This window comes from Aeromonas sp. 601027 (assembly GCF_049174455.1).
GTDB lineage: Bacteria > Pseudomonadota > Gammaproteobacteria > Enterobacterales > Aeromonadaceae > Aeromonas > Aeromonas veronii_A.
Window position 1 is genome coordinate 1 of the sequence record NZ_JAAKTN010000017.1, and the last position, 56,908, is coordinate 56,908.

The 56,908-nt window shown below is 59.7% G+C and carries 53 protein-coding genes (1 of these 53 cut by a window edge); 21 read left to right on the top strand and 32 right to left on the bottom strand.

The genetic code is table 11. From position 1 onward, the window contains the following. Positions 1-379: 379 nt before the first annotated feature. Positions 380-1,693, bottom strand: coding sequence for a sodium-dependent transporter (locus tag G5193_RS18865; protein ID WP_421206853.1), 1,314 nt, complete (start codon positions 1,691-1,693; stop codon positions 380-382). Between the two features lie 431 nt (positions 1,694-2,124). Here G5193_RS18865 and G5193_RS18870 point away from each other — a divergent pair, with 431 nt between their 5' ends. Then, positions 2,125-2,844, top strand: a complete 720-nt coding sequence (locus G5193_RS18870) for a substrate-binding periplasmic protein (RefSeq protein WP_421206855.1) — start codon at positions 2,125-2,127, stop codon at positions 2,842-2,844. Between the two features lie 3 nt (positions 2,845-2,847). Here the strand turns inward: G5193_RS18870 and G5193_RS18875 are convergent, their stop codons facing one another. Both G5193_RS18875 and G5193_RS18880 read right to left on the bottom strand, forming a co-directional pair. Next, complete coding sequence (locus tag G5193_RS18875; RefSeq protein ID WP_421206857.1) at positions 2,848-4,161, bottom strand: sodium-dependent transporter; 1,314 nt, start codon at positions 4,159-4,161, stop codon at positions 2,848-2,850. 211 nt (positions 4,162-4,372) lie between these two features. Then, on the bottom strand, positions 4,373-5,212 hold the full coding sequence (locus tag G5193_RS18880; RefSeq protein ID WP_216952056.1) for an isopenicillin N synthase family dioxygenase: 840 nt from the start codon (positions 5,210-5,212) through the stop codon (positions 4,373-4,375). Positions 5,213-5,418: 206 nt separating this feature from the next. Here G5193_RS18880 and G5193_RS18885 point away from each other — a divergent pair, with 206 nt between their 5' ends. Beyond that, positions 5,419-5,982: a DUF2799 domain-containing protein gene (locus tag G5193_RS18885; RefSeq protein ID WP_421206859.1), complete on the top strand. Its 564-nt coding sequence runs from the start codon at positions 5,419-5,421 to the stop codon at positions 5,980-5,982. Positions 5,983-6,033: 51 nt separating this feature from the next. On the opposite strand, the gene G5193_RS18890 is transcribed toward G5193_RS18885, so the two are convergent. Together G5193_RS18890 and G5193_RS18895 are read right to left on the bottom strand one after the other, a co-directional pair. Beyond that, positions 6,034-6,852: a Cof-type HAD-IIB family hydrolase gene (locus tag G5193_RS18890; RefSeq protein WP_160882250.1), complete on the bottom strand. Its 819-nt coding sequence runs from the start codon at positions 6,850-6,852 to the stop codon at positions 6,034-6,036. Between the two features lie 110 nt (positions 6,853-6,962). Continuing rightward, positions 6,963-8,192, bottom strand: a complete 1,230-nt coding sequence (locus G5193_RS18895; RefSeq protein ID WP_421206861.1) for an MFS transporter — start codon at positions 8,190-8,192, stop codon at positions 6,963-6,965. A 106-nt stretch (positions 8,193-8,298) separates the two neighbouring features. Between G5193_RS18895 and G5193_RS18900 the strand changes: the two genes are divergently transcribed. Together G5193_RS18900 and G5193_RS18905 are read left to right on the top strand one after the other, a co-directional pair. After that, positions 8,299-8,922 carry a helix-turn-helix transcriptional regulator gene (locus tag G5193_RS18900; RefSeq protein ID WP_421206863.1) on the top strand — a complete coding sequence of 208 codons (624 nt, stop codon included), beginning with the start codon at positions 8,299-8,301 and terminating at the stop codon, positions 8,920-8,922. A 311-nt stretch (positions 8,923-9,233) separates the two neighbouring features. Next, positions 9,234-9,710 (top strand): Lrp/AsnC family transcriptional regulator, encoded by a 477-nt coding sequence (locus G5193_RS18905; RefSeq protein WP_005304871.1) that lies wholly within the window; start codon positions 9,234-9,236, stop codon positions 9,708-9,710. Between the two features lie 131 nt (positions 9,711-9,841). Here G5193_RS18905 and G5193_RS18910 read toward each other — a convergent pair whose 3' ends face one another. Next, positions 9,842-10,159, bottom strand: a complete 318-nt coding sequence (locus tag G5193_RS18910; RefSeq protein ID WP_005343224.1) for a hypothetical protein — start codon at positions 10,157-10,159, stop codon at positions 9,842-9,844. A 145-nt stretch (positions 10,160-10,304) separates the two neighbouring features. Further along, entirely contained in the window at positions 10,305-10,532 is a 228-nt protein-coding gene (locus G5193_RS18915; RefSeq protein ID WP_005335715.1) for a hypothetical protein, read from the bottom strand. Positions 10,533-10,738: 206 nt separating this feature from the next. On the opposite strand from G5193_RS18915, the gene G5193_RS18920 reads away from it, so the two are divergent. Together G5193_RS18920 and chrA are read left to right on the top strand one after the other, a co-directional pair. Further along, complete coding sequence (locus G5193_RS18920) at positions 10,739-11,194, top strand: nucleotide triphosphate diphosphatase NUDT15 (protein WP_421206866.1); 456 nt, start codon at positions 10,739-10,741, stop codon at positions 11,192-11,194. A 73-nt stretch (positions 11,195-11,267) separates the two neighbouring features. Then, the gene (gene chrA / locus G5193_RS18925) at positions 11,268-12,419 is read left to right on the top strand and encodes a chromate efflux transporter (protein WP_421206868.1); all 1,152 of its coding nucleotides are present in this window, start codon (positions 11,268-11,270) and stop codon (positions 12,417-12,419) included. A 73-nt stretch (positions 12,420-12,492) separates the two neighbouring features. Here the strand turns inward: chrA and msrB are convergent, their stop codons facing one another. The 4 genes from msrB to malQ form a co-directional block, all read right to left on the bottom strand. Continuing rightward, entirely contained in the window at positions 12,493-12,879 is a 387-nt protein-coding gene (msrB, locus tag G5193_RS18930) for a peptide-methionine (R)-S-oxide reductase MsrB (protein WP_421206870.1), read from the bottom strand. A 68-nt stretch (positions 12,880-12,947) separates the two neighbouring features. Beyond that, positions 12,948-15,104 carry a glycogen debranching protein GlgX gene (glgX, locus tag G5193_RS18935; RefSeq protein ID WP_335831148.1) on the bottom strand — a complete coding sequence of 719 codons (2,157 nt, stop codon included), beginning with the start codon at positions 15,102-15,104 and terminating at the stop codon, positions 12,948-12,950. Continuing rightward, positions 15,104-17,281, bottom strand: a complete 2,178-nt coding sequence (gene glgB, locus G5193_RS18940; RefSeq protein WP_421206872.1) for a 1,4-alpha-glucan branching protein GlgB — start codon at positions 17,279-17,281, stop codon at positions 15,104-15,106. Before glgB ends, glgX begins: the two co-directional genes overlap by 1 nt. 82 nt (positions 17,282-17,363) lie before the next feature. Continuing rightward, complete coding sequence (gene malQ, locus G5193_RS18945; protein ID WP_216952049.1) at positions 17,364-19,553, bottom strand: 4-alpha-glucanotransferase; 2,190 nt, start codon at positions 19,551-19,553, stop codon at positions 17,364-17,366. A 347-nt stretch (positions 19,554-19,900) separates the two neighbouring features. Here malQ and gap point away from each other — a divergent pair, with 347 nt between their 5' ends. Continuing rightward, the gene (gene gap, locus G5193_RS18950) at positions 19,901-20,896 is read left to right on the top strand and encodes a type I glyceraldehyde-3-phosphate dehydrogenase (RefSeq protein ID WP_005335708.1); all 996 of its coding nucleotides are present in this window, start codon (positions 19,901-19,903) and stop codon (positions 20,894-20,896) included. 86 nt (positions 20,897-20,982) lie between these two features. Further along, on the top strand, positions 20,983-21,849 hold the full coding sequence (locus G5193_RS18955) for a D-hexose-6-phosphate mutarotase (protein ID WP_421206875.1): 867 nt from the start codon (positions 20,983-20,985) through the stop codon (positions 21,847-21,849). Positions 21,850-21,919: 70 nt separating this feature from the next. On the opposite strand, the gene nadA is transcribed toward G5193_RS18955, so the two are convergent. Next, on the bottom strand, positions 21,920-22,993 hold the full coding sequence (gene nadA / locus G5193_RS18960; protein ID WP_421206877.1) for a quinolinate synthase NadA: 1,074 nt from the start codon (positions 22,991-22,993) through the stop codon (positions 21,920-21,922). A gap of 139 nt (positions 22,994-23,132) precedes the next feature. On the opposite strand from nadA, the gene G5193_RS18965 reads away from it, so the two are divergent. Next, entirely contained in the window at positions 23,133-25,238 is a 2,106-nt protein-coding gene (locus G5193_RS18965; protein WP_421206879.1) for a methyl-accepting chemotaxis protein, read from the top strand. 69 nt (positions 25,239-25,307) lie between these two features. On the opposite strand, the gene G5193_RS18970 is transcribed toward G5193_RS18965, so the two are convergent. Together G5193_RS18970 and G5193_RS18975 are read right to left on the bottom strand one after the other, a co-directional pair. Next, positions 25,308-25,763, bottom strand: a complete 456-nt coding sequence (locus G5193_RS18970; RefSeq protein ID WP_005335704.1) for an NfeD family protein — start codon at positions 25,761-25,763, stop codon at positions 25,308-25,310. Further along, positions 25,760-26,683: an SPFH domain-containing protein gene (locus tag G5193_RS18975; protein ID WP_005335703.1), complete on the bottom strand. Its 924-nt coding sequence runs from the start codon at positions 26,681-26,683 to the stop codon at positions 25,760-25,762. Before G5193_RS18975 ends, G5193_RS18970 begins: the two co-directional genes overlap by 4 nt. A 197-nt stretch (positions 26,684-26,880) precedes the next feature. Here G5193_RS18975 and cysG point away from each other — a divergent pair, with 197 nt between their 5' ends. The 5 genes from cysG (at position 26,881) to cysC (ending at position 33,333) form a co-directional block, all read left to right on the top strand. Further along, the gene (gene cysG, locus G5193_RS18980; RefSeq protein ID WP_421206881.1) at positions 26,881-28,317 is read left to right on the top strand and encodes a siroheme synthase CysG; all 1,437 of its coding nucleotides are present in this window, start codon (positions 26,881-26,883) and stop codon (positions 28,315-28,317) included. A gap of 72 nt (positions 28,318-28,389) precedes the next feature. Beyond that, complete coding sequence (cysD, locus tag G5193_RS18985) at positions 28,390-29,322, top strand: sulfate adenylyltransferase subunit CysD (protein WP_339385037.1); 933 nt, start codon at positions 28,390-28,392, stop codon at positions 29,320-29,322. Between the two features lie 12 nt (positions 29,323-29,334). Then, on the top strand, positions 29,335-30,762 hold the full coding sequence (gene cysN / locus G5193_RS18990) for a sulfate adenylyltransferase subunit CysN (protein WP_182938237.1): 1,428 nt from the start codon (positions 29,335-29,337) through the stop codon (positions 30,760-30,762). Positions 30,763-30,766: 4 nt separating this feature from the next. Further along, positions 30,767-32,491, top strand: coding sequence for an SLC13 family permease (locus G5193_RS18995; protein ID WP_421206883.1), 1,725 nt, complete (start codon positions 30,767-30,769; stop codon positions 32,489-32,491). A gap of 248 nt (positions 32,492-32,739) precedes the next feature. Beyond that, positions 32,740-33,333: an adenylyl-sulfate kinase gene (gene cysC, locus G5193_RS19000; protein WP_304520518.1), complete on the top strand. Its 594-nt coding sequence runs from the start codon at positions 32,740-32,742 to the stop codon at positions 33,331-33,333. A gap of 113 nt (positions 33,334-33,446) precedes the next feature. Here the strand turns inward: cysC and G5193_RS19005 are convergent, their stop codons facing one another. The 12 genes from G5193_RS19005 to G5193_RS19060 form a co-directional block, all read right to left on the bottom strand. Continuing rightward, positions 33,447-34,070: a hypothetical protein gene (locus G5193_RS19005; protein WP_257691376.1), complete on the bottom strand. Its 624-nt coding sequence runs from the start codon at positions 34,068-34,070 to the stop codon at positions 33,447-33,449. A 267-nt stretch (positions 34,071-34,337) separates the two neighbouring features. Next, positions 34,338-34,814 carry a hypothetical protein gene (locus tag G5193_RS19010; protein ID WP_421206886.1) on the bottom strand — a complete coding sequence of 159 codons (477 nt, stop codon included), beginning with the start codon at positions 34,812-34,814 and terminating at the stop codon, positions 34,338-34,340. 34 nt (positions 34,815-34,848) lie between these two features. Then, on the bottom strand, positions 34,849-35,586 hold the full coding sequence (locus tag G5193_RS19015) for a hypothetical protein (RefSeq protein ID WP_139436916.1): 738 nt from the start codon (positions 35,584-35,586) through the stop codon (positions 34,849-34,851). Between the two features lie 595 nt (positions 35,587-36,181). Then, positions 36,182-37,819: a methyl-accepting chemotaxis protein gene (locus G5193_RS19020; protein ID WP_113739805.1), complete on the bottom strand. Its 1,638-nt coding sequence runs from the start codon at positions 37,817-37,819 to the stop codon at positions 36,182-36,184. Positions 37,820-38,095: 276 nt separating this feature from the next. Then, positions 38,096-38,956, bottom strand: coding sequence for a TIGR03899 family protein (locus tag G5193_RS19025; protein WP_421206888.1), 861 nt, complete (start codon positions 38,954-38,956; stop codon positions 38,096-38,098). Between the two features lie 104 nt (positions 38,957-39,060). After that, positions 39,061-39,534, bottom strand: a complete 474-nt coding sequence (locus G5193_RS19030; RefSeq protein ID WP_026034852.1) for a DUF3299 domain-containing protein — start codon at positions 39,532-39,534, stop codon at positions 39,061-39,063. Positions 39,535-39,565: 31 nt separating this feature from the next. Further along, on the bottom strand, positions 39,566-40,813 hold the full coding sequence (locus tag G5193_RS19035) for an ABC transporter permease (RefSeq protein ID WP_043821722.1): 1,248 nt from the start codon (positions 40,811-40,813) through the stop codon (positions 39,566-39,568). Then, positions 40,807-41,496, bottom strand: coding sequence for an ABC transporter ATP-binding protein (locus G5193_RS19040; protein ID WP_005335686.1), 690 nt, complete (start codon positions 41,494-41,496; stop codon positions 40,807-40,809). The genes G5193_RS19035 and G5193_RS19040 overlap by 7 nt, the downstream gene beginning before the upstream one ends. 4 nt (positions 41,497-41,500) lie before the next feature. After that, positions 41,501-42,085, bottom strand: coding sequence for a DUF2796 domain-containing protein (locus tag G5193_RS19045; protein WP_421206891.1), 585 nt, complete (start codon positions 42,083-42,085; stop codon positions 41,501-41,503). Positions 42,086-42,118: 33 nt separating this feature from the next. After that, on the bottom strand, positions 42,119-42,418 hold the full coding sequence (locus G5193_RS19050; protein ID WP_421206893.1) for a hypothetical protein: 300 nt from the start codon (positions 42,416-42,418) through the stop codon (positions 42,119-42,121). Positions 42,419-42,462: 44 nt separating this feature from the next. Continuing rightward, positions 42,463-43,005 (bottom strand): YtfJ family protein, encoded by a 543-nt coding sequence (locus G5193_RS19055; protein WP_421206895.1) that lies wholly within the window; start codon positions 43,003-43,005, stop codon positions 42,463-42,465. A gap of 220 nt (positions 43,006-43,225) precedes the next feature. After that, the gene (locus G5193_RS19060; protein WP_216950182.1) at positions 43,226-44,116 is read right to left on the bottom strand and encodes a hypothetical protein; all 891 of its coding nucleotides are present in this window, start codon (positions 44,114-44,116) and stop codon (positions 43,226-43,228) included. Positions 44,117-44,255: 139 nt separating this feature from the next. Between G5193_RS19060 and G5193_RS19065 the strand changes: the two genes are divergently transcribed. Further along, complete coding sequence (locus G5193_RS19065; RefSeq protein ID WP_216975921.1) at positions 44,256-44,603, top strand: hypothetical protein; 348 nt, start codon at positions 44,256-44,258, stop codon at positions 44,601-44,603. A gap of 28 nt (positions 44,604-44,631) precedes the next feature. Here G5193_RS19065 and ppa read toward each other — a convergent pair whose 3' ends face one another. From ppa to G5193_RS19080, 3 genes are all read right to left on the bottom strand, one after another. Continuing rightward, entirely contained in the window at positions 44,632-45,162 is a 531-nt protein-coding gene (gene ppa / locus G5193_RS19070; protein ID WP_005335667.1) for an inorganic diphosphatase, read from the bottom strand. A 216-nt stretch (positions 45,163-45,378) separates the two neighbouring features. Further along, the gene (locus G5193_RS19075; RefSeq protein WP_421206897.1) at positions 45,379-46,959 is read right to left on the bottom strand and encodes a DUF3369 domain-containing protein; all 1,581 of its coding nucleotides are present in this window, start codon (positions 46,957-46,959) and stop codon (positions 45,379-45,381) included. Positions 46,960-47,069: 110 nt separating this feature from the next. Beyond that, the gene (locus tag G5193_RS19080; RefSeq protein WP_216979467.1) at positions 47,070-47,951 is read right to left on the bottom strand and encodes a LysR family transcriptional regulator; all 882 of its coding nucleotides are present in this window, start codon (positions 47,949-47,951) and stop codon (positions 47,070-47,072) included. 158 nt (positions 47,952-48,109) lie between these two features. Here G5193_RS19080 and G5193_RS19085 point away from each other — a divergent pair, with 158 nt between their 5' ends. After that, complete coding sequence (locus G5193_RS19085) at positions 48,110-48,496, top strand: DMT family transporter (RefSeq protein WP_179902532.1); 387 nt, start codon at positions 48,110-48,112, stop codon at positions 48,494-48,496. Beyond that, positions 48,493-48,813 carry an SMR family transporter gene (locus G5193_RS19090; protein WP_005335659.1) on the top strand — a complete coding sequence of 107 codons (321 nt, stop codon included), beginning with the start codon at positions 48,493-48,495 and terminating at the stop codon, positions 48,811-48,813. The genes G5193_RS19085 and G5193_RS19090 overlap by 4 nt, the downstream gene beginning before the upstream one ends. 79 nt (positions 48,814-48,892) lie before the next feature. Here G5193_RS19090 and G5193_RS19095 read toward each other — a convergent pair whose 3' ends face one another. From G5193_RS19095 to hrpB, 3 genes are all read right to left on the bottom strand, one after another. Continuing rightward, positions 48,893-49,294: a VOC family protein gene (locus G5193_RS19095; protein WP_421206899.1), complete on the bottom strand. Its 402-nt coding sequence runs from the start codon at positions 49,292-49,294 to the stop codon at positions 48,893-48,895. Positions 49,295-49,353: 59 nt separating this feature from the next. Continuing rightward, positions 49,354-51,672: a penicillin-binding protein 1B gene (gene mrcB / locus G5193_RS19100; RefSeq protein WP_421206901.1), complete on the bottom strand. Its 2,319-nt coding sequence runs from the start codon at positions 51,670-51,672 to the stop codon at positions 49,354-49,356. 73 nt (positions 51,673-51,745) lie between these two features. After that, positions 51,746-54,205 (bottom strand): ATP-dependent helicase HrpB, encoded by a 2,460-nt coding sequence (gene hrpB / locus G5193_RS19105; protein ID WP_421206903.1) that lies wholly within the window; start codon positions 54,203-54,205, stop codon positions 51,746-51,748. 178 nt (positions 54,206-54,383) lie between these two features. Here hrpB and thpR point away from each other — a divergent pair, with 178 nt between their 5' ends. The 4 genes from thpR to gluQRS all read left to right on the top strand — a co-directional run. Next, entirely contained in the window at positions 54,384-54,926 is a 543-nt protein-coding gene (gene thpR, locus G5193_RS19110) for an RNA 2',3'-cyclic phosphodiesterase (RefSeq protein WP_421206905.1), read from the top strand. After that, complete coding sequence (gene sfsA / locus G5193_RS19115) at positions 54,923-55,666, top strand: DNA/RNA nuclease SfsA (RefSeq protein WP_421206907.1); 744 nt, start codon at positions 54,923-54,925, stop codon at positions 55,664-55,666. The genes thpR and sfsA overlap by 4 nt, the downstream gene beginning before the upstream one ends. Positions 55,667-55,785: 119 nt before the next feature. After that, a complete protein-coding gene (gene dksA, locus G5193_RS19120) occupies positions 55,786-56,235 on the top strand; it encodes an RNA polymerase-binding protein DksA (RefSeq protein ID WP_005335644.1) in 450 nt (149 codons plus the stop codon). A gap of 111 nt (positions 56,236-56,346) precedes the next feature. Beyond that, on the top strand, positions 56,347-56,908 hold the 5' portion of the coding sequence (gene gluQRS, locus G5193_RS19125) for a tRNA glutamyl-Q(34) synthetase GluQRS (protein WP_421206908.1). Its footprint extends 347 nt past the window's final position; the window shows 562 of its 909 coding nt (coding positions 1-562); it begins with the start codon at positions 56,347-56,349; its stop codon lies beyond the right edge, outside the window.

Here is a 56,908-nt window from a genome sequence, read left to right on the forward strand (position 1 = left end):
CGTTTAGCTCAGCTGGGAGAGCACCTCCCTTACAAGGAGGGGGTCACTGGTTCGATCCCAGTAACGACCACCATATTCGCAAGCGAGGCTGAGATATCAGCTGCGGTTGCAGAGAAAGTCCCCATTCAGATGGGGATTTTTTTGCCCGCAATTCAGTACTTCAACTTCTTCTGTTGCCGGTGTGGCGAGCCGAACGCCACCTCTTAATGTGCCACTCTGCCACTCCGATCCTTCTTCATCCTGCTCTTCCGAGATTGTTCGACGGCCACTGACTTCACTCCTGTCCATCGTGATGCTGCTTATATGAACGCCTGTAATAAAGCAAACGCCAGCAATAAAAAGGGCAGGCCAAGGCCTGCCCGCACGGATTCGCAAAGCGTTACATGATCCCGCGGATCAGGATCCCGCTGATCAGCAGCGGCGCCACCACGCGCCAGCACCAGAGCAGCGCCAGACGCAGGGCGGGTGACAGGCCCGCAGGCAATATGGCATGACCCAGTCGCCAGCCCAGCAGCAGGGTCAGCACCAGACCAAACAGCGGCATCATCAGGTTGGAGGTGAGATAGTCGAGCAGCTCGAAGATGGTCTTGCCAAACAGGGTCAGATCACTCCAGGGGCCGAACGACAGACTCACCGGAATGCCGGAGGCCATGATGAGCAGGGTCAACACCCGGCAGGCGCCACGACGCGACCAGCCCCACTCCTCGGTGGTAAAGCGCACCAGATGCTCAAGCATGGAGATAGAGGAGGAGAGGGCAGCGACCAGCAGCAATAGGAAGAAGACCACCCCCAGCCCCTGACCGAACGGCAGATGACTGAACACGGCAGGCATGGTCATAAAGGTGAGCCCGGGCCCTGCGGTAGGGTCGATACCGGTGGAGGCCAGCGCCGGGAAGATCATCAGCCCAGCCAGTACCGAGATCAGGCTTGCCAGGGTGACGACCCAGACCCCAGAGCGCAGTACCCCTTCGCTATTGGGCAGGTAGGCGCCATAGGTCGTGTGTACCCCTAGCCCGATGGAGAGGGAGAAGAAGGCCAGTCCCAGCGCGTCCAGCACGCTCTGGCCGGTCAGCATGGAGAAGTCCGGCAGCAGCAGCTGGCGTACACCCGCCATGGAGCCCGGCATGGAGAGACCGACCCCAACCAGCAGCAACATCATGATGAAGAGCGCGGGCATCATCCAGCGCAGTGCCCGCTCAACCCCTTTCTGAATACCCCCCTGCACGAACCACCAGGTCAGGCCTGCGAAAATCAGATGGGTCAGCACCGGCCACCAGGGGTTGCTGACATAGCCGTTGAACAGGGCGGTGAGGGCACTCCCCTCGCTCAGGTTGAGCTTGCCAGCCATCGCCAGCGCGGCGTAACCCACGGTCCAGCCGCCCACCACGCTGTAGAAGCTGTAGATAAAGAAGCCGCAGGCGATCCCCATATACCCCATCCAGCGCCAGTTCGGCCCCACCAGTTTGCGAAAAGCGCCGAGCACCCCGCGCTGGCTATGGCTGCCGAGCAGGGTTTCGCCGACCTGTACCGCTACCCCCAGGGTGAAGCTAAACAGCAGAAACACCAGCAGGAAGGCGCCACCGCCATTGGTGGCGGTCACATAGGGAAACTTCCAGATGGCACCAAGGCCAATCGCTGTGCCTGCTGCGGCCAGCACATGACCGAGACGGGAAGACCACTGAACCTGGCTCATACAACCTCCGGGTAACACGACATCGAAGCAATACTCCTCTGTAGCAATAAACGACAGACCATAAAAAAGGCCGCCTGAGGCGACCTTTGCAATGAACATTCAGAAAAACTGTGCGTGCAAGGTCACCTCTCTTGCGAGCTAAAAAATCGACCAAACAGCACGAGGATGGCAGACATGAGGTGGCAACCTGACTAATGAATGAGGGAACAGCCTAAACCATGGAAAGAATAATTGACACATAAAATCAAAAATTTTTTATGTGTGCCGCTGTCACCACTCTGACTGTACGTACAACTCAATGTGGGGAACCTCGCAGGGCAGCATCTTTTCTACCTTGTGGCTATTTACTGGGCGATAATCGACGTAGCTTCTTCTGGAACTAGTGACCGCGACATGGCACTGACGGGGACAACGATGAGACAGGATGTCGTATGAGATGGATGATGCTGCCCTGGTTACTGATCAGCCTGAGTGTGTCGGCGCAGCCCGGATTAACCCTGCTGAGTCACGATTTACCCCCCTTTACCGAATACCGCGACGGCAAGCTCGACGGATTTGCCATTCGCCTGATCGATGAGGTGCAGGAGGAGCTTGGCACCCGTTATCCGGTGCGGATTTACCCGCTCAAGCGGGCGCTGGCGTTGGCACGGGTCGAGCCCGGCTATGGACTGTTCGTGGTACAGCGGCTCCCGGAGCGGGAGTCCCATTTCAAATGGGTTGGCCCGCTCTTTATCAATCGGGTCTTTATCTATCAGGCGCCAGATAGTCGCCACCCGCTGACCTCGCTGGCACAGTTGCGAGATCTGCCCAGAGTGGGGGTCGTGCTGGGCAATGCCGATGATGTGCGGCTGACCCATGAGGGCTACACCAATCTGGTGCGCTACAAGACGGTCGGGGAGGCGATAGAGCGGCTGATGCTGGGCAAGATCGATGCCTTGCCGATGGCGGAGCTGGTGATGGAGGCCACCCTCGACAAGATGGGGTTATCCCGGCGCAGCATCGTCAGCAGTGGCGTGCTGCTCCATCAGGCCGGTCTCTATATCGTCTTCTCCAAGGGAACGGATGATGCCGAGATCACCCGCTGGCAACATGCCCTGGAGGCCGTCAGAGCCGCCCAGGGGCGGGCCGATCAGCCCACCCGCGAAGAGTAACCGTCACACCAGACCGCGAATCAAGATCCCGCCGATCAGCAAGGGGGCAATCCAGCGCCAGCAGTTCATCAGCAAGTGATGCCAGTGGCTGGCAATCCCCTGCGGCAGCGCCTTGCGTCCCAGCTTCCAGCCCAGCAGCAGCGTCAGCATCAGGCCGAACAGCGGCATCATCAGGTTGGAGGTGACAAAGTCCAGCAACTCGAAAATGGTTTTGCCAAACAGGGTGGCGTGTTGCAGCGAACCAAACGACAGGCTGACCGGAACACCGCTAACTATGACGAATCCAGTGATGGCGCTGCAGGCCGTGCGGCGTGACCAGCCCCAGGTCTCGCACAGGAAGCACTGCAAATGCTCCAGCAGGGAGATGGCCGAGGAGAGCGCCGCAAAGACCAGCAGGGCGAAGAAGATCACCTCAAGCACCTGACCGAAGGGCAGCAGCTGAAACACCGCCGGCATGGTCATAAAGGTGAGGCCGGGGCCGGATGCCGGGTCGATACCGGTCGAGGCCAGCACCGGGAAAATCATCAGCCCCGCCAGTACCGCCACCATGCTGGCTAGCAGCACCACCCAGAGGCTGGAGCGACCAACCCCTTCGCTAGTCGGCAGATAGGCGCCGTAGGTGGTGTGAATGCCCAGACCGATGGAGAGGGAGAAGAAGGCCAGCCCCATGGCATCGAGTACGCCGGACATCCCCAGCTTGCTGAAGTCGGGCATCAGGAAGTGACGAACCCCCGCCATCGCATTGGGCAGGGTGAGGCCAAAGGCGACCAGCATCAGGATCATCAGGAACAGGGCTGGCATCATCCAGCGCAGGGTGCGCTCCACCCCTTTCTGAATGCCCCCTTGCACCACCATCCAGGTGAGGGCGGCAAACAGCAGGTGGGTGAGGATGGGCCAGACATCCCCGCTGACATAGTCATTGAAGCGGGCGGTGAGGGCCGCCGCATCCCCATGATTGAGCTGGCCGGAGATGGCCATGCCGGTATAACCCAGGGTCCAGCCGCCCACCACGCTGTAGAAGCAGTAGATGAGCAGGGTAGAGATCACCCCCATTACCCCAACCCATCGCCACTGTTTGCCGAGCAGATCGGAGAAGGCACCGACTACCCCGCGGCGACTCATGCTGCCGAGCAGGGTCTCCCCCATCAGTACCGCAACCCCCAGGGTGAAGCTGAACAGCAGAAAGACCAGCAGGAAGGCGCCGCCGCCGTTGACGGCTGTGACGTAGGGGAATTTCCAGATTGCGCCGATACCGACCGCGGAACCCGCTGCGGCGAGGATGTAGCCGAGTCGGGATGACCATTGGGACTGCTTCATAAGAACTCCAATCGAGCGCCCCTGGGCAGGGGCAGAATGGCGCTCATGTTACGGAGGTCACGGCGCAATCACTACGACGGTTATCAGGCATAAATGCGATTTATTGGCACGATTGGCTAATTTAATTCTGTTTTTTGCCCAATCCTGCCACCAAATAAAAACCGGAGCGAGATTGCTCCGGTTTGGTCTCTGACAATGGCTCGTCGGTGGACTAGATCACCCCGAGCTCCCGCAGCCGCTCCATCAGGTAGCTGTGGGCGGTATGGCGCTCGGAGAGCACCACATCCGGGCGCGGATGGAGGAACAGCGGCAGGGAGATGCGTGACTTGGCGGCATTGCCACCAGTCGGGTTGATGACGCGGTGAGTGGTGGAAGGGTAGTAGCCGCGAGAGGCCTCCTGCAGCATGTCACCGATGTTGATGATGAGGGTGCCAAAGTCGCACGGCACATCCATCCACTCGCCATCGGAACCCTTCACCTGCAGCCCCGGCTCGTTGGCGGCGGGCAGAATGGTGAGCAGGTTGATATCCTCGTGGGCGGCGGCACGGATGGCGCCCGGCTCCTCGGTGCCATCGAACGGCGGGTAGTGCAGCACCCGCAGCAGGGTCTTCTGGCTCTCTTCGATCATCGAGGAGAGGGGGCCGCTGTAGTGAGCGGCGATATCGGCCGGGGTGTACTGCTCCACCCAGCCCAGCAGCTCGGCGGCCAGACCGTTGGCGAGGCGATAGTACTCCATCGCCTGCTCCTTCAGTTCTTCCGGTATCTGGCCCCAGGGGTAGATGTGGAAGTACTCCTTGATGTCTTTCTGACTATGGCCCTTGGCCACCTCGGAGACCGACGGCGGGAAGTAGCCATCTTGGGTTTCGCGGTTGAACAGGAAATCCTGCTTCTGCTCGCTCATGAAGAAGCGATACCAGTTGTCGTAGATGGACTGCACCAGCTCTTTCGGAATGGGGTGGTTGGTCAACACGCCAAAGCCGGTGGTTCGCAGGGATTCGGTGAAGCGTTGGGCCGCATCGGGTGAGCGGTAATCGACGGTCAGGACTTTCATTGTTTTTGTTGCGCGCCAGTTAAAAGATGGCGCAGTTTACCTTGCACCTGATAACAAGGAAAGCGGGTTGGCCGCCCGTCTGGCACTGCGTTGAATAGTGACAAAAGCATCAAATAAACCGCGCCAGATCACACGGGGGCGCATCCCTTGTTATGGCCTTTTATCCTCTCTAGAATGCCGCTCACTATCTTTTCCGGAGTCTGTTCATGTCCCCCAAAATCCTGTTGCTGACCCTGCCGGTATTGCTGGCGGGATGCAGTGCCCTGTCAGAAGATGAGTGCCGTACCATGAGTTGGTACAACCTGGGTTATCAGGATGGATCGGAAGGCAAAACCCGTCAGGCGACCCGCGATTACGTTTCGTCTTGCAGCGAATATGGCCTCAAAGTGGATGAAGCCGAGTGGAAACGGGGCTACGACAAGGGGCTGGAGCTCTACTGCATTCCCGAGCTGGCTTACAGCAAGGGCAAGGAGGGGCAGGCTTATCTGGGGGTATGCCCCAATGACGCCAGCTTCCTCAAGCAGTATCAGCGTGGCTACGAAGAGTACAAACTGGCTGCCCGCCTGCGGGAGATCAGCGCCGAGCTGGAGCGTACCGAGCGTGATATCGATACGCTGGAGCGCAGCATCCGCAACGAAACCAACACGGAACAGCGTGACTATTACCGCGCCAAGCGCGATCGGGCCATTCGCCACTACGAATCCCTGCGCCGGGAGTACAACCGTCTGCGCTATCCGGATCGGGTGATCCAGTTCTCCTTCGGCGGTTAATCCCTCTCTTCATGGCCAGACCGCGTGCTGGCCATGTTGCATCCTGTCAGATCAGGGCAGTACCCAGCGCTGCAGCGCCAGTGCGATACCATCTTCGTTGTGGTCGGCTGTGACCCGATGGGCATGGCTTTGGATCTGCGGGGCCGCATTGCCCATGGCCACTGCCAGCCCCACCTGCTCGAACATACTGATGTCGTTGTTGTTATCCCCAAACGCTACCACCTGCTCCATCGCAATCCCTTCGCTGGCTGCCCACTGGGCAAGCCGGTTGCCCTTGCTGCAACCGGGCTGTACCAGCTCCACCGCATAGGGGGCCGCCCAGTCGCGGGTAAAGGGCATCTGCTCGACCACCTCGCCCATAAAGGTGTGCAGGCGTGCCGGATCCTGATTGAACAACTCCAGCTTCCAGACCGGGTTATCGAGCCAGCCTGCCAGCTCCTCGACCGGGTGGAGGGCGATCTTGAGGTGGTCCGGCTGATTGGCCGACCAGTGGCGGATGCGGGTGACATGCTCTTCACAGCCGATGTAGCCGATCCCCTCGCTCAGGTGGAACAGGGCGCCCATCTGCTGCGCCTCGACCGCGGCCAGCAGCTCGGTAAGCGGGGCGGCCGCCAGCGGGTCGCCGCTGAGGATCCCGTTTTGCACCGGATCATAGAGATAGGCGCCGTTGCTGCAGATGAGGGGGGTATCGAGGGCCAGCTCGTGATGGAAGGGACGCGCCGTCATGTAGTGGCGCCCCGTGACCAGCAGCACCTTGATGCCGTGGGCGCGGGCCTGCGCCAGTGCTGCCCGGGTGGCCGACGAGATCTTGTGATCCCGGGTCAGCAGGGTGCCATCCATATCGAGCGCGATGGCCTTGTACTCACTCATAGCTCCTCCAGCATCGAACAAATCCGCAAAGAGCTTTACCGTCCCAGACCCGGCGCCCCGATGCAAGTCTTGCCCGCGGCCGAAGCGCCGAACTGTGATCCCTTCGTGGCTCAGGTGCAGCTTGCCAGCTGTTGACGACGGTCGGCGCGGCGACGCAGCAGATAGAAACCGGCGGCACTGGCAAGGGAGCAGAGGGTGGCGAGATAGAAGGGCCACTCGGTACCGGCCAGCAGCACCAGACTGCCGAGCAGCACCGCCAAGATCTCGCTGCCCACGGCGAGGGCGCGGTAGAGTCCCATCGCCTGCCCCTGCTGCTCCGGGTGACTGCGGTTGGAGACCGCCACCGAGGTGGCCAGCTCCCCCAGACTCATGCCGATGCCGGCCGGAATGAAGGTGAGCGCCAGCCCCCACCAGTGCACGGGCAGGATAAAGAGCAGCATGCCGCTCGCCATCACCAGATGGCCGACAATCCCGAGGGAGCTGCCGCGCCAGTGGCGGGCGATGCGGGAGCCGAGCCAGGAGCCCGCCATCATGGGCAGGCTCACCAGCACCGCTGCCTGCGCCAGCTGGGCCGGATCCCAGGCCAGCCGCTCCACCAGCCAGATATTGAAGTAGGTGAAATAGAGCTGCACGGCGCCATAGCTGATTAGGGTGAGTGCGAAGTAGGGGAGCAGGGCCGGTTGCAGCAATAGCTGGCGGCTGGAGAGGGTCGCTGCCTGACGGGTGGCCGCCACAGGCGGACGATAGGGGATCAGCCAGTAGACCAGCAGCAGGTTGAGCAGGGTCATTCCTACCGCCAGCCAGGCGGCCAGACTGTAATCACCCGAGATCACCGCGGCGTAGCCCCCGATCATCGGCCCCACGACCCAGCCCAGATTCATGCCGATATTGATCCAGGCGAAGCTGCGGGCCTTGTGCTCCTTGCCGGCGAGATCCGCCACCATTGCCTGCACGATGGCGATGTTGCCGTTGCACAGCCCCTCCACAATCCGGCTGAGCAGTAACAGGGGGAGGGAGCGCCAGGCGATACCGAGTGCCATCAGGGCATAGCCTGCCAGCACCCCCGCCAGCGAGAGCAACAGCAGTGGCTTGCGGCCATAGCGGTCGGAGAGGCGACCGAGCCAGGGGCTGCCCACCAGCTGGAACAGCGGATAGAGCCCCATGATGACCCCCAGCCACACCTTGCGGCTCCAGTCGGAGGCTTCCGGTGTCAGCATTCCCTGCGCCGGATCCAGCAGCAAGGGGGCCAACACCGGGGAGGGGAGACTGAAGCCTGCAACTGCCAGCGTGACCGTCATGACCAGCACCCAGAGGGGATTTTTGTGCTCGTGTTTCTCCATGTTGCACCCATTAAATAAAGTTATTGGTTTATTTATGCTGATTCATAGATAGGATTAAGTAAAGTGAATTGTTGATTTAATAAAGGGGGCTCCCCATAATGGGGTCATGAACGCAAGCACCGACAAGATCCTGTTTCTGCTCAAGAGCCATGGCCCGCAGAGCGCCGCCGCGCTGGGGGAGCAGTTGCAGATGACCTCCATGGGCGCCCGCCAGCACCTGCTCGCACTGGAGCAGGATGGGTGGGTCACATTCAGCGACGAGGCGCGCGGGCGCGGTCGTCCCGTGCGGCTGTGGCAGCTCACCGAGCAGGCCTGGCAGCGCTTCCCCGATAGCCATAGCGACCTGACAGTGCAGCTGATCGACAACGTGCGCGAGCTGTTTGGCGAGGAGGGGATGGAGCGGCTGATCCTGCAGCGGGAGCAGCAAATGCTTGCTCGCTATCAGGAGGCGTTGGGCAACAAGGGATTGTCCGGTCGGCTAGCGGCGCTCAGGGAGCTGCGCAGCCGCGAGGGCTATATGGCGGAGATCCGCCGCGAAGAGGATGGCAGCTGGCTGCTGTGGGAGAGCCACTGTCCCATCTGTGCGGCGGCGCGCACCTGCCGCGGTTTCTGTCGCAGCGAACTGGCGCTGTTTCGCCAGCTGCTGGCGCCGGCGACGGTGGAGCGGGAGCAATATCTGCTGGAGGGGGCGCATCGCTGCCTCTATCGCATCACGCCGCCCGCGCTCTGATTTCGTCAAACGCCCAAAAACAACAAAGCAGGCGCCGGGATGCCTGCTTTGTTGCCTTCGGGGAGGGGGTTCTCTCGTTCCAGCCCGTCGTTTCCCGATAAGGTAAGACGGCTGATGGGGCTCTTGACCCGGTAAGGTCCTTCACCGCAGAGACCCGGTCAGGTATCTGCTTTGCCACCGGAAGATGTAACCATAGTATCCCTCCCGTGCCGGTGAGTGGTTGCAAAGCAACCACTTATTTCGGTTGTTTTTGCAATAGTTCACCCTTAATCTAGGAAAAGTGGATTAGTCATTGCAACGAGGAAGGGTAAATGCTGAAACTTGATCGCATAGACAGACATATTCTCGAGCTGATGCAGGAGAATGGCCGCATCAGCAATCTGGAACTGGCCGAGCTGGTCGGGCTCTCGCCGTCCCCCTGCTCCCGCCGGGTCAAGGCGCTGGAGGATGCCGGTCTCATCGACACCCACGTTACTCTGCTCAACGCCCGCCAGCTTGGCCTCACCCTCACCGCCTACATTCACATTTCCATGGACAGACATACGCCCGAGCGGTTCGAAAACTTCGACCGCGCCATCAGCGAACTGCCCGAAGTGCTCGAGTGTGACCTCATCACCGGCAATGATGCCGACTACCAGCTCAAGGTGGTGGTGCGCGACATGGAGCACTACCAGCACTTCCTGTTGGACAAGCTGACCCATATTCCGGGGGTGACCGGGGTGCGCTCCAGCTTCGTGCTGCGCCGCATCAAGCACAAGACGGCGCTGCCGCTCAACCATCTGGGTTGAGCCCGCGCAAGCCGCTTATATAAACAGAAAGAGGAGGCCAGTGGCCTCCTCTTTTACTATTCGCTCTTGGTTATTCGGTAGTGGTTATCGGGTCTGGATTAGCTGTCGCGGTGACGGGGCGACTGCCGCTGTCAGACGCTGACCTGGCTGATGTCTTCCACCTGCAGCAGCCAGCCGCTCTGCTCCTGCTGCGGTTCGCCGCTGACCCGCAGCCGCTCGCCGGTCGGCACCCACTGCCCCTCGGGCAGGGAGACCAGCAGGCTCTCGCTGCCGTTGTCGAACAGCCAGCGATCTTCGCCAAGCGATTCAATCAGATAACCTTCCATCTCCACTCTGGACTCGGCTTGCCAGGATGGCGCAACGGAATCACGGCTCTCGATGAAATCCCCCTGAACACCAAAACTGGCTAGCCCCCACAGAATGGAGAGCCCGACGATGGATGTTTGCATCTTGTCTCTCCTCTTTTGGAACTGTAGGGCCAGTATGGGAACAGAAAACTGAGCGCACCATGAACAAGGTGGCAAAGTGCTGGCGAGATCGCGAAAAAATCCGGCCAATTGGCCGGCAGTGTCATTTTATGGTGCCTGGATCACACTATTTGGCGGCTTCTTCTGCCATCCGTTCAGCTCTTGGCTTATTCGTCCACATGGCTACCCCGCGATGATCCCCACAGATCCCCTCTGCTACCACGGCGCGAACCCGGGTGCCATCTTTGCAAATGGCCTGCCAGGCGTCGGCATCATCGATGGCGAGCGAGTTGGGGGGCGGCGTGGTTTGGCAAGCCGTGAGCAGCAGGGCGCACAGGGGGAGCAATTTTTTCATGGCGGACTCCTCGGGGTGATGGGGGACTGAGAGGATGGGGATGGCCTCTCCATCAGGGCTTCACTCCCCAGCATCAGTGATAACCGGTTAAGGGGCAAGGGGAGGGGTCACCGACAGGCGCAGGTGCCGTGCAGCCGGGGCTTGCCCTGTGCCCTCCTTGGGCCTAAGGTGGGGCCGTTTTACTGCCTTATTGAAGGAGCGTTTTCATGTCCACTCTCTATCCCCGCGTCGGGGTCGGCGTCATCCTGACCAACGCCCAAGGCCAGGTTCTGCTTGGCAAACGCAAAGGAAGCCATGCCCCCTACTGGTCGATCCCGGGTGGTCATCTGGAGTTGGGGGAGAGCTTCGAGTCGGCGGCGATCCGCGAGGTGGCCGAGGAGACCGGACTGGAGATCCACGGGCCCGAGGTGGTGGCGGTGACCAACAATCTGGAGACCTGGCGCGAGAGCGGGCTGCACTATGTCTCGGTGACGCTGCACGCCCGGGCCGATGGTGAGCCGCAGCTGCTGGAGCCGGAGAAGTGCGAAGGCTGGGTCTGGTGCGATCCGCGCGCGTTGCCCGAGCCCCATTTCGACGCCAGCCGTCAGTCCATCGCCTGCTGGCTGGCGGGACGCTGCTATCTGCCGGGTGATGTGCCCATGGTGTCGGCCGAATCAGTCTGATTGTCATAAAACGATCATCGCGCTGTCATAATATCTCCTCTCCATCGTGAGAAGAGGGATGAGGGGGAAGAGCGTGGGACAGGTATTTATTCAGTTTTTATGGCTGGGATGCATCAGTTTTGGCGGCCCGGCCGCTCATATCGGCTATTTCCAGCGCACCTTCGTCCAGCGGCTCGGCTGGCTGACACAGGCCGAGTTTGCCCGCTTGCTGGCGCTGTGCCAACTGCTGCCGGGGCCTGCCTCCAGCCAGCTTGGTTTCGCCATCGGTCGTCATCGCGCCGGTCTGGGCGGGGCGCTATCTGCTTTTGTTGGCTTCACGCTGCCCTCATTTCTTCTGCTACTGGCGGCTGCGATCGGTATCGGTCAGCTGGGCAGCAATTTGTGGCTTGATGCGGCGCTGCACGGCCTCAAGCTGCTGGCGCTCATCGTGGTGGCCGATGCGGTGCTCACCATGAGTCGTCAGTTCTGTGCCACTGGAGTGACCCAAGGGATTATGGTGGTGACCGCTGCTGCACTCTGGTGGCAGCCCGGTCTGATGACTCAACTGTTGATGCTGGCGGGAGCTGCGCTGATCTGCGCCCGCAGCCAGCGCGGGGCGGGTAGTGTGCCAGCCTCCGCCGAGCAGCCTTCTGCCGCCAGCAGTCAGCCTCATTGGCCGACCCTGCTGCTGTTTGGCATCCTTTTTATCGGTCTGCCGCTGCTCGGTAGTCCGCTTGGCCAGCTGGTTGCCGACTTCTATCGCGCCGGTAGTCTGGTGTTTGGCGGTGGCCATGTGGTGTTGCCGCTACTGCAAGAGAGCGTGGGACACACTCTCAACGAGCAGCAGTTTCTGACCGGTTACAGCCTGGCCCAGTTGGTGCCGGGCCCCATGTTTACCCTTGCCACCTATCTTGGCGCCCAGCTGCAGCCCGAAATGCCGCTGATCGGGGCCCTGTTGGCGACCCTGGCGCTGTTTGTGCCCGGTTTTCTGCTGCTCTGGGCGGTGGGCCCCTGCTGGCAACAGTGGCTGGCCCGGCCCCGTCTGGCGGGGGCCGTCACCGGAATCAACGCCGCCGTGGTGGGCTTGTTGTTGGCGGCCCTCTATCAGCCGGTGTGGCAGAGTGCGGTGCTGGCGCCGACCGATCTGGCGCTGGCGGCCATCGGCTTTTATCTGCTGCGGGTGTTGAAGCTGCCGGTGCCGGCCATCGCGGCCCTGTTGGTGATGGCTGCTATCCTGCTGGCGTGAATGCGGTGAAATCCCGATTAAAAACGGCGCCTCCGTGATGGAGGCGCCGTTTTTATTGCAATGGGTAAGACGTTCAGACCTCGGGATCGAAATCCAGACTCAGGCTGTTGACGCAGTAGCGCTGGCCTGTCTCGGTCGGTCCGTCGGGGAAGACGTGACCGAGGTGAGAGCCGCACTGGCGGCAGGTGATCTCCACTCGCTTCATGCCGTGGCTGTTGTCCTCGGTGTACTCTACCGTCCCCTCGATGGCCTTGTCGAACGAGGGCCAGCCGCAGCCGGAATCGAACTTGGCTTCTGAGTGAAACAGCACGCTCTTGCAGCAGACACAGAGGTAGTCGCCGCTCTTGCGATTGTGGAGCAGGGCGCCGCTGTAGGGGCGCTCGGTGCCCTTCTCCCAGCAGACATGAAACTGCTCGGGGGTCAGTTTGCTGCGCCACTGTTCCGGATTGTTACTGCTCATACCGACTCCTTGCCATCCATACCGGAGCCCAGCATAGCGGCTCCGTAAAGCTGACTCCAGCATGCCTCTTATGCTTTGCCTGTATCTGTGATCGAGGTGGCAACCATCTCCTCACCGGATGCAGGGAGAATTTCCTGCTGCGGTGGCTGGGCATCCTCCGCCGTGCTGGCCAGTGCCACCCGCTCCAGCAGTTTGAGGGAGTGGGCTCGGCCGACTGCCACCTGCCGTTTGATGTCATCGGGCAGGAAGGGGAGGCCATCGTTGGTGGCGGTGTCGATGGTCTGGATCCACTCCAGCCCTTCTCCCGGCGGCGGCAGGCGGAACTGGATATCGTAGTCGCTGGCGTTGAACAGCACGTACCAGCGCTCGCCGACACAGTTGATCATGCCGATATCCATGGCGAACGCCTGCCCCATGGGGGCGTGCCAATCCTGATCGGTGAGCTGGTGGCCGTCCGGGTGATACCAGTTGACCTGATGGCAGCTGGATGGGGTGCCATTCCAGCTGTCGTCGCTCAGCTGCAGGTTGGAGAAGACGCAGGACTCTGCCCGCAGCGCCATCATCTGCTGGGTGAAGGCGAACAGCCGCTCATCCTCCGGTCGCCACTGCCAGTTGACCCAGCTGATCTGGTTGTCCTGGCAGTAGGCGTTGTTGTTGCCAAGCTGGCTGCGGCCCATCTCGTCCCCGGCGAGGAAGTGGGGGGTGCCTTGGGAGAGCAGCAGAGTGGCAATCAGATTGCGCTTCTGCTGCTGGCGCAGGCTGTTGACCCGCGGATCCAGGGTCGGCCCCTCTACCCCGTGGTTATAGGAGAGGTTGTTGCCGTGACCATCCCGATTGTCTTCACCGTTGGCCTGATTGTGGCGCTGGTTGTAGGAGACCAGATCCTCCAGGGTGAAACCGTCGTGATAGCAGAGGTAGTTGACGCTGGTGTGGGGTGATCGCCAGTTCTTCGGGAAGATATCCCGCGAGCCTACCAAGCGGGTGGCAAAGTCCCCCATCTTGCCCGCATCACCGCGCCAGAAGGCGCGCACTGTGTCGCGGTAGCGGTCATTGATCTCCTGCCACTGGCTCGGGAATTGACCCAGCCGGTAGCCGAAGGGGCCGATATCCCAGGGTTCGGCGATGAGCTTGACCTGTGACAGCACTGGGTCGGCCATCACTGCCTTGAAGAAGGCGCCCATGGGCTCGAACTCCCCCGCTTCCCGCGCCAGTGTCACCGCCAGATCGAAACGGAAGCCATCCACCTGCATCTCGGTGACCCAGTAGCGCAAAGCATCAAGCACCAGTCGCAGGGTGTTGGGGTGATCCAGATTGACGCTATTGCCACAGCCGGTCACGTTGGCGTGACGGGTGTAGTCCGGGCCGTGGGGGCCCGCTTCGAAGGCGTAGTAACCTGCGTTGTCAAAGCCCTTGAACGAGAGGGTGGGGCCGTCGAAGCCAGAGGCGGCAGTGTGGTTGTAGACCACATCCAGGATCACCTCGAGTCCGGCCCGGTGCAGCTCGCGTACCATGGTCTTGAACTCGGTCACCGCCTCGTCTGCTCGGGTGCTGTAACGCGGCTCCGGGGCGAAGAAGGCAATGGGGTTGTAGCCCCAGTAGTTGGTGAGTCCCAGCTGTTCCAGTCGCGGTTCCGACATGAAGGCGGCCACCGGCATCAGCTGCACCGAGGTGATGCCGAGACTCTTCATGTGCTCGATAACCAGCGGGTGACTGATGCCAAGGTAGGTGCCCTGCAGCGCTTTGGGGATCCCCGGGTGCTGCTTGGTAAAGCCCTTGACGTGGGTCTCGTAGATAATGGTGCGGGCCGGACTGATCCCGGGTTTGCCAACCCCTTGCCAGTCAAAACTGTCATCCACTACCACCGACTTGGCAATCATTCCGGCGCTGTCACCCTGATAGAGGGCTTCATCCCAGTAGGTGGGACGGCTGAGCGCCTTGGCGTAGGGGTCGATCAGCAGTTTTTGCGGATCGAACAGCATCCCCTCCTGCGGGGTACCATAGACCCGATAGCCGTAGCGCTGACCGGCCTTTACGCCGCGCACGTAGCCAAAGCGATACTGGCCACGGCGGCCGGGCAACTCCAGCCGCATCAGCTCCTGCTCCTGCTCGTCGTACAGGCAGAGCTCCACCTTGTCCGACTGGGGGGCCCAGACGCAGAAGTGGCAACCGTTCTCGTCAAGGCGGGCCCCCAGCGGGTGGCCCACCCCTTTTTCCATTACAAGCATCAAGACTCCTGTTTGATAAACAAGGTCGCCAGCGGCGGCAGATCCAGCACTATGCTGTGTGCCATCCCCTGCCAGGGGGTCGGCTCGGCAGCGAACACCAGACCTACATCATAGTTACTGCCCCAGTAATACTCGCTGTCGGTGTTGAGCACCACCCGATAGTGGCCCGCCGCAGGGACGCCGATCCGATATTCGATACGGGGCACCGGGGTGAAGTTGCAAGCCACCACAATAGACTGCTTGCCCTCTTTGTCCGCCCGCAGCCAGGCAAAGATGCTGTTGTCGGCATCGTTATGATCCAGCCAGCGGAAGCCGGTCTGCTCATAATCGGCCTGATACAAGGCAGGCTCATGACGGTAGAGGTGGTTGAGATCGTGGATCAGCCGCTGTTGACCGGCATGCTTGGGATATTGCAGCAGATGCCACGGCAGTTGGGCGTCGTGGTTCCACTCGTTGCTCTGAGCGATTTCGGTGCCCATGAAGTTGAGCTTCTTGCCCGGGTGGGCGTACATGAAACCCATGTAGGCCCGCAGGTTGGCTGCTTGCTGCCACTCGTCGCCCGGCATCTTGTAGAGCATGGAGTGCTTGCCGTGCACCACCTCGTCGTGGGAGAGCGACAGGATGAAGTTCTCGTCATAGTGGTAAACCATGGAGAAGGTCATGTCGTTGTGGTGGTAGCGGCGGTGGATCGGCTCTTTCTGCATATAGGTAAGGGTGTCGTGCATCCAGCCCATATTCCACTTGAAGCCAAATCCGAGGCCGCCGAGGAAGGTGGGGCGGGAGACACCGGCAAAGGCGGTGGACTCTTCGGCTATGGTCATGGCGTGGGGATACTTGCCGTAGACCTCCTCGTTGGTCCACTTGAGCAGGCTGATCGCCTCGTAGTTGTGGTTGCCGCCATCGACGTTCGGTACCCATTCACCGGCGTTGCGGGAGTAATCCAGATAGAGCATGGAGGCGACCGCATCCACCCGCAGGCCGTCGATGTGGAACTTGTCGAGCCAGAACAGGGCGCTCGCCACCAGGAACTGGCGCACTGTGTCGCGGCCGAAGTCGTAGATGTAGGAGTTCCAGTCCGGGTGCCAGCCACGGCGCGGATCTTCATATTCGTAGAGCGGGGTGCCGTCGAAACGGGCCAGTCCGTGGGCATCGGACGGGAAGTGGGCGGGCACCCAGTCCAGAATGATGCCGATCCCGGCCTGGTGGCACTGATCGACGAAGTATTTGAAATCATCAGCGGTGCCGTAGCGGCTGGTGGGGGAGAACATGCCCACCGGCTGGTAGCCCCAGGAGCCGCTGAAGGGGTGCTCGGAGACAGGCAGCAGCTCGATGTGGGTGTACTCCATCTCCTTGACGTAGGCGACCAGCTCCACTGCCAGTTCACGCCAGCTCAGGCTGTCGCCGTTGGGGTGGCGTTTCCAGGAGCCGACGTGCAGCTCATAGATGGAGAGCGGCTGCTCGCGTTTGTCGTTGTGCTGGCTGGCAATCCACTCGGCATCCTGCCACTGGTACTGGGCGTGGTCATAGACCACGGAGGCGAACGACGGATACTGCTCGCAGTAAAAGCCGACCGGATCGCTCTTGTGGGGCAGCCGGTTGCCCATGGGGTCTTTGAGCTCAAACTTGTAGCGATCCCCGGCCTTGAGGCCCGGCACAAACAGCACCCAGTGACCGCAGAGGCTGCGCTGCATCGGGTGGCGGCGGCCATCCCAGAAGTTGAAATCGCCGATGAGGCTCACGGCGGTGGCGCTCGGCGCATAGACCGCAAAACGCACCCCTTCCACCTGCTGGCCAAGATGCTCCACGGTGCGCAGCTGGGCGCCAAGGGTGTGATAGAGGTTTTCCGGCTGGGCGGTCAGTTCGGCCAGGCCTGCCCAGGCGGCATCCTGAAACTGATAGGGGTCGATGACCTCGGTGGTGGCATCTTGGTAGCTGGCGAGCAGCTGATAGGGGAAGGAGTTTTTGCGGCGGGTGAAAACAGTTTCAAAAAGACCCGATTCATCGGTGGGCGCCAGGGTGGCAACGACTTTGCCCGACTTGAGATCCTTGACGCGAACTTCGAGGGCATCAGGCAACCAGGCGGTCAGTTTGAGGCCGGGCCCATCCGGATTGGCCTGCAGGCCTAAGTGAGAGAAGGGATCGGAACAGCGGGCAGCAACCAAACGTTCAACGAGCATCGAGATTTCCTTTCATGACAGAGCATCCACTCCGGCCGAAGCCGGAGTGGATTTAGGTGAGAGCGCTGTGGGAGACAGCGTCTCAACGACTGGCCTCATCACGGGCTTGGCTCATCTTGCCAGCCAGTGCCTTGAGTGCCTCATTGGCAAAAATATCTTCCAGATCAGCGGAAAGCTTGCGGCGCCAGTTGGGGTATTCGTAACTGGTGCCCGGTACGTTGACCGGCTTGTCCATCTCCAGCCAGTCTTCCAGCTGGGTACTGAACAGGGCACAGCTGCCGCGGGACATATGGATCTGCAGACCGTGGTTGAGTTCGGTGTTCATGCCGACCCAGTTCACGTCATGACTGATGTTGTCAGAGATGACCTTGTGGGCATGCAGGCTGTCGAGGATCCGCTGTTTGGCCTGGTGGCGATCAGCATACAGAGTCTTCAGCACATCTTCATCCGGATACAGACCCAGTTGACGGCCGAGCGCCAGATCATCGCAGTGCCAGAAGCCCTTGAGGGTCGGCATGTCGTGGGTGGTCAGGGCTGACATCGCCTGCTCGGTGTAGTGCGCCGGGGAGATAAAGCCGCCATCTTCCTTGGAGCGCTCGAAGAAGAACACCTTGTAGGAGTGGACGCCGTTCTCTTTCAGAGTCACGTCGATCCCCTCCGGCACGGTGCCCAGATCCTCGCCGATCAGCAGGCACTGATTGCGGTGGGATTCGAGGGCCAGAATGCCCAGCAGATCGTTGACCGGATAGTAGATGTAGGCGCCCTTGGCGGCGGACGCTCCGGGCGGTACCCACCACAGGCGCAGCAGTGCCATCACGTGGTCGATGCGCAGTGCGCCGCAGGAGCGCATGTTGGCACGGAACAAGTCCACCATCGGCTGGTAGGCCGCTTCAAACAGCTTGTTCGGGTTCATCGGGGGCAGGCCCCAGTTCTGACCGAGCGGGCCGAGGATATCGGGCGGCGCACCGACAGAGGCTTTCGGGCAGTAGAGATCCTGGTTTGCCCAGATCTCGGTGGAGCCTTCGGAGACGCCCACCGCCAGATCCCGGTAGATACCCATCACCATGCCGGCAGCTTTGGCACGGGCATCGGCTTGCGCCAATTGCTCATCAGCCAGGAACTGCAGATAGAGATAGAAGTTTACATCTTGCGGGTGCTCGGCCATCCAGGCGGCAACGGCAGGGTTGTGGTAATCGCGCAGCTCCTGCGGCCATACCGGCCAGCCCCAGGCATTTTCGCCTTTGGCATAGAAGTGGGCCTGCAGGGCATCAAATGCAGCCTGCTGCTGCAGGCTGTCGCCACCGGCGGCGACGAAGGCATCGAAGGCGGCCTGACGTTCGGCGCTCAGGGTGGCATCGTCGAACACCTGACGCAGCATGCCGATCTTGGTCTCGATGACGCCGGTGTAATCGACGTTCTCTTTGGCGCGCAGATCGGCCAGATGCTGCTGGAAGGCAGGACTTGCCACTTCCGCTTTCAGGCGATCGTTCTGCTGGAATTCGGGCACCGCTTCCACATTGATATAGGCTACGTTGAGCCAGCGACGGGAAGAGGGGCTGTAGGGACTGGCGCTCTCCGGATTGGCCGGATAGAGGGCGTGGATAGGGTTGAGGCCGACGAAGTGGGCACCCCAGGCGGCGGCTTTCTCAACCAGCTGGCCCAGATCGCTGAAGTCACCGATACCCCAGTTATGGCGGCTGCGCAGGCAGTAAAGCTGCACGCTCGGACCCCATACCTTGCGGCCATCGGCAATCGGCGCCTGCTTGTAGCAGGCCTTGGGGGCAACGATGAGGCGCATGGTGGCCAGCGGCTCGTCATTGCCCTCTTCCAGCAACACCAGCTGGTGATAACCCAGCTCCGGGGCCATATCCAGCGTGACGCGATAGGCCTGGCACTCCATCTCTTCAAATTCGGCCACGCCGACCAGCTCACCCTCGATGGGGGTGAATTGACCGGACAGCACTGCACCCTGCTCCTGCTGGAGCTGCCAGGTGAGGGCGTCGTTGACGAATTCGATGGGGAGGCGAACCTCAAGGGTAACGGCGTCGCCGGTGCGAACCACCATCACAGGATCCAGCGCCCGCAGCCAGTGCTGGCGATGCTCCTCTTCCAGCTGCTGCACCAGTGCGGCCTCGTCATCGACGCGGTAGCCCATGGCGCCCAGCATGGCGGCCTTGCTCTCTTCTGATACCTGGGCCGGGTGGCCCCAGGCATCGACATACTCGCTGGCGATACCTTTTGCGGCAGCCAGCTGTTCAATCAGGGTGGTCATAGTTTGAGAATTCCCGCTGTGGATTCTATCTATACTATTTTGTTTGATTTTTATGGGGTGGTACTTGAACAGTGGCTCTTTGGCCATGCTAAACCGCGCACATTTTTACATATCTCTGTGAATGGTTGTGTGACCGAGTAGGCACTATTGTTGATATCTGCGCGATGCCACGATCTGGCACTTTTTTCGTCAAAACGTGGTAATCAGTTACATAAACAGAAAATTAATTTCACAGTTTTTCATGATATAGCGCAATTTCAGACAGAATGTTGGTTGACTCACCGGAGAGTTCTAGTAAATTTACAAGCGGAATTTTCTTTGACTACTGAACAGTTAGGTAACTAAATATGACTATCAAAGTAGGTATTAACGGTTTTGGCCGTATCGGTCGTTTCGTATTCCGTCTGGCTTGCGAGCGTGCAGACATCGAAGTTGTTGGTATCAACGACCTGATCGATGTTGACTACATGGCTTACATGCTGAAGTACGATTCAACTCACGGTCGTTTCAACGGTACCGTTGAAGTTAAAGACGGCAACCTGGTTGTAAACGGCAAAACCGTACGTGTTACCGCTGAGCGTGACCCGGCCAACCTGAAGTGGGGCGAAATCGGTGTTGACGTTGTTGCTGAAGCTACCGGTCTGTTCCTGACCGACGAGACTGCTCGTAAGCACATCGCTGCTGGTGCCAAGAAAGTTGTTCTGACTGGCCCGTCCAAAGACGCTACCCCGATGTTCGTAATGGGTGTTAACGACTCTACCTACGCTGGCCAGGACATCGTTTCCAACGCTTCCTGCACCACCAACTGCCTGGCACCGATCGCCAAGGTTCTGAACGATACCTTCGGTATCGAGTCTGGCCTGATGACCACCGTTCACGCTACCACTGCTACCCAGAAGACCGTTGATGGTCCGTCTGCCAAAGACTGGCGCGGTGGCCGCGGTGCGGCTCAGAACATCATCCCGTCCTCTACCGGTGCTGCCAAAGCTGTTGGCGTAGTTATCCCGGAACTGAAAGGCCTGCTGACCGGTATGGCTTTCCGTGTTCCGACTCCGGACGTCTCTGTTGTTGACCTGACCGTTAACCTGAAGAAAGCTGCCACCTACGCAGAAATCTGCGAAGCGATGAAAGCTGCTTCCGAAGGCGCTATGAAAGGCGTTCTGGGCTACACCGAAGACGAAGTTGTATCTACCGACTTCCTGGGTGAGCGTCAGACCTCCGTATTCGATGCCAAGGCTGGTATCCAGCTGAACGACAAATTCGTTAAAGTTGTATCCTGGTACGACAACGAAATGGGCTACTCCAGCAAAGTTCTGGATCTGATCGCTCACATCTCCAAGTAATTTGGGATGCGCAATCGCGTAGCTTGAAAAAGGCGGCCATTGGCCGCCTTTTTGTTTTTCGGTTTCCCCTGATGACAGGAGTCCACATGCAATCCATTCGTCCCCTGACAGCCAATTGCAAGCTTGCCAACAATGCGGCCGGTCTGCCGGTTCTCACTATCAACAACGACTATGCCAAGGCCGAGATCAGCCTGTTTGGCGCCCATGTGCTGAGCTATCAGCGTCATGGCGAGCCGGCCTCCATCTGGCTGAGTGACAAAGCGGTGCTGGATGGCAGCAAGCCTGTTCGCGGTGGTATCCCGATCTGCTGGCCCTGGTTTGGCCCGGCGCCCGCCCGCGTCGGTAGCGGCAAGCCCTCCCACGGTTTTGCCCGTACCACCCTCTGGATGCTGGACGGGGTCTCCGATCACGCTGATGGCACGCTTGTTCATCTTTCCCTGCGCGACAGCGAGGCAACCCGCGCCCTGTGGGATCACCCCTTCGAACTGGAGCTGGACGTGCTGGTGGGCAAAGAGCTTTCGCTGGTGCTGACCACTCGCAACACAGGTGCCCAGCCGCTGACTTACAGCGGTGCGCTGCATACCTATTTGCAGATCAGCGCACCGGAGGCGGTGAGCGTGAGCGGTCTGGGCGAGCCCTATGCCGACAAGCTGACCGGACAGGATGCCAAGCAGCAGGGGGCATTGACCCTGAGTGGGCCGCTGGATCGGGTCTACTGGCAGCCAGAGGCGCTGGTGAGCGTGCAGTATGGTGAGCGCGAGACCCGGGTAGTGAGCGGTAACCACGACAGCGTGGTGGTCTGGACCCCCTGGCTGGAAGGGGCTACCGCCATGGCCGACATGAGCGACGATGGCTATCGCACTATGTTGTGTGTCGAGGCCGCCATCGCTGGCGAGGCGGGGGTGACCGTTGCGCCGGATGAAGAGCACAGTCTCTCTACCGTGATCATCTGATCAGGATGAGGTTCAGATAAATAAAGAGGGCTCCCGCGGGAGCCCTCTTTGCATCTCGTGACGGCGGCAATCAGGCGTTGCCCTGGGTCTTGAGCTTGAGTTCGGCGGCGAAATTGAGCATGCGATCGAGGGGGATCAAGGCTTTGACCCGCAGATCTTCATCGACATGGATCTCGTGGCGCTCGGCACCGTCGGTGAGCGCCTCCTTGATCGCCACCAGACCGTTCATCGCCATCCAGGGGCAGTGGGCGCAGCTGCGGCAGGTAGCGCCATCGCCACCGGTCGGTGCTTCCACCATCTCTTTCTCCGGACAGGCCTGCTGCATCTTGTAGAAGATGCCCCGATCGGTCGCCACGATCAGCTTCTGCTGGGGCAGCTCCTTGGCCGCCTTGATCAGCTGGCTGGTGGAGCCCACCGCATCGGCCAGCTCGATCACCGAGGCGGGGGATTCCGGATGAACCAGCACGGCGGCATCCGGATTCTGCTCTTTCAGCTCGCGCAGGGCGCGGGCCTTGAACTCGTCGTGGACGATGCAGTGGCCCTGCCAGCGGAGCATCTGCGCCCCGGTCTTCTTCTCTATATAGGCGCCCAGATGGCGATCCGGGCCCCAGATGATCTTGTGACCCAGACTGTCGAGGTGCTCGACGATCTCCAGCGCGATGCTGGAGGTCACCACCCAGTCCGCCCGCGCTTTGACGGCGGCCGAGGTATTGGCATAGACCACCACGGTATGGTCGGGATTGGCATCGCAGAAGGCGGAAAACTGCTCGATGGGACAGCCCAGATCGAGGGAGCATTCGGCCTTCAGGGTCGGCATCAAGACCCGCTTGTGGGGGCTCAGGATCTTGGAGGTTTCACCCATAAAGCGAACACCGGCGACGATCAGGGTTTGTGCTGCGTGATCGCGGCCAAAACGGGCCATCTCCAGCGAGTCACCGACGAAACCACCGGTGGCTTCGGCCAGCGCCTGGATCTCGGGATCCGTGTAGTAGTGGGCCACCAGTATCGCCTTGCGCTCCTTGAGCAGCGCCTTGATTTCTGTGGTCAAGGTCGTTTTCTGCTCGGCGCTCAGGGGGAGGGGTTTGGCTGGGAAGGGGTAGTCCATATCGACTACCGGCGGGACACTGCTCAGTGCATTGCTCATTGCGACTGTTCCATCAACGCTCGGGAAGGCCAAAATTATAACCAGAAGCCGGTGACAAACCCATCACAAATCCGGTGTGCTGCAAGTGGACGAATATACTCAACTTATTCGTTGTCATATTGCCATAAGGAGTTGTCGTATGAAGCAACGTTCCCTCAAGTTCAAGTTGTTGTCTCTGACCATGGGGCTGTTTCTGTTGACCGGGCTGGCCATGACCCTGTTGCAATCGGCTTCTTTCAGTTCCCTTCGCAATATGGTGATGACCCAGACCAGCGATGCACTGGAAGAGGAGGTCTCCCGCAGTCTGCAGTATCAGGCAGAGCGCTATGCCATCCAGATTGCTTCGCTGATGCAGAACTCCTACCAAATCCCCCTGACCGTGACCGCCCAGATTGAAGCAGCCATGGCCAAACCGGAACAGCGCTTGTCGCGGCCTCAAGTGGAGTCGTTGCTCGGCAGCAGCCTGCAGCAGGCGAGCGGGATCAGCTCCATCTATGCCCAGTTTGAACCGAACGGCTACGATGGCGAGGATGCCAACTGGGTGGCCGGAGCCAGCCACTCGGTGGCGGGCAAGGGGAGTCTGGAGGTCTATTTCACCAAGGATCAGGGAGGGGCCGTCGCCCAGCAAGCGGTGGACGCCGCCGCCAGCGAGGCCAAGTTTGATACCTCCCTCAACGAGTTCGGCATTCGCAACAGCGAGTGGTATCTCTGTGGTCGCGATACCCGTCAGCCCTGCCTGATGGAGCCTTACCTTTACGAAATCAGTCCGGGAAACAAGATGCTGATGACCAGTCTCACGGTGCCCGTGCTGCGTGACGGCAAGTTTGTCGGGCTGGCCGGGGTGGATATGAACCTGCCCATCTTCCAGCAACTGGCTGAAAACCTTGGCAAGAGCCTCTATGACAACAAGGCGGATGTGACCCTGGTCAGCAAGATGGGGCTGATTGTGGGCAGCAACCGCTATGCCGACAAGCTGGGCCGTCCACTCAAGGAGGTGGGCCTGACCCTGCCTGACGGTCGGCCGGTCAGCAGCGACAGTGACTTCATTCTTCATCAGCCCATTCGGGTTGAAGCAGCCAATACCCAGTGGTGGTTGATGATCAAGGTGCCCAAGGCGCTGGCGCTCGGCAAGGCGCACGCCATCAGCAATGAACTGGGCGCCCTGCTGGTGGATGGCCAGCGGCAGCAGATCATCGCCATGGGCGGGATTACCCTGCTGGTGCTGGGGCTGCTGGTCTGGTTTATCCAGACCATTACTGCGCCACTTTCTCTTATCAGCCGCCATGTGGGTCATCTCTCCAGCAACGAGGGTGACCTGACCCAGCAGATGGAGATCGACACCCATCAGGAGCTGATCGATCTGGGTTCTCAGCTCAATGCCTTCCTCGGCAAGCTGCGGGGCATGGTGCAAATGAGCAAGGGGATTGGCCAGCAGGTCTACCAGCAGGCGCGGGAGATGAAACATACCGCCGACACCATGCGCAACAGTCTGGACGAGCAGAATCTGGAGCTGGAGAGCGTGGTGAGCGCCATGCATCAGATGAGCACCACGGCAGTCAGCGTAGCGGGTTATGCCGAGCAGGCGGCGCAGGAGTCGGAAGCAGCGACCCACCACATCAATACCGCCCAGCAGACCCTCAGCAATGCCCGCAACGAGATCCATACTCTGGTCGGCGATATGCATGAGGCGGATAAAGCGGTGGCGCTGGTGGCCCAGCGCAGCACCAATATCAGCAGGATCCTCGATGTGATCCGCGCCATTGCCGAGCAGACTAACCTGCTTGCCCTCAATGCTGCCATCGAGGCGGCGCGGGCAGGGGACATGGGCCGTGGCTTTGCGGTGGTGGCAGACGAGGTGCGGGCGCTGGCGACCAAGACCCGTGAATCGACCGACGAGATCGGCCAGCTGATTGGTAGCCTGCAGACCGAGGTGAGCAGCAGTCAACGTCTGATGAATACCGGCATCGAGCGCTCCACCACCACGGTGCAGGGCACCGAGCAGGCGTTCGAGGCGCTCAATCGGGTAGTGGCCCAGATCCAGCAGATCCACGACCACATCAGTCAGGTGGCTACCGCCGCCGAGCAGCAGAGCGCCGTCAGTGACGATATCAACAAGAATTTGATGCGGATTGGTGATACCGCCAACGTGATCGGGCAGGAGGCCAGCTCCAGCCATCAACTGAGCGAGGTGCTGGAGCAAGCGGCCACGGCGCTCGCCAGTCAGCTCGATCGGCTGCGTACCTGAGTGGCAGCCAGAGAGACAAAAGCCCGCGAGCGATCGCGGGCTTTTTTATGACTCGACGGCAGAGTTGCGTCAGTTGCGGGGTTCAACCAGCAGGATGTGGGAGTCGGCCCCGACCACCCTGACCTTGCTGCCCGCAGGCAGCGACTCGTCACAGCGCACCGTCCAGACTGTATCGTCCAGATGCACCCGACTGGTACCTTGGGTGACGTCATCCAGCAGGGTCAGCTCGCGGCCCATATAGCTCTGCATCCGCTCGTTGATGGTGCTGGCGGCATCCTGACCCGAGTTGTCGCGCTGGTGCTGCCAGCGCCACCAGGCCCAGGTGGTGAGCAGGGATTGCACCGCAAACAGCAGCAACTGCGCCTGCCAGCCGAAGGGCCAGATCAGCAGCAGTAGCCCCACTTCCAGCGCAGCGATGCCGGTCCAGAGCAAAAAGCCCACAGAGCCGAGCACCTCGATGGCCAGCAGAATGAAGCCGAGTCCCAGCCAGTGCCAGTGGGTCAGCCCCTCTAACAGGGCTGTCATGACTTGCTGCCCTTGCCATCTTTGTTGAACAGCTCGGCCATGCCAGCCACAGAGCCAATCAGGCTGCCCGCTTCCAGCGGCATCATGATGATCTTGCTGTTGGGGCCTTCACCGATGCGGGCCAGTGCCTCGGTATATTTCTGAGCCACGAAGTAGTTGATGGCCTGCAGGTCTCCTTCCGCAATCGCCTGGGAAACCATATGGGTCGCCTTGGCTTCCGCCTCGGCAGCCCGCTCCCGTGCTTCGGCGGCGAGAAAGGCGGCCTGACGCTCACCTTCGGCTTTGAGGATCTGGGACTGCTTCTCACCCTCGGCTTTCAGGATCTTGGACTGGCGCACCCCTTCGGCCTCCAGCACCTCGGCCCGTTTCTGACGCTCGGCCTTCATCTGGGCGTTCATCGCCTCGACCAGTGCCAGCGGCGGGCGCACATCTTTAATCTCGATCCGGGTCACCTTGATGCCCCAGGGGGCGGTGGCGGCATCCATGGTGCGCAGCAGCTTCTCGTTGATGGTGTCGCGCTGGGAGAGCATCTCGTCCAGTTCCATGGCGCCGAGCACGGTCCGCATATTGGTCATGGTGAGATTGCGGATGGCGCTGGTGAGATCGTTGACCTCGTAACCCGCTTTGCGGGCATCCACCACCTGCACAAAGCTGATGGCGTCGATGGTGACGTTGGCGTTATCGCGGGAGATCACCTCTTGTGCCGGGATGTCCAGCACCTGCTCCATCATGATGATCTTGTGGCCGACCCGATCCACGTAGGGGATCAACAGGTTGAGGCCCGGGGTCAGGGTGCGGGTGTAGCGGCCGAAGCGCTCCACCGTCCAGTTGTAGCCCTGGGGCACTATCTTGATGCCCGCGCTCAGGGTGGCGAGCACCAGGAACACAAAAATCCCTAGCACAATCAATGATTCATTCATCATTTAGCTCCTTATGAAACACAGTCCCTAGCCTATGGTCTGGCGTCAGGTACCACAAGTGACTTCGTACGCCTTTGTCATGAATTGGCTTTGCTAATTACCAAAACGCATTAAAAAGCATTTTTTATTATTTTGAGGGATAAGCTGCCCTGCCTATAGTCGCCCCATATTAGTCGTGTTCCGAGGGATGGGCCGAAATGGATTATTTACCTATGTTTGCCAAGTTGGAAGGCCGCCCGGTACTGCTGGTGGGCGGGGGCGAGGTTGCCCTGCGCAAGGCGCGCCTGCTGCTGGCGGCCGGTGCCCGGCTGACCCTGGTCTCCCCGGAACTTGAACCGGAATTTGCGGAATTCACCGGTCGTTTCACCCATATGGTGGAGCGCTTCACCCCGGCCCATCTGGCTGGCCAGATTTTGGTGGTGGCGGCGACCGACAACCTCGAAGTCAACGCGCTGGTTTATCAAAGTGCCAATCAGCTGGGTCTGTTCGTCAATGTGGTGGATGACCCCAAACGCTCCAGCTTTATCTTCCCCTCGATCATCGATCGCTCGCCGCTGATGGTGGCGGTCTCCAGCGGCGGCAAGGCGCCGGTGCTGGTGCGCTTGCTGCGCGAGCGGCTGGAGAGCCTGCTGCCGCGCCATCTTGGCGGGCTGACCGAGCTCTCTGGCCGGGTCCGTGACAAGGCCAAGCGGGTGCTCTCATCGATTTCCGATCGCCGCCGCTTCTGGGAGCGCGCCTTTGCCTCCAACACCCTCGCCAGCCTGATTGAAAAAGAGGATTGGCAAGGAGCCGAGCAGTGGCTGAGTGATGGCCTCGACCAGGCGAAAAGCGAAGTGGGCGAGGTGGTATTGGTGGGGGCGGGCCCCGGCGATCCGGGCCTGTTGACCCTCAAGGCGCTGCAACAGATTCAACAGGCTGAAGTGGTGCTTTACGACCAGCTGGTCTCCGCCGAGATCCTCGATCTGGTGCGCCGCGACGCCACTCTGGTGTCGGTCGGCAAGAAGGCGGGTGCCCACAGCGTGCCGCAGGAGGAGACCAATCGCCTGCTGGTGGAATACGCCAAGGCGGGCAACCGGGTAGTGCGGCTGAAAGGGGGCGATCCCTTTATGTTTGGCCGGGGCGGCGAGGAGCTGGAAGTGCTGGCCGATGAAGGCATCCCCTTCACGGTGGTGCCCGGCATCACGGCCGCTGCCGGTGCCACCGCCTATGCCGGTATTCCGCTCACTCACCGTGATTACGCCCAGAGCGCTGTTTTTATTACCGGCCACTGCCAGATCGATGGCAAGGAGCCTGACTGGCAGCAGCTCGCCGCCACCAGTCAGACCCTGGTCATCTACATGGGGCTGATGCGCTCCGAGCATATCCAGCAGCAGCTGGTGGATCACGGCCGAAGCCAAGCCACTCCCATCGCCATCATCGAGCGCGGCACCACATCCCGCCAGCGGGTGCTGACCGGCACCTTGGCCGACTTGGCCGAGCTGGCCAAACAGGCGGTGAGCCCGTCCCTTATCGTCATCGGCGAAGTGGTTGCCCTGCGCGATCGGCTCGCCTGGTTTGGGGAACAGGGCGGCGATCAGCAGCGCGCTAACCCGGATCTCGACGGCTGCGACCTCAAGCTGGTGCAGCTGGCCTGACCCGGAAAGAGATATTTGATGCGGCTGCCGGTGCGGCCGCGCACTGAACCACCCAGCGCCTTGAGCAGGCGCATAAGCAATGACCCGAGGACCAACATGGACCGTGAAAGATTGACGCACTTGCAGCAGCTGGAAGCCGAGAGCATCCATATCATCCGCGAGGTGGCTGCCGAATTTGAAAACCCGGTGATGATGTACTCCATCGGCAAGGACTCCTCCGTCATGCTGCATCTGGCCCGCAAGGCCTTCTATCCGGGCAAGATCCCGTTCCCCTTGCTTCACGTCGATACCGACTGGAAGTTCAAGGAGATGATCAAGTTCCGCGACGAGACCGCCAAAAAGTACGGGCTGGATCTGATCGTCCACAAGAACCCGGAAGGGCTCGCCATGGGCATCAACCCCTTCGTCCACGGCAGCGGCAAGCACACCGACATCATGAAGACTGAGGCGCTCAAGCAGGCGCTCAACAAATACGGCTTCGACGCAGCCTTCGGTGGCGCCCGCCGCGACGAGGAGAAGTCCCGCGCCAAGGAGCGGGTCTACTCCTTCCGCGACAAGTCCCACCGCTGGGATCCGAAAAACCAGCGCCCGGAGCTGTGGCGCGTCTACAACAGCCAGGTCAACAAGGGGGAGAGCATCCGGGTGTTCCCGCTCTCCAACTGGACCGAGCTGGATATCTGGCAATACATCTATCTGGAAAAGATCGACATAGTGCCGCTCTACTTCGCCGCTTACCGTCCGGTGGTGGAGCGCAACGGCATCAAGATCATGGTGGATGACGAGCGTATGCCCATCGGCCCGGAAGACGAAGTGAAGCAGGAGCTGGTGCGCTTCCGCACCCTCGGCTGCTACCCGCTGACCGGGGCTATCGAATCCGATGCCACCACCTTGCCGGAAATTATTGAAGAGATGCTGCTCACCACTTCGAGCGAGCGGCAAGGGCGGCTGATTGACCACGATCAGGCCGGCTCCATGGAGCAGAAGAAGCGTCAGGGATATTTCTAAGGAGTCGTCAGCATGAACAGCCATATTCAGACCGCCATCACCGAACAGGGCATCGAAGCCTATCTGCACGCCCAGCAGCACAAGAGTCTGCTGCGTTTTCTCACCTGCGGCAGCGTGGATGACGGCAAGAGCACCCTTATCGGTCGCCTGCTGCACGACTCCCAGCAGATTTATGAAGATCAGCTCAAAGCGCTGGAGTCCGACAGCCAGAAGCTCGGCACCACCGGCGAGAAGCTGGATCTGGCGCTCTTGGTAGACGGCCTGCAGGCGGAGCGTGAGCAGGGCATCACCATCGACGTGGCCTACCGCTATTTCTCCACCGCCAAGCGCAAATTTATCATCTCGGATACCCCGGGCCACGAGCAGTACACCCGCAACATGGCCACCGGCGCTTCCACCTGCGATCTGGCCATTATCCTGATCGATGCCCGCAAAGGGGTGCTGGATCAGACCCGCCGCCACAGTTTTATCGCGAGCCTCTTGGGCATCAAGCAGTTCGTGGTGGCGGTCAACAAGATGGATCTGGTGGAGTTCAGCCAAGAGGTGTTCGAGCGCATCAGTGCCGATTACCGCGAGTTCGCCAAGAAGCTCAGCGTCGACACCATCCATATCGTGCCGGTCTCGGCGCTGGACGGTGACAACGTGGTTAACCAGAGCGACAAGCTGGCTTGGTACGAAGGCGAAACCCTGCTTGCGCTGCTGGAATCCGCCGAGGTGGAGCGCGAGCTGGAGCGCCATCCGGTGCGCCTGCCGGTGCAGTATGTGAACCGCCCCAATCTCGATTTTCGCGGCTTCGCAGGCACGCTCGCCTCCGGCATCCTGCGGGTGGGCGACAAGCTGGCGGTGCTGCCGTCGGGCAAGGAGAGCACAGTGACCCGCATCGTCACCTTCGACGGCGATCTGGAGTACGCCCTGCCGGGTCAGGCCATCACGGTCACCTTCGCCGACGAGATCGACATCAGCCGCGGCGATCTGCTGGTGGATGCCGCCAACCGCCCGCAAGTGACCCAGAACCTGCTGGCCCATATCGTCTGGATGGGGGAGGAGTCCCTGCAACCGGGCCGGGTCTACGACGTCAAACTGGCCACCAAGAAGAGTCGCGGTCAGGTGGAGGCCATCCGCCACCGCATCGAGATCAACAAGCTCGACGAGTTGCCCGCCTCCGAGCTCAAGCTCAACGAGATCGGCCTGTGCGAGCTGAGCCTCACCGACCCGGTGGCGTTCGACCCCTATCAGGAGATCCGTGATACCGGCAGCTTTATCCTGATCGACCGGCTGACCAACGTCACCGTCGGCGCCGGCATGATAGTGGAAGGCTTGGCCGCCAAAGCGGTAAAAGGGCACTACAGCGAGTTCGAAATCGAGCTCAACGCCTTGGTGCGCAAGCACTTCCCGCACTGGCAAGCCCTTGCCATCGGTAACGACACAAGCAAGGAGTAAGCCCATGACCTGGCAACAATTCCTGGTGCTGGGTCTGCTGGCTGCTCTCGTGGCCCTGCTGATCCAGGGCAAACTCCGCCCGGCGCTGCTCTTCTCGGGCGCCGTGCTCATCACCTACCTGAGCGGGCTGGCGGATATCAACGCCGTGGTGGCGGGCTACACCAACAGTGCCCTGCTGACGCTGGTGCTGTTGCTGCTGGTGTCGCTGGCGGTGGAGAAGACCCGCATCATGAGCTGGTTCGCCAATCTGGTGGGCACGGGTTCATTCAACAAGGTGCTGGTGAAGGTGTGGTTCTCCACCGCCTTCCTGTCTGCCTTCGTCAACAACACCGCCGTGGTGGCCTCCATGCTGGGCGCGGTCAAACGCAACCCCAACCATGCGCCCTCCCGGCTGCTGCTGCCCATGTGCTTCGCGGCCACCTTTGGTGGGGTGCTGACCCTGATCGGCACCTCCACCAACCTGATCGTCAACAGCTTCCTCATCAAGATGGGGGCGCCGCCGCTCGGCATGTTCGACTTCTTTATGGTGGGTGTGGGCACCCTGCTGACCGGTCTGGTGGCCGTGCTGCTGTTTGCCCGTCACCTGCCGGAGCAGGATACCGAGATGAGCCGCGAATCCGGCTACTTTCTCGAGGCCAAGGTGGGCGCCGGTTCGCCGCTGGCGGGGCGCAGCGTCAAGGAGAACGGCCTGCGCAGCCTGAAAAGCCTATATCTGGCGGAAATCATTCGCGGCGATCAGGTGATTTGCCCGGTGCAGCCGGAACACGAGCTGCATGAAGGGGACGTGCTGCTGTTTTGCGGCGATGTGGAGAGCGTTGGCGTATTGCAGGAGATGAAGGGGCTGGATCTCTACGGCCAGCACCGCCTCAACGGCCAGCATCTGGTGGAGGTGATCGTCAGCCACAGCTCGCGGCTGGTGGGTCAGACCATCAAGGATGCCGAATTTCGCACCCACTTCGATGCGGTGGTGCTGGCGGTGCGCCGCGGCGAAACCCAGCTTACCGGCGGCCTCGGCCAGATTGAGCTGCACGCCGGTGATACCCTGCTGCTGGCCCCCGGCCCCCAGTTTGCCCGCAACAAGTCGTTGGGGCGGGAGTTTGTGGTGGTGAGCGGGCTGGAAGCTTCCACCCGTCTCGATGGCAAGCGCAGCGCTGCCGTGGTGCTGGGGTTTCTCGGGGTGTTGGCGCTCTCGGTGTTCGAGCTGGTGCCGCTGTTCAAGGGCTTGCTGTTGATGCTGGTGGCGCTGCTGCTCACCCGCATCCTGACCCTGGACGAGATCCGCCGCCGCTTCCCGCTCGATATCTGGCTGGTGGTGGGCGGGGCGCTCGCCATCGCCGATCAGCTGGAAAAGAGCGGACTGGCCAAGCTTATCGCCGACTGGCTGATGGGAGAGTTCAACGGTGCCAGCCCCATCATCGCCTTTATCGGTATCTATGTGTTTACGCTGGTGCTGACCGAACTGATGAGCAATAACGCTGCCGCCGCACTGGCCTTCCCCATGGGTTACCAGCTGGCGCTCAGCATGGATGTCTCGACCATGCCGTTTATTCTGGCGGTGCTGTTCGGGGCCAGCTCCAGCTTTATCCTGCCCTATGGCTACCAGACCAACCTGATGGTCTATGCCGCGGGCAACTACAAGATGCCGGACTACCTCAAGCTGGCGCTGCCGGTCTCGCTGGCCTATAGCCTCGGGGTGATTGTGATGGTGCCCCTGCTGTTTCCGTTTTAAGGCGTAAATGCCAATCAAGGAGTGTTGGGTGAGCAATACCATGGCACCAGCACGTTGTCGGCTGATAGTCCGAGGCGGCTCCCCGTGGTGCCGGACAGTTTAAGTTTTAAGGCGTGAGCGCCAATCAAGGAGTGTTGGATGAGCAATGCCATGGCACCAGCACGTTGTCGGCTGATAGTCCGAGGCGGCTCCCCGTGGTGCCGGACCGTTTAAGTTTTGAGGCGTGAGCGCCAATCAAGGAGTGTGGGATGAGCAATATCGTGTGGCACAAACATGCCGTGGACAAACAGAGCCGGGCCGAGCTTAAAGGGCAAAAACCGCTGGTGATCTGGTTTACCGGGCTGTCGGGGGCGGGCAAATCGACCCTGGCGGGGGCGCTGGAGCAGGCGCTGGCGGCACAAGGCAAGCACACCTATCTGCTGGATGGGGACAATGTGCGCCACGGCCTGTGCGGCGATCTCGGTTTCGATGATGCCGCGCGGCAGGAGAATATCCGCCGGGTTGGCGAGGTGGCAAAACTGATGGTGGATGCTGGCCTTATAGTGCTCACCGCCTTTATCTCGCCGTTCCGTGCCGAGCGGGCGCTGGTGCGCAGCCTCTTGGGTGAAGGGGAGTTTGTCGAAGTGTTTGTCGATGCGCCGCTCGCCATCTGTGAAGAGCGTGATCCCAAGGGCCTCTACAAGAAGGCTAGGGCAGGGGAAATTCGCAATTTCACCGGTATCGACTCCGCCTACGAGGCACCGGAGCAGCCGGAAGTCCATCTGCTTAACGCCGGTAAACCGGTGGACGTGTTGGTGGATGAGTTGCTGACTGCTCTAAGGCTGCGGGGGAGGATTGACTGAGGTTTATTATCAGTATCGAACTTTGATTGATAATGGGGGGCAATTGCCCCCTTATTAATCTGCAATTCGAACCTGTGGGCTAATTTTTACGAAAAACACGTTTAAATACTCCGTTATATTTTTGATGCGGCCATTAATAAGCAATAATTTTTGACGTTTTTACAATGCTCTCCTATCCAATATGCAAAAGAGGTGCTCTGTTGCCAATTAATACCAACTAAACTGTTGTGAATAGTGCTATCTGGAGTAGTGAGCGAACCATGTGCAATAACCTGCTCTGGTACATTGTTTCGGCCACACCACCATTCAGGCATTGAACGCTTCCATTTCGTCTCGAGCCAAACGTCAGATAAAGCTACCACATATTCACTTGCGTAGTCGGTCACACCATTATCACGAAGGAACTGTTTATCCTTATGATGAAGACGCTCTATATCTTGTATGATTTCTTGTTTTTTCTTTGTATGTGACAAACGCTTTGCTTCAATGAAAAAAACAGCTTTGTGCTTAGGGGAAAAAACAAAAGCATCAATGCGCTGTTTTTTCTCCACCCAAGGAAATTCAAGCCAAGACACAGCGTGTTCATCATCAAGACATTTTATTATGGCATTTACGAAAATATGAGCCTGATTGGCTTCTGTGAAACCTGAACTCCCTCTCGCTGGATAAAAGTTTTCAAACGTCTGAATGTAGGTTTTGATCATTTCATTAAATGATTGCGCAAGGATTTGTATCATGTAAACCCCGAAGAATATAATGCCACACAAAGGTGTGAACAATATTGTAATGACATTGCACAATGTTACCTAAAATAATGCATGAAATCCATATATTGGACATCAATCTATTCTTATGATGGTGTAATAATTGTAGCAAAAACCAGCTATGCTAAGGTTTGCTCAAATGGTAGGTATTCTAATTCGGTTAGCACTGATGTTTCTTGAGCTACCTCAAGGAGGCCCATATCTACCCCGCAAGGGTACTTCCGGTCTTTGAATAGTTTGTTAGCCGTTTACACGTTCGAAGTTTAACTCTTCATGGCGAACTGTGTCTTGTCGCCCTCGATAAGCCCAAGAGCCTGTTAACTTCCCGCCACGCTCTTCAATTTTAAATAATCCTGATACAAACGATAAAGATGAGTTCGATGTACTGCGCATTTTTATAATCAAGAACCCTTCCCAGGTTTCGCCATCAATGGTTAAGTTTTGAATATAATCGTTGTTGCTATGTTCAACTCGCATAGAACCCAAACCATAAACTCTATGAGCACTCTGTTTGAGGTCTAGCTGACATGAATATATGACTCCATTATCATATTTTATGTTGTATTTCCAAGTCCCTTTTAAATCTACTCCCTTGTAAATAAGCTCTTGATACCAAGGAATAAAAGATTTTTTTACCATTAAGCTAAATAACCATAAAACGACCGTTGTTAGGATGCCAGATATAGCACCCCAAAATACTGTTTCAATAACACTCATAATTATACGGCTCCCTCTGATTTGTCTGCGCTTGTCAAGAGTTTCCACTTTCGTGAGCAATTATGATTTCACTGTAGAATTTCTCAGCAGTAAAGGCTGGGTCATTGACCATGCTTAAAGCCTCGCTAATTGGTACACTATGAGTCTCGTAATTTGTAACCCAAGATCCTATAAGAATCATATTCGTGTACTGATCTGGCTTTTCCTCATCAGCAGCGTAATCAATGTGCGTAATACTTGTTCGGCTCAATGCTTGGATTAGCCTCTTAATTTGCTCATTAGAGAAACCCCGACCAAGTGATGCTGTGAGACCAGGAGCCTTAAAGCCAGAGGGGCCACCAAGGTATGAGGTTATCGGAATACCCTGAAATTTTAGGATATCCTCAATGTTTTTTGCGCCTTTGATTCCTTGGTTAAGCATAATACTATACCCATCCCAGATTCCGCCCTCTTCCTTAGGTGTGCTTTCTGATTCTTCGTGAGGTCGCCTTTTATCTCGCCCATCTTTCGCAATCAAATACTCGTAATAATACGAATCCTCCTGCATTTCTGGCCGGAACCTTGTCTGAAGAAGGAAGATACATATGAGAAAAACTGGCACGTTGGCTACAGCAGCAATGACGAGCGTGCTTTTCAACCAAATTGGTGTATCGATTGTTATAGCCGCACCTAAGAAACTACCGTTTACGATGATCAACCCGACAAGCCATGCACCCAATAGCTGTATTGGTTTGGTGATTCGATGAGGCTCGATCTTTTGTTGCTGAGGCATAATTATTTCCGCTTAATGCTCAAAGCAGGCGCGCATTTTTTGGTGTCGTCCTGCCTTTGCTTGTTAAATTTTGACCATCTCGTATGTTGGGCTAAAAATCGTAGGTTGATACTGAACGAACTAAAGCCCAACGTTTACCGCGAAACATATATGCAAATTTGTTTTACCGATCAACCCAATCCATGTTTATCCCGCTCTGGTTGAGGTGATTATGCTCGTCTATTGGGCTTGGCTACGCGCTGTGCCAACTTACAAAAACCACGCTACCGCCCCTGAATTACAGCCTCCAGTCTTCTGCTTTTTACCTGCCATATGGTGCTGGTCTGACTCATGGCTGACTCCGACAAGAGGTTGCCAAGCGGCTATGTTACCGAACGGGGCTGGGGTGAAAAGCGCAAGCGGGCGGATTTCTGAGCAAGATCAATAAATTAATAAATAACGGACGGCGATATAACCGCTCAACAGCGGGCTCCATCAACGCAGGGGAAAATCGGACGGTGAAACGGGAGTATCGTCCTCTTGTTGGCGGGCATTAAAAAACCCTATGGGCCCAAAGGCCCATAGGTTTTTTCTGCGGTGATTGTTTGTGTTGTGGTTATCTGGCTTGGCGAACCGGCACGGCGCGGGTGGTGGCCACTTCGTAGCGGCTCTGGGTTGCCGGAGCGCCCTTCTGGAACTGGCGTACCAGCCGGTCGAGATCGCTTAACTGGTTTACCAGCTGGGTGATGCCGTGCACGGCGTGCTGACTGCCGACGCTGGAGTCATCGGCCAGGGTCTTGATGCTGAGCACGTTGCGGTTGATCTCGGCGGTGACGTGGAACTGCTCCTGCACCGCCTGGGCAATCTGGCCGCTGCCGGAGGCCACCTGCTGCAGCATATCGTTGATCTGCTGCAGGATGGTGCCGGTCGCCGAGGCTTTTTGCTGGCAGCTCTCGGAGAGTTGGCAGCCCTTCTCCATCGCCTGTTCTGCATCCCCGGCGCTGGTTTGCAGCTCGGTGATCATCTTCTGGATCTCGCTGGTCGAGGATTGGGTCTTGATGGCAAGGGTGCGGATCTCATCGGCCACCACCGAGAAGCCGCGACCCGCTTCGCCAGCCCGGGCCGCTTCAATGGCGGCGTTGAGGGCCAGCAGGTTGGTCTGGTTGGCGATGTTGTTGATCACATCGAGGATGCCGTCGATATCGCGGCAGTGGCCGACCAGCGCACTGATCACGCTCTTGGAGGTGGTCAGCTCGCTGTTCATGCCTGCCACGGCAGCCACGGTTTCGGCCACGCTGCTGTTGCCGCTCTTGAACAGCACGGCCGTTTCATCCAGCAGGCTGGAGGAGTCAGTCGAGCTTTGTGACACCTCGCGAATGGATTCCGACATCTCGGTCACGGCAGTCGCTACCTGATTGGTTTCGGCCTGCTGCTGTTGCAGGTTGTCGGTGATGGATTCGGCGTTGCGCAGATCCCCTTCGGCGGCTTGCAGGATCTTGCTGCAAGTCTGCTGGGTGCGGGCCAGCACGGCGTTGAACTCGGCCTGATTCATCACCATCGAGAGTTCGATGGCGGCGATGTTGTCCACCTTGTTGGTGTAGAGCAGCTGCATCAGCGGGTTGTCAAAGCGGCTGCGGGCCATCTTGTTGAGCTTGCCGAGCCGGCGGGAGAGGGCATTCAGGGTGATGGCCGCTATCGCCAGCGGCAGGGCGACCAGCGCCAGTTGCCAGTTCATGTCGTGGTTGTAGCCCAGCGCAAACATGGCGAGCAGGCTCAGCAGCAGACAGAGGTTGATGGCCAGGGTATGGGAGAAGGTGGGCAACTTGAGCGCCAGCGGCAGCTTGTTGTTGCGAAGGTCGGCATAGACCTTCTCGGCCCGCTGTTTGATCTCCTCGCTCGGGGCGGTGCGCACTGACTGATACTCCACCACCCGGCCGCTGGCATCCTTGATGGGGGTGACAAAGGCGCTGACCCAGTAGTGATCACCGTTCTTGCAGCGATTTTTCACCGGTCCCATCCAGCTCTTGCCATCCCTGATGTGACCCCACAGATCGGCAAAGGCCTGTTTCGGCATGTCAGGATGGCGCACCAGATTGTGGTGTTCCCCCTTCAGCTCGTCGAGCGAGAAGCCTGCAATATCGCAGAACTCATCGTTGGCGTAGGTGATGCGGCTCTCCAGATCCGTGGTGGAGATCAGGCTCTGGTGGTCTGGATAGAGACGTTCTCTTTGGGTAACCGGTTGATTGATTCTCATGGCCTTGCTCCCGAGCTGTGGTGGTTAAATTTTGATCTGCATCAAGACATGTGCAAGGGGCGGGCCAGCTGGCAAAAACTAATGATTGATGTGTTATTAGTGCCGTTTTGGCAGGAAAAGATCGTTGCTGTTTGCAATATGCAACGGAGCAGACGGGGTGTGCCTCTGCGGCATCTGCAATTTGCAACCTATTCTGGACAAGCCCATAAGCTTGGAGCCAGCAGCTTGATGCGAAGGAGCCACGAACCGACGGGGCATCCGCTGCCCCGCCAGAGATCAGGGGAGAGTGTCGGGAGCGGGTGAGGAGGGGGCGCTGACGAGCTGCATCACTTCAATCTGGATCCCCTGCACCAGCACGGTTTTCAGATCCTGCAGGTACTCCTCCAGTGGCGACTCTTGCAGCAGCTGGGCGAGCTCGTTGCCCACCGGGGTGAGCCGGTAGTAGAGCAGGGTGATGTTGTTCTGCTTGCACTGCAGTCGCCAGCGCTGGTTGCCGAACTCCAGCTCGACCCCATCGGCGGGCAGCGGGCCGGACTCCAGCTCCGCGCGATGCAGCAGCCCCAGCTCAAACAGTTGCAGCAGGGCGTTGTAGGGCAGTCGGTATTTGCCAAGGCCGAGGCGCGTCGCCTTGGCGCGACTCAGCAGAGTGGCCCCCTTGTGCAGCCCCAGCAGCAGCCGCTGCTCGTCGCTGCCGGTATAGTGGCAGGTCAGCGAGCAGATGCGCTGAAACAGCTGGGCCTCGCGCTGGGTCATCTCCTTCAAGGTGGAGAGCGCCCGGATGGAGAAGCGGCCCGGCGTGGCGACTTCCAGTGCGAAGATCCGCCCCCACAGCTGCTGCATCGGCACCATGCTGATATCTTCCGCCAGTTGCAGGAAGCGGGTCAGCCAGTCGCTGTCCATCTCGCCGCCAGCCGCGGTCTCTTCGCAGTGGCGGGAGGCCATCACCATGATGGCTTCCAGATTGCGCTGACGGGCGGCCTGATCCGCCAGATGGCGAAAGGTGGCGCGCTGTTCGAAGGTGCTGTCGGTGTTGCGGGTGAGCATGCCGTCGATACCGCGACTGCGGGCCAGACGCAGGGTCTGCTCCTGGCTGCTCAGGATCGAACTCTCTTTTTTCGGGGGGGGGAGGTCTGCCATGCTGACTCCATTCGCACAGGTTCTGGAGCTGAATGTTACTCCAACCGGGATGCCAAGATAATAAAGCGGCCTCCGTGGAGGCCGCTTTTTTTGCAACGGGAGGATTACTCCTCGTAGACGCTCACCTCGACCGCTTCCATCGAATAGGAGGCGGTGGCCATCTCGTGGCTGGAGCTGACCGTGCGCATCTTGCCCTTCACCCAGATGGCATCCCACAGGTCATCCACCGGCGCACCCTTGGGGTAGCTCACATAGATCACCTGATTGGTGGGGGGCGGCGGCACATGGATGCAGGCGCCGAAGTAGGGCACCAGCAGGAAGGCGGTGATCTTCTTGGCATCCCCTTCCAACGGCACCACGAAGCCCGGAATGCGCACATCCTGGTTGTCCAGCTTCTTGTTTACCCCACCCACCGGTTGCGGCACCGACATGGGATCTTCGTGATTGACCTGGGGCGGTGGCAGCAGTTTTTCCCCTTCCGGGATCAGCACATCCCAGTCGATGGTCTTGTAGTCGGCGGCCAGAGCGGGCAGCACCAGCAGGCTGGCGAGCAGCGCCACAATTTTCCACTTCATCATCTGTCCTTCTGTTTCTATTTAGGGCGTCTCGCTAGACGCGAATGCTCATGCCATCGCTCAGGCTGTAGCGGTAAGCGCGGGCAGCAGGAAGCAGGCCAATTACCATACCCGCCAGCCACACTACCCCCAGCAACTGCCACTCGTAGGTGCTCGGCAGCCCCAGACTCAGTTGCAGGCCATAGTGGCTGAGCAGCCAGGGCGAGGCAAGCCCCTGCCCCAGATAGAGCACGGCGACCCCGAGGGCGATGCCGACCGTGGTCAGCGCCATCGCTTCCAGCGCCAGCAGCAGGAACAGGTGGGCAGGGCCCGCACCGAGGGATCGCAAGATGGCGAGCTCCCGGCGCCGCTCGTTAAGCCCCGCCAGCAATGTGGTCAGCATACCGATAAGGCCCGCGACTACCACGAAACCGGCGATGACCGAGAGGGCGGTTTCCGCCACGCTCATCAGGCTCCACAGCTCCTGCAGGGCGGCGCCCGGCAGGATCGCCATCAGCGGCTCCTTGGGATAGGTGTTGACGCTGCGCTGCAGCTGGAACGCCAGGATCCGGTTGCTCAGCCCCACCATAAAGGCGGTGATGGTTTTCGGGGTGAGATCCTGCGCCAGCGCCTGCTCCGGCGTCACGTTCTTGCTGTGGCGGCCGGTGTCCCAACCGAGATGGATCGCCTCTATCCCCGCCAGCGGCACATGGATGGTGCGATCGATGGGCGTACCGGTCGGTGCCAGAATACCCACCACCTTGAACGGCAGATTGTCGTGCTGGCTGAACGAGGTGTTGCCAGCGCCGTGGGCGATGACGATGGATTGGTCGAGGTGATAGCCGAGCTTCTCGGCCACCTGAGCGCCGAGTACCGCTTCAAACGGCGTGTCGAAAGGCCGCCCTTCCCGCAGTTGCAGCGACTGCTGCTGACCGTACTTCAGGTGGGTGAAGTAGTCGCCATTGGTGCCGAGCACCCGAAATCCCTTGTGGGAGTCACCAAGGGAAAGCGGGATGGTCCAGGCGACGCCCGGTTTCTGCTTGATGGCCTGATAGGAGTCCCATCCCACGTTGTTGGTGGGGTTGCCGATGCGAAACACCGAGTAGAGCAGCAGGTTCACCTGGCCGGAGCGGGCGCCGACGATGAGATCGGTCCCCGAGACGGTGTTGGAGAAGCTTTCACGGGCCTGGGTGCGCACCCGCTCCACCCCGAGCAGCAGGGTGACGCTGATGGCGACGGCCAGCAGGGTGAGCCCGGCGGTGAGGCGGCGGGCCCAGAGACTTTGCAGGGCTAGCTTTAGCATGATGCCCTCCGGTTGAGCTGTTGCAGGTTTTCGACCCGCGGGAACAGGGGTTCGAGATAAGGGTCGTGACTGACGAAGATCAGAGTCGAGCCCTGCTTGTCGCACTCCTCGAACAACAGCTTGATAAAGGCCGCCCGGTTGTCGGTATCGAGGGCGGAGGTGGGCTCGTCGGCGATCACCAGTGGCGGCGAGCCGATCAGCGCTCGTGCGGCAGCCACCCGCTGCTGCTGGCCAATGCTGAGGGCATGGACGGGACGATGCAGTGCGTCATCCGGCAGTTGCAGCTCCGCCAGCAGACGGCGCGCCTCCTGCTCCGGACTCCCTTGCAGGCGGGCCCGTTTGGCGGGCGAGAAGGTGAGGGCCGCGGTCACGTTGTCCTGCACCGAGAGAAAAGGCAGCAGATTGAACTGCTGGAAGATATAACCCAGATTGGCCGCCCGGAAGTGGTCACGGGCACGGCCAGAGAGCCGGGCCAACGGTTGGCCCAGCACCTCCAGGGTGCCGTGGTTGGCGGTCTGGATCCCGGCCAGCAACCCGAGCAGGGTCGATTTGCCGGAGCCCGACGGGCCCTTGATAAAGACCCGCTCACCCTCGCGGATGGTGAGGGCGGGCAGATCGAGTACAGCGTCGCCACCTGGCCAGGCAAAGGCCAGATCGCGGATCTCAACCACGGCTTTTTTCATGGCGTTACCAGCTCAGCTTGTTAGCGGACGGGGTCAGCTCGCCAGCGGTCTGGCCAGTGGGCAGGATCCCCTGCACGCTCAGCTTCTCAAGGCTCGGATAGACGCTGAACAGGGTCGCCTCAAGGCCGGTCAGTTTGGTCGGCGTGGCGCAGGTGTAGGTGTACATGGCGCCCATATCGGCGTGACCCGCTTCGTCATGATCATGGTGGTCTTCATGTTTGTCGCTGGCAGCCTTGTCATGGTCATGGTCATGGTCATGGTCGTGATCTTCTTTGGCTGCTTGCAACTCCTGTTGGGTCAGTTTGCAGCCAGCAGCCGGGTCGAAGCGGAACAGGGCGTCAGGTTGCTGGAGGCGGGCGACCGCCTTGGCGTATTGCGCCTTCTCTTCATCGCTCTTGGCGGCGTGCTCGAAGCCCACCAGATCGGCTGCGGGTGCCTGCAGTTCGATCATCAACTGGTCGCCATCGACCACCAGATTGAGGTGGCCGTGGCCATGCTCGTGGGCGCCGTGGCTGTGGCTCTCGTGTTCGTCGTGATTGGCGTGTGCGGCAAAGGTGGCTACCGCCAGCAACAGAGTAACTGCTTTCATCTTTAATCCTTTTTTTCAAAACAAATAGTGAGCTTAAACAAAGGGATAGAGAAAAACAGAGGCGGGCGGCGCACGGATGGCATAGCTGTGAAGCGTGGCGGTATCTGCCGAGCGTTGCATGGTTGCAACAGCGGGCAAAACAGAGGTCGAACTGGGGAAACAATAGGGGGTAGCGGTGATGACCTGTTTGCCATCCAGATGGAGGGCGCAAACCAGGCAGTGATGGTCGTCGTGGCCGGGCAGGGCAGATTCAAACTGGTGCCGGGCAAGGGCAGGCTGCAGCCATAACCAGCCCAGCAGCAAGATCCAGATTTTCAGCTTGATACGACCCATAGACCCTTATGGAAAGGGCGCTATCAGCGCCCTTTCTCTCTGACTTAGAGATGGGACTTGATGAGCCCCATCACGGTAGCAATGTTGTTGGCATCGAGCTGGCCATCTTTGGCAAACAGCACCTTGCCCTCTTTATCCAGCAGGATGATCGCCGAGCTTTCCGGCGTCAGATCCCAGGCGTTGCGCGCCATCCCCCTGGCATCCAGCACCATGGCGGACCAGGGGAACTCTTTCTTGCTGTCCTCGGCACTGCTCTTCACGAAGCCGGAGGTGCCCCAGATGGCGTCATTGCTGTTGATGACGGTAACGGTCTGGTACTTGTCTTGCGGCAACTTGGCGGCCTTGATCGCCTCGATCATCGGGGCGTTCAGCTCCTTGGCACTGGAGCGGCCGGCAATATGCTGGATCAGAAACACCTTGCCGGTGAGCGAGGTGCTCTGCCACGGCTGGTAGCCGATATCCTTGCCATTCAGTACCAGCTCGCCCTTGTCACTGACATTGACCAGCGGCACCGGGTTGCCATCCTTGAAGTTGTGAGCAAAGACCAGAGATGGCAGCAGCGCCAAAGTAAGTACGAGATGTTTCATCCTGATGACACTCCATTTGTTATGTTATAACGAGTTTCGGATTGAGGGAATGGGCGAGCTTCATCCTAAACTGATCGGATCTGTTTAAAAAGTGTTAAATAAGATCGCGATTCAGAAGCGTCTGCGCCCTGCCAGTCAGGTGGTTGGCTGGCAAGGGCGGCTAGGATGGCATGACATCGATAAAAATCAATGAATTGGCAGCTGGTCTGAGCTGTCTGCGTCAGTAGAGCGACTCGCTGATGAGGGGGATCTTGGCCATGGTCATCTGCTGGGCCAGCAGGGACGAGCCGGTCAGCAGCACATGGCGCTGATTGTTGATCACCACCACATCACCGGGTACGCCACTGTCTGCCGTAATGGCCAGCCAGGCAGGGGAGACGCTGCCGATGCTGATATCCGGATAGATGATGCTGAGCACATATTGCGGGGCCAGCTCTGCCAGCAGGCTGGCCATCAGCAGAGCCTTCTCATCGCTGTCGGCCTTGTTATCTTGCAGTGCCTGCAGCGGCGGCGCGAAGTGATCCAGCTGCTCCGGCTGGGTGGGGATGGCGTTTAGCCACTCTTGCATCAGGCTGACGCTGGTGGCGAGATCCTTGGCGGCAAACTGCTGCGCCAGTGGCTTGAGGTGCCCTTTGAAGTGGTAGAAGAGCTGGGAGTAATCGGGGCGTACGCAAGGCAGTTTGCGATTGGCAGGATGGACGCAGGGTATCACCCTCATCTGGTAGAAGGCATCCTCCTGATACTGTTGGTAGGCTTGCCAGAACAGCAGCGACTCCATGCTGTCGTCCCGCAGGGTGAAGGCCTGCTCCAGATTGCGAAACTTGGTAGCTGTCTCGGGGCTGCTCTGATTGATCAGGTTGATGCTGTTGTAGAGCCGTGGGCTGATATAGGCGTAAAGGGTCTCCAGCGGATTGGTGAGAGAGGCCTTCAGCAGGCTCATCTCGTGGCGACTGGCGGCCATCACCTGATCGTCGGTGGTCAGCTGGAAGTGCTTGCGCTGGCCATCGGTGGATTGCCACTGCCAGCTCATGTTGATTTCGCTGGCGTTGCTTGTAGCACCAAGAGTGGTGCAGAGAGTGAGGCTGAGCAACAGCGCGGGGGTCAGCTTCATGGTGGTGCTTCCTGCCGTGGACGATAATTAACAACTAGGTGAGCCGGCACCACTTTGGTGATGTTTCGTTTTGTGATCTGGATAACAGATTGATGTGACTTTTAATTTAATTGTGAAATTAAGTCACTCTGGAGGAGTTATGAAGCCTTGGATCATAGTGCTGTTTGGGCTGCTCAGCCTGCCAGCAATGGCGGGTCAGGTGATCGTCAACAAGGGGATGTCCGTTGCGGATACCTTTGCCCTGCGTGATCAGCTGGCACGCGAGCACGAATGGCAGGAGTGGCTGCGCTACCAGCAGGCCATCAAGTGGCTGGAGGTGTTGCCGGTCAACTGCGAGCTGATGAGCCAGCCGGGCGGCGGCTATCGCTGTGGCGGTGATTACTATCGTCCCTACCAGAAAGATGGTCGTGAAATATACATTCAGGGCAATCCTGCCGAAGATGCGGCGGGTCAGTTACCGCAAACACCGACAAAAAAGGCGCCATAAGGCGCCTTTTTTACAAGCGAAGTGACGCTTACTTGGCAGCGTAACGCTCGGCAGAGGTTTTGATCTCGGCTTCGGCAGCAGCCTTGTCGCCCCAGCCTTCCACCTTGACCCATTTGCCCGCTTCCAGCTCTTTGTAGCGCTCGAAGAAGTGCTGGATCTGGGCTTTCAGCAGTTCCGGCAGATCGTTCACATCCTGGATGTGGTCGTACTGTTTGGTCAGCTTGGAGTGCGGTACGGCAACGATCTTGGCATCTTCGCCAGATTCGTCGGTCATCTTCAGCACGCCAACCGGACGGCAGCGAATGACGGAACCGGCCAGCAGCGGGTAGGGGGTCGGAACCAGTACGTCGACGGGGTCACCATCCAGAGAGAGAGTCGCGTTCACGTAGCCGTAGTTGCACGGATAGAACATCGGGGTAGACATGAAGCGATCGACGAAAATAGCACCGCTGTCCTTGTCGACTTCGTATTTGATCGGGTCGGCATTCTGCGGGATTTCGATGATGACGTAGATATCGTCGGGCAGGCTCTTGCCGGCCGGTACCAGGTTCAGGCTCATGATATTTCCTTCGTTGTTAGTATCAGGATTGCAGGCCGATATTATAGCGATGTGATGTTAAATGACCATATTTCAGCTGATATCGCAGCCAAAGAAGGGTGATGTTTCCGGTTTGCGGCGCGTTGATGTGTGCAGGATGCAACAAAACAGCTGTTTTGATGCCTTGCCGGTGACCTTGGTCACCGGCAAGGGATGCTGAGTGGCAAGTGCAGAGAGTCAGAGCGAGTAGGGGAGTCTCGATTCGTTGACCAGTCGCGACAGGGCTGTCACTACATGAGGGTCAAACTGGGTGCCGGAGCGGGACTGGATATACTCCATGGTTTGCGCCAGCGTCCAGGGTTCTTTGTAGGGGCGCTTGCTGAGCAGGGCATCGAATACATCGACCACCGCCACAATCCTCGCCGACAGGGGGATCTGCTGGCCTGCCAGCTGCTGCGGATAGCCCTTGCCATCGAAGTGCTCGTGGTGGCCCCGGGCGATCTCTGCCCCCAGCGAGAGGTAGCTGGTTCCCTCCACCATTTCGCCCGCCTTGTGCAGGATATTGGCGCCGATACCGGCGTGCTGCTCCATGATGGCCCGTTCTTCCGGGTCGAAACGGCCGGGCTTGTGCAGGATATGGTCCGGGGTGCCCACCTTGCCCACATCGTGCAGGATGGAGGCCATGCCGATCATTTCGACAAACTCCGGAGTCAGTTGCTCCGGGTAGACCGCCATCTGCTTCAATTCGGCCACGATGGCATCCGAGAGTTTCTGCACCCGCAAGACATGCTCGCCGGTATCGGAGTCGCGAAACTCTGCCAGCGCCGCCAGCGCCACCACGGTGGCCTCCTGGGCGCGCAGCAGCTGATTGTAGAGATAGAGATTGTCGTAGGCCGCCGAGATGCGCTGACAGAAGACATCCAGCAGGTCGCACTCGAGAGGATCCAGAGGCTGGGTCGGGGTGAAGCTCAACACGAACTCGCGGCCATTCTGGGCGGCGATATAGAGGGAATCCTGAGGGTGTTCAAAGCGGTTGCAGCGCTCGTTTAACGCCTTCATGACCGACTCTTTCAGGGCAGAAAATTCATCAAGGCTCTTCTCCTCCAGCAGCGCCTCGTAGTCTCCGGTTGCCGCCAGGATCTCAAGCCCATGTTCTCCTGGGCGGCGTTCGGCACAGATGGCCCCTTCGGTGCCCACATCGAGAATGGCGCTGATCTGTTTGAGCACGCCGGAAGCAAACTCCTTGAGTGAATGGAGATGGTAGAGATCGCCCGCGCCCTCCAGAATTTTGCCGAGTCCCTGTCGGCTCTTGTCGATGGCGCTGAGGGTTTCGTAGGAGCGAAGGGAGGCGATGACGGTGGTGAAGAGTTTTTGTACCGTCAACTCGGTCTTGGTTTTGTAGTCGTTAATATCGTAATCGAGGATCACCCTTTGTTCCGGTGCCTGACCGGGCTGGCCGGTACGCAGCACGATCCGCACCAGCGAGTTGCGCATCTCGTTGCGGATCCGGTGCACCAGCCGCAAACCGGCATCTTCGGTCTCCATCACCACATCGAGCAGGATCAGGGCAATCCTGGGATTGGCCTCCAGCATGGTGGCGGCTTCAGCACCGCTGTAGGCGTTGAGCAGCTCCAGCGGGCGAGATTTGTACTGAATATTGGAGAGGGCAAGCCGGGTGGCGTGATGAATATCCGGCTCATCATCCACGATCAGCACTTGCCAGGGATTGAGTGCCTTGGGGACCACGACCTCTTCATCATCGAGTTCGATGATGTCGTCATCCAGCCAGATATCGTCCTTGTCTTGGGCACTGCTCATATCGGTTACGCCTCCGGCGCTCAATGAGTATGTGAAGAGTATGCACGATCACCTCTGTCAGGATCATCAGGATAAGCAGATATCGTGAGCTGGCACCGCCTCTTTCATCTTTACTCGAAAGGCTCAAGATAACTCTGGATCGATTTTTTCAACCAGGCCAATACTTTGCCGTGATAGGCATTTTCTGCCAGATAGACGCCATAGTCTCGCCACTGCAGGCTGAACTTGTGCTTCAGGGTCAGCAGGGTGCCTTGTCGCAGCTGGCTCTGGATAAGTGGCGAGGGGAGCACCGCCCAGCCCAGCCCATCGAGGACCGCGTTACGCATCAACTCGAAGCTGGAGAGACCTATATGCTGGCCTCCCACAGGTAGCAGGCTTTTTACAGAAAATTCATCTACATACGAGAGAGTTACCTGGGTGTGATCGGTCAGATCCTGCTGTTTGACCCGCTTCAGTCCGGCCAGCGGATGGCTGGGCGCCACCACCATCAGGGTGCGGATCGGGTTGAGCAGATCGATGTTGAGGCCGCTGCGCTCCTGATCCTCGGTAATAAGGCCAAATGCGGCATCGACGAACCCCTCTTCAACCAGCGCTGGCAGTTCAGGCGGAGAGGCAAGCACCAGCGAGATACTGGTGCCGGGAAACTGGTTGTGCAGGCTGGCCAGCATCTCGCGCCACACTTGCTCGGGGATGGCGTCATCGCGGGCAACCCGCAGCGCCACTTCGGCACCCGAGGCGTAATGTTTGCACTTCTGCTGCAAGCTGTTGGCCGCCTGTAGCAGGCGAGTGCAATCATCAAGTACCAGCTCGCCGATCTCGGTCAGGCGACTCTGATTGGCTCCTCGTTCGAAAAGTTCGACGCCAAGCTCAACTTCCAGTGCTGCGATGGAGGTGCTGACAGCGCTGCGGCTTTTGCCGAGACGACGGGCGGTGTTGGCTATAGAGCCGCTATTGGCTGACTCTACAAAGAGTTCTATCTGATATAGCTTCATGTTTTACAGACCATGGCGGAGTTTTTCACCATCACCTTAGCGTGCCGAACCAAGGCAAGGCAAACCTGTGGCGTCGGAATAATCGACGCTGAGCGATTGTCGCGAGTTGCTTCTCCCCGTTTACCATCTCTCCCGTCGAAGCAACAAAGGCATCCTATATGTTATTAAGTCGTATGTTTCTGGCCCGGCTGTTTTTGACCGGCGCCATCGTGACTGAGGTCGCCGGCACCTCCAGCATGACCATGATCCCCGAGCAGGGGGCTGGCTGGATGAATTACATCCCGATGTGGCTGTTGATCGGTTTCTCGTACTGGTTGCTGGCGAAAGCCGCCAAAACAATCTCCATTGGTATTGCGTTTGCGCTCTGGGAAGGGCTCGGGATCACCCTGATCACCATAGTGTCGGTCATGTTCCTCGGTTACGATGTGACCGTTCAGGAGCTGATTGGCCTGGCTCTCGCGATAGTGGGGATTGTTATGGTGACCATGGGGGAGACCCATGATGAGCCTGCAGACAAGTCAGTAGAAGCGGAGGCCACAGCATGAGTCCGTTTGTGATTGTATTGGGTGCCGCACTGATCGATATCGGCGCCAACATGGCCATCAACCGCTCCAAGGGTTTTCGTTACAAGGGGTGGGGCTTCCTGGGGATCATGCTGGTACTCGGCGCCTTTACCCTGCTCTCGGAAGCGGTAAGTGGTGGCCAGATTGACCTGGCTGTTGCCTACGCCACCTGGGGGGCTATCGGCATCGTCGGTACGGCGCTGGGCGGTTTGCTCTTCTTCGGTGAGCGGCTCAAGCCCATCGGCTGGGCTGGCATGATGGTGATGGCGCTGGCTGTCGTTATGCTGACTACCGCCTGATAACCTGAAGCAATAACAAAAGCCGCCCGGTTGCAACCGAGCGGCTTTTTGTTTGGCCGACAGTTTGACCGACTCAGGCTCAGCGCGGCGCTTCGTAGAGCTCCAGCGGCAGACCGTCCGGGTCGGCGAAGAAGGTAAAGCGCTTGCCGGTCAGCTCGTCCACCCGCACTGGCTCAACATCGACTCGATGGGCATGCAGATGGGCGATGACCCGGTCAAGATCGCTGACCCGAAAGGCGAGATGGCGCAGGCCGCACGCCTCGGGGCGGGAGGGGCGCTCGGGAGGCGAGGGGAAGCTGAACAGCTCCAGCTGGCCGCCGTCCGGCAGGGCCAGATCCAGTTTCCACGACTGGCGCGCCTCGCGCAGGGTCTCGGCGATGATGGGCAGCCCCAGCACCTCGTGATAGAAGTGGCGCGATCGCTGGTAATCGCTGGCGATAATGGCAATGTGGTGAATAGCCTCAAACAACGGCTGGCTCATGATGACTCCTTGTAAGCAGGCTGGGGAGAGGGGCCGCCCGTGCAGCCCCTCTCGCGATGTCAGTTGAAGAATCCACCGAACCACTCATCCAGGGCACTGCGTGGCGTCGTACTGCCGGCACAGCTGGTCGGGGAGCCCATAGTCGAGGTCTTGGCCGGTACCTGCAGGCTGCCCGGGCAGTCGCTGGTGACGCGGGTGCCGCTGGCACGGGAGAAGTTGGCCCAGGTGATCCCCTCCGGGATCTGCAGGCTCAGGCTGTTGACGCCTCGCTGGCTCATGTAGCCGCTAAAGAGCTGCAGTGCCCCGCTTGCGCCGGTCAAGCCCGCCGGGGTGTTGTCGTCGCGCCCGACCCAGATACTGACCAGCTCGTTGTTGTCCATCCCGGTAAACCAGGAGTCGCGCAGCTCGTTGGTGGTGCCGGTCTTGGCTGCCATGGTGGCGCCGGGGAACTTGGCACTGAGGGCGCGGGCCGTGCCCTGACTCACCGTCTTGGTCATGGCGAACAGGGTCAGCCAGCTTGCTTGCTGGTCGGTGACCCGCTTGGCGGTCTGATCATGCTGATAGAGCAGGCTGCCATCCCCGTTGACTACGGCGCGAATGGCCGACAGCGGCTGGGTCAGTCCCTGATTGGCGATGGGCAGATACATCTGGTTCACCTCCAGCGGCGAGAGGGCCACTGCCCCCAGCACCAGCGACGGATAGGGCTGGATCTCCTGCTGGACTCCCAGCTTGTGCAGGGTGTCGACTACCTTCTCCAGCCCGACTTGCAGACCCAGATTGACGGTCGGTACGTTGAGGGAGCTGGCCAGCGCATCCATCAGCGGCACGCTCTGGCGGAACTTGCGATCGTAGTTCTGTGGCGTCCAGACCTGACCATCCTGACCGCGAATGCGGATCGGCTGATCTTTGAGCGGGGTCGCCAGGGTCAGACCGTTTGAGAGACCGGTGAGGTAGACCGCCGGTTTCACCAGCGAGCCGATCTGGCGGCGGGCATCCAGCGCCCGGTTGAACCCGGCGTAGCGGGGATCGCGGCCACCCACCAGCGCCACCACTTCGCCCTTGTGCCAGTCGGAGACCACCATGGCCGCCTCCAGCTTCTTCTTGCCGCGCAGCTTCTCGATATCGGCGAGGCCCGATTCGACCGCCCGCTCGGCCGCGTGCTGGGCGATGGGGTCGAGGCTGGTGAAGATCTTGAGGCCGGATTGCTTGAGCAGATCGGCGCCGAAACGGCTCTGGATCTCTCGCTTGAGCAGTCCCATAAAGGCCGGGGTGCGGCCATAGCTCATCTGGCCGCGGGCGATGATGCCGAGGGGCTGACGGCTGGCCAGCTCATATTCGGCCTGGGTCAGGCTGCCGTGATCCATTAGCAGCTTCAGCACCAGATCCCGGCGAGTCTTGGCCCGCTCCGGGAAGCGCCAGGGGTCGTAATAGGAGGGGCCCTTCACCAGACCGACCAGCAGGGCGACCTGATCGATATCCAGCTCGTTGACCGGAATGCCGAAGTAGAAGTAGGAGGCGAGGCCGAAACCGTAGACCCCTTGCGAGAAGTTCTGCCCCAGATAGACCTCGTTGAGGTAGGACTCCAGGATCTCGTCCTTGCTGTAGCGATAGTCGATCAGCACCGCCATATAGGCTTCCTGCAGTTTTCGCCACAGGCTGCGTTCACGGGTCAGGAAGAAGTTTTTGGCTAGCTGCTGGGTGAGGGTACTGCCCCCCTGCACGGTGCGACCCGCGATCAGGTTGGCGAACATGGCCCGCATGATGGCCACCGGCGAGACGCCGCCATGCTGGTAGAAGTCGCGATCTTCGGTGGTGAGCAGGGTCACCAGCAGGCTGTCGGGCACTTCGGCGATACGCACCAGCAGGCGATCTTCCCGATCTTCGGTATTGAGGCGATCGAGCAGCACCGGGTCCATCTGGGCGTAACCGAGCTGGCGCTGGTTCTCCAGCGACTGGATCCCCTCGAGGCGCGGGCCGTTGAAGGTGAGGCGCAGGCCGCGGGCTCCGTCGGCGCCGTCATAGAACTCGAACGGGCGGCGAATAAGCTCGATGCGGTTGCCGTTGATGGTGTATTCACCCGGCGTGTGAGGCTGGCGCACCTGCTTGTAGCTCAGCATGTTGAGCTCGCGCAGCATCTGGTCCCGCGACAGGCGCTGGCTGGGGTAGAGCTCCAGTGGACGGCTGTAGACCATCACCGGCAGCTGCCACTTCTCGCCATCGAAGCGCTCGCGCACCTTGGTATCGAGGTAGATGCCAAACACCACCATAAAGGCCGCCACCACCAGGGAGAGCTTGAAGCCAAGCCAGAACAGCTTGCGCCAGATGGTGCGTTTGGGCGCTGCCTTCTTGGGGGCACGCTTGCGTCGTTGGGTTGCCATAAATCCTCTTTGCTTTCCTTTCTACTTGTTATGTCGCATTCGCGAACGTCCGAGCGGGATTAACCCGTCGAACCTAGATGCCCATCTTCTTTTTGGTGACTTTGGTCGGCATCGCCTCCAGCGGATTATCCGGCCAGTAGTGGCGGGGATAGCGTCCCTTCATCTCTTTCTTCACCTGTTCGTAGGATCCTGCCCAGAAAGCGGCCAGATCGGCAGTGATCTGCAGCGGTCGCTGGGCGGGGGAGAGCAGCTCAACTACCAGCGGTACCCGGCCATCGGCCACGCAGGGGGTTGAGCCTTGCCCGAACATCTCCTGAATGCGCACCGGGATCACCGGTGCTTGCCCTGGCTGATAGCGGATCCGCACCCGGCTGCCGGTGGGCGCTGCAAAGTAACTCGGCAGCGCCTCGTCCAGCCGTTTGGGCAACGGCCAGGGCAGGGATTGGCGCAGGATGTCGCCGAGGTTGAGCTTTTTCAACTGCTCCAACCGGGTCATGCCGCTCACCGCTGGCAGCAGCCACTGTTCCAGCGTGGCCAGCAAATTTTCCTCATCCATCGCGGGCCACCCCTCATCGGGCAGCCAGTCGCGGGCGCAGCGCAGACGGGCCAGCAGCCCTTCGCTGCTCTCGTCCCACGGCAGCACATGCAGCCCCTTGCGGCGAATGCCTTGCAGCAGGCAGCGCCCTTTCTGCTCGTCAGAGAGTTCGGTCAGTGGTCGCTGGCTTAGCACCAGCTCGCCGAGCACCTGCTGGCGTTCGGCGCGCACCCGCTCTTCCCGTTCATCCCAGTCGAACCACTGGCGCTCGCTTACCAGTTCCGGCAGCAGGCGTACCAGCTCGTCCAGATCGACCGGTTCGGCGATAAAGATGCGGCTGCCGCGATCGTTTTGCCCCATCTCGATGGCGATAAGGGCCCCTTGTCCCTGACAGGGATGACCTTCTACCAGATCGCAGCTCACCCCACCACTGAGTTGATAGCGACTGCCGCTGCGCAGCTTGCCGATGCGATCCGGCCAGGCGAGGGCGCAGAGTAGCCCCAGCCACTGACCCTGCGCACTGGCAGGGCGCACGCCAAGCCGTTCAAACCAGCGGGCCGCGCTCTGGCGCAGGGCACTTTGACGGCGGTGGAACAGCACAGAGAGGCGCTCCGATCCTCGCAGATCTTCTTCCTGCAACGCCACCAGATAAGCGGCATCGGCGACAATCCCTGTCAGACCTTCAGCTTCCAGCTCGCGGGCGCGCAGCAGCATGCGGGCGAGCCGGGGATGGGTACCGAAGGCCGCCATGGCACGGCCAGCGGGAGTGAGTTGTTGCTCACCCTCCGACTTCATGGCGCCAAGGGCAACCAGCAGCCGCTGGGCGTAGGCCACCGCGGCGGCGGGGGGTATGTCCAGCAGCGGCAGATCTTCCACTTTTGCCCCCCACTGGGCGGCATCCAGCAGCAGGCCGGTCAGCTCCTGAGTGAGGATATCTGGCGGGCTCTGCTCGGCGAGTCGCTCCTGCACCTCGCTGCTCCAGAGCCGGTAGCAGACGCCGGGGCCGAGGCGACCAGCACGGCCTGCCCGCTGGGTGGCGGAGGATTTGGCTATCTGGCGGGTTTCCAGCCGGGTGACACCGCTTTTCAGATCAAAGGAAGCCCGTCGCTCCAGCCCGCTGTCGATCACCACCGAGATCCCCTCGATGGTGAGGGAGGTCTCCGCCACATTGGTGGTGAGCACCAGCTTACGGCGGCCGGCAGGCGCCGGTTCGATGGCTGCCTGCTGCGCCGCCATATCGAGGCGACCATAGAGGGGGGCGAGGGTCACGTCGTCCGGCAGTTTGTCTGTCAGCCCCCCTTGTAACCATTGTGCCAGCCGCTCGATCTCCCCCTGTCCCGGCAGAAAGACCAGCAGGCTGCCGCGGTGGGCGGCCAGCGCTTCGAGTACCACGGCGCCGACCTGCGGCTCCAGCCACTGCTGGCGATTGGCAGGGCGGTAGTGGTAGTCGATGGGGAAACCGCGCCCCTCGGAGCGAACCACAGGGGCATCTGGCAACAAGGTCTCGAGTGCCATGCCATCCAGGGTTGCGGACATCACCAGTAGCTTGAGGTCATCGCGTAATCCCTGCTGGCTCTCGATGGCGAAGGCCAATGCGGTATCGGCGTGCAGGCTGCGTTCGTGGAACTCATCGAAGATCACCAGCGAGACGCCAGTCAGCTCAGGGTCTTGCTGCAACATCCGGGTCAGCACCCCTTCGGTGACGATCTCTAGCCGGGTCGCTGAGCTGGTGCGGCTTTCGCCACGCACCCGCAGGCCGATGCGCTCGCCCACCTTCTCCCCCAGCTGACGGGCCAGAAAAGTGGCGATATTGCGCGCAGCCAGGCGCCTTGGTTCCAGCATGATGATGCGGCCGGGCAGCCGGTTCTGACGCACCAGCTCCAGCGGCAGCAGGGTCGATTTGCCCGCGCCGGGTGGCGCCTGCAGGATCACGCTGGTGTGGCTGTCGAGGGCGGCAAAGAGTTCGGGCAATACCGAAACGATGGGGAGCTGGGACAAAGCTATGAGCACCTTCTGTGGCAACCGGTAAAACGGCGCCTATTCTGCCACAGCCGCCCGCGCCACCGTGAGTGGATGTGCGGAGATGGTCACTCGGGCGGGAGGCTGGCGAGACATGGCCGGATGGCTGCCATAGAATGGGCTCATCCAATGAGCGTGAAAAAGGCATTATCACCACATGGCCAAACTCTTCTTTGCCCTGCCCGTCAAGGAGCTCGCCCCCGAGCTCATCGCCTGGCGCGATCAGCTGCCCTGGCCCGGTCAGCCGGTGCCGCAAGCCAACCTCCACCTGACCCTCGCCTTTCTGGGGGAGGCTGACGAGTTGACCACCCGCCGCCTGATCGCCGCCGTGGAGCGTCAGCACTGTCCGCCGCTCACCATCAGGCTGGATGAGACCGGCTGGTTCAGCCGGGCCAAGGCTGCCTGGATTGGCCCGAAGGAGTGGCCCAACGAGCTGAACGTGTTGGCAAAGGCGCTGCGTCGCCACGGTGAGAAGCTGCGCCTTGGCAATGGCGAGCAGGGTTATCGCCCCCACGTCACCCTGTCGCGCAAGGCGGGTGAGGCTCCTACCATCCTGCCAGCCCCAAATTTTCTGCTGCAGGCTGACGAGTTCTGCCTCTATCAATCCATCTCGACCCCGGACGGGGTGCGCTACGAGCCGCTTGCCTGCTGGCCGCTGCGCGCCCGGGTAAAAGAAGACGCGTGGAGGGCTAACCCGTGATTTTTGATCCCCCCCTGCAATCGGGCCAGCTGGTGGCCCGCTACAAGCGCTTTCTGACCGATGTGCAACTCGATAACGGCGAGGTCATTACCATCCATTGCGCCAATACCGGTGCCATGACCGGTTGTGCCGATCCGGGCTCCCGGGTCTGGTACTCCACCTCCGATAACCCCAAGCGCAAGCTGCCCAACAGCTGGGAGATCGCCGAGAGCCCGGCGGGCCACTTTATCTGCGTCAACACGGCGCGCGCCAACCAGATTGCCCGCGAGCTAATCGAGCAGGAGGCTATCGCTCCACTGGCGGGTTACAGCCGGTTGCGCACCGAGGTGAAGTATGGCGAAGAGAACAGTCGCATCGATCTGTTGCTGGAAGATGACGAAAAGGGCAATTGTTACATCGAGGTAAAATCGGTCACCCTGCTCGACGAGCGGGAGGAGGCTGGCATGGGCTACTTCCCCGATGCGGTCACCGCCCGTGGTGCCAAGCATTTACGCGAGTTGATGGCGATGAAAGCGACGGGCCACAGGGCCGTGCTGCTATTTATGGTGTTGCACTCCGGAATAAGCCGGATGCGCCCTGCAACCCATATAGATCCGCACTATAGTCTGCTAATTGAGCAGGCAATCGCGGCGGGGGTTGAAATTTTATGCTATCGGCCCCATGTTGGGGTGCAAGGCATGGTGGCTCAAGGGTTTATCCCGTTTGAATCTGGTCACCTGTTACCCGAGGGGAGTGCATAAATATTGGAGTGGGTAACATTATTGGTACGGCTCGTTTGCTTACCCGTTACCCTTCTGCTATAGATGTCGCCCTCAATTTATGGATGGCACGGGTAGCGTGCTGAATTAGGAGACAGGGCATGCCAACAGGCGAAAACAGGAAATCTCTGGGCCCCCTGGCCATTGCGGGTGTCGCGCCTTACCAGGAAAAGCCGGGTGAGGAGTACATGAATGACCAACAAAAGGCGCATTTTCGCAAGATCCTGGGTGCCTGGCGCAACCAACTGATGCAGGAAGTTGATCGTACCGTCGACCATATGAAAGACGAGGCTGCCAACTTCCCGGATCCCGTGGATCGTGCCGCGCAAGAAGAAGAGTTCGCTCTTGAACTGCGTACCCGCGACCGTGAACGCAAGCTGATCAAGAAGATCGAGAAGACCTTGCAGCTGCTTGAAGACGATGATTTCGGTTACTGCGAACACTGCGGTATCGAGATCGGTATCCGTCGTCTGGAAGCCCGTCCGACTGCCGACCTCTGTGTCGATTGCAAGACGCTGGCCGAGATCAAGGAAAAACAGATGGCCGGTTGATCCCGACCCTCTGGTATATGAAAAAGGGAGCTCGCGGGCTCCCTTTTTTATTGAGCTTTTGGCGGTCGCGCCCCAGAATGCAGCCTCAATGAATCGCTTACCCGAACAGTCATGCCAGTGAATTCCCCATCCTCACCCCTTGTGCGCCCCTATGTCGGCCGCTTTGCCCCCTCACCCTCAGGCCCGCTTCATTTCGGTTCGCTGATCGCCGCCCTCGGCAGCTTTTTGCAGGCCAGAGCGCAGCAGGGACGCTGGCTGGTGCGCATCGAAGATATCGATCCGCCGCGGGAAATGGCAGGGGCTGCGCACCTGATCCTCAAGACTCTTGAAGCATATGGTCTCGAGTGGGATGGGGATGTGATGTTCCAGAGCACGCGCCACCGCCGTTATGACGAGATCATCGACCAGCTCTATCGGGCGGGCGATCTCTACTGGTGCCGCTGCACCCGGCGCGAAATCATGGCCGCGGGCGGTCTCTACAGCGGCCACTGCCGCACCCTCGGGCTTGCGGCCGAAGGTTGCGCCGCCCGGCTGCGCCAGCACCATCCGGTCTACCACTTCGACGATCGTTTGCAGGGCCATATCGCGGTCCCGGCGGCGCTCGCCGAGGAGGATTTCATTATCCGCCGCCGCGACGGGCTCTACGCCTACAACCTGGCGGTGGTGGTGGATG

Coding starts and splice junctions, on each gene's coding strand:
- G5193_RS18880 (WP_216952056.1), bottom strand. CDS start 5,212: ATGAAAGTCCTGACCGTCGATTACCGCTCACCCGATGCGGCCCAACGC.
- glgB (WP_421206872.1), bottom strand. CDS start 17,281: ATGCTCGTTGAACGTTTGGTTGCTGCCCGCTGTTCCGATCCCTTCTCT.
- G5193_RS18900 (WP_421206863.1), top strand. CDS start 8,299: ATGAACGCAAGCACCGACAAGATCCTGTTTCTGCTCAAGAGCCATGGC.
- G5193_RS19040 (WP_005335686.1), bottom strand. CDS start 41,496: ATGAAAAAAGCCGTGGTTGAGATCCGCGATCTGGCCTTTGCCTGGCCA.
- glgX (WP_335831148.1), bottom strand. CDS start 15,104: ATGCTTGTAATGGAAAAAGGGGTGGGCCACCCGCTGGGGGCCCGCCTT.
- G5193_RS18885 (WP_421206859.1), top strand. CDS start 5,419: ATGTCCCCCAAAATCCTGTTGCTGACCCTGCCGGTATTGCTGGCGGGA.
- nadA (WP_421206877.1), bottom strand. CDS start 22,993: ATGAGCAATGCACTGAGCAGTGTCCCGCCGGTAGTCGATATGGACTAC.
- G5193_RS19045 (WP_421206891.1), bottom strand. CDS start 42,085: ATGAAAGCAGTTACTCTGTTGCTGGCGGTAGCCACCTTTGCCGCACAC.
- G5193_RS19025 (WP_421206888.1), bottom strand. CDS start 38,956: ATGGCAGACCTCCCCCCCCCGAAAAAAGAGAGTTCGATCCTGAGCAGC.
- G5193_RS18905 (WP_005304871.1), top strand. CDS start 9,234: ATGCTGAAACTTGATCGCATAGACAGACATATTCTCGAGCTGATGCAG.
- msrB (WP_421206870.1), bottom strand. CDS start 12,879: ATGAGCAGTAACAATCCGGAACAGTGGCGCAGCAAACTGACCCCCGAG.
- G5193_RS18955 (WP_421206875.1), top strand. CDS start 20,983: ATGCAATCCATTCGTCCCCTGACAGCCAATTGCAAGCTTGCCAACAAT.
- G5193_RS19030 (WP_026034852.1), bottom strand. CDS start 39,534: ATGATGAAGTGGAAAATTGTGGCGCTGCTCGCCAGCCTGCTGGTGCTG.
- G5193_RS18875 (WP_421206857.1), bottom strand. CDS start 4,161: ATGAAGCAGTCCCAATGGTCATCCCGACTCGGCTACATCCTCGCCGCA.
- G5193_RS19080 (WP_216979467.1), bottom strand. CDS start 47,951: ATGAAGCTATATCAGATAGAACTCTTTGTAGAGTCAGCCAATAGCGGC.
- mrcB (WP_421206901.1), bottom strand. CDS start 51,672: ATGGCAACCCAACGACGCAAGCGTGCCCCCAAGAAGGCAGCGCCCAAA.
- dksA (WP_005335644.1), top strand. CDS start 55,786: ATGCCAACAGGCGAAAACAGGAAATCTCTGGGCCCCCTGGCCATTGCG.
- G5193_RS19050 (WP_421206893.1), bottom strand. CDS start 42,418: ATGGGTCGTATCAAGCTGAAAATCTGGATCTTGCTGCTGGGCTGGTTA.
- cysN (WP_182938237.1), top strand. CDS start 29,335: ATGAACAGCCATATTCAGACCGCCATCACCGAACAGGGCATCGAAGCC.
- G5193_RS19075 (WP_421206897.1), bottom strand. CDS start 46,959: ATGAGCAGTGCCCAAGACAAGGACGATATCTGGCTGGATGACGACATC.
- G5193_RS19020 (WP_113739805.1), bottom strand. CDS start 37,819: ATGAGAATCAATCAACCGGTTACCCAAAGAGAACGTCTCTATCCAGAC.
- G5193_RS19010 (WP_421206886.1), bottom strand. CDS start 34,814: ATGAGTGTTATTGAAACAGTATTTTGGGGTGCTATATCTGGCATCCTA.
- cysG (WP_421206881.1), top strand. CDS start 26,881: ATGGATTATTTACCTATGTTTGCCAAGTTGGAAGGCCGCCCGGTACTG.
- malQ (WP_216952049.1), bottom strand. CDS start 19,553: ATGACCACCCTGATTGAACAGCTGGCTGCCGCAAAAGGTATCGCCAGC.
- thpR (WP_421206905.1), top strand. CDS start 54,384: ATGGCCAAACTCTTCTTTGCCCTGCCCGTCAAGGAGCTCGCCCCCGAG.
- G5193_RS18865 (WP_421206853.1), bottom strand. CDS start 1,693: ATGAGCCAGGTTCAGTGGTCTTCCCGTCTCGGTCATGTGCTGGCCGCA.
- G5193_RS18890 (WP_160882250.1), bottom strand. CDS start 6,852: ATGAGTGAGTACAAGGCCATCGCGCTCGATATGGATGGCACCCTGCTG.
- G5193_RS18965 (WP_421206879.1), top strand. CDS start 23,133: ATGAAGCAACGTTCCCTCAAGTTCAAGTTGTTGTCTCTGACCATGGGG.
- G5193_RS19055 (WP_421206895.1), bottom strand. CDS start 43,005: ATGAAACATCTCGTACTTACTTTGGCGCTGCTGCCATCTCTGGTCTTT.
- G5193_RS19015 (WP_139436916.1), bottom strand. CDS start 35,586: ATGCCTCAGCAACAAAAGATCGAGCCTCATCGAATCACCAAACCAATA.
- cysC (WP_304520518.1), top strand. CDS start 32,740: ATGAGCAATATCGTGTGGCACAAACATGCCGTGGACAAACAGAGCCGG.
- G5193_RS19085 (WP_179902532.1), top strand. CDS start 48,110: ATGTTATTAAGTCGTATGTTTCTGGCCCGGCTGTTTTTGACCGGCGCC.
- G5193_RS18895 (WP_421206861.1), bottom strand. CDS start 8,192: ATGGAGAAACACGAGCACAAAAATCCCCTCTGGGTGCTGGTCATGACG.
- G5193_RS18970 (WP_005335704.1), bottom strand. CDS start 25,763: ATGACAGCCCTGTTAGAGGGGCTGACCCACTGGCACTGGCTGGGACTC.
- G5193_RS18910 (WP_005343224.1), bottom strand. CDS start 10,159: ATGCAAACATCCATCGTCGGGCTCTCCATTCTGTGGGGGCTAGCCAGT.
- gap (WP_005335708.1), top strand. CDS start 19,901: ATGACTATCAAAGTAGGTATTAACGGTTTTGGCCGTATCGGTCGTTTC.
- ppa (WP_005335667.1), bottom strand. CDS start 45,162: ATGAGCCTGAACCTGGTACCGGCCGGCAAGAGCCTGCCCGACGATATC.
- G5193_RS18975 (WP_005335703.1), bottom strand. CDS start 26,683: ATGAATGAATCATTGATTGTGCTAGGGATTTTTGTGTTCCTGGTGCTC.
- G5193_RS18915 (WP_005335715.1), bottom strand. CDS start 10,532: ATGAAAAAATTGCTCCCCCTGTGCGCCCTGCTGCTCACGGCTTGCCAA.
- G5193_RS19060 (WP_216950182.1), bottom strand. CDS start 44,116: ATGAAGCTGACCCCCGCGCTGTTGCTCAGCCTCACTCTCTGCACCACT.
- G5193_RS19035 (WP_043821722.1), bottom strand. CDS start 40,813: ATGCTAAAGCTAGCCCTGCAAAGTCTCTGGGCCCGCCGCCTCACCGCC.
- G5193_RS18870 (WP_421206855.1), top strand. CDS start 2,125: ATGAGATGGATGATGCTGCCCTGGTTACTGATCAGCCTGAGTGTGTCG.
- G5193_RS19090 (WP_005335659.1), top strand. CDS start 48,493: ATGAGTCCGTTTGTGATTGTATTGGGTGCCGCACTGATCGATATCGGC.
- G5193_RS19065 (WP_216975921.1), top strand. CDS start 44,256: ATGAAGCCTTGGATCATAGTGCTGTTTGGGCTGCTCAGCCTGCCAGCA.
- G5193_RS18920 (WP_421206866.1), top strand. CDS start 10,739: ATGTCCACTCTCTATCCCCGCGTCGGGGTCGGCGTCATCCTGACCAAC.
- G5193_RS19095 (WP_421206899.1), bottom strand. CDS start 49,294: ATGAGCCAGCCGTTGTTTGAGGCTATTCACCACATTGCCATTATCGCC.
- G5193_RS18995 (WP_421206883.1), top strand. CDS start 30,767: ATGACCTGGCAACAATTCCTGGTGCTGGGTCTGCTGGCTGCTCTCGTG.
- G5193_RS19005 (WP_257691376.1), bottom strand. CDS start 34,070: ATGATACAAATCCTTGCGCAATCATTTAATGAAATGATCAAAACCTAC.